The organism is Extensimonas soli (assembly GCF_029211265.1).
Classification (GTDB): domain Bacteria; phylum Pseudomonadota; class Gammaproteobacteria; order Burkholderiales; family Burkholderiaceae_C; genus Extensimonas; species Extensimonas soli.
The window spans coordinates 1-57,671 of the sequence record NZ_JARGEL010000023.1; the positions used below are offsets into that span (position 1 = coordinate 1).

At 63.6% G+C, this 57,671-nt stretch carries 46 protein-coding genes and 1 pseudogene (1 of these 47 running past the window's edge); 37 read left to right on the forward strand and 10 right to left on the reverse strand.

Going from position 1 to position 57,671, the window contains the following annotated elements:
* Positions 1–343 precede the first annotated feature (343 nt).
* The 13 genes and pseudogenes from thrS (at position 344) to PYV55_RS10280 (ending at position 17,994) form a co-directional block, all read left to right on the forward strand.
* Positions 344–2,293 carry a threonine--tRNA ligase gene (gene thrS / locus PYV55_RS10220; protein ID WP_275850718.1) on the forward strand — a complete coding sequence of 650 codons (1,950 nt, stop codon included), beginning with the start codon at positions 344–346 and terminating at the stop codon, positions 2,291–2,293.
* A 79-nt stretch (positions 2,294–2,372) separates the two neighbouring features.
* The gene (gene infC / locus PYV55_RS10225) at positions 2,373–2,972 is read left to right on the forward strand and encodes a translation initiation factor IF-3 (protein ID WP_275850975.1); all 600 of its coding nucleotides are present in this window, start codon (positions 2,373–2,375) and stop codon (positions 2,970–2,972) included.
* Between the two features lie 189 nt (positions 2,973–3,161).
* On the forward strand, positions 3,162–3,365 hold the full coding sequence (gene rpmI, locus PYV55_RS10230) for a 50S ribosomal protein L35 (protein WP_144734192.1): 204 nt from the start codon (positions 3,162–3,164) through the stop codon (positions 3,363–3,365).
* Positions 3,366–3,392: 27 nt separating this feature from the next.
* Positions 3,393–3,752, forward strand: coding sequence for a 50S ribosomal protein L20 (rplT, locus tag PYV55_RS10235; protein WP_275850723.1), 360 nt, complete (start codon positions 3,393–3,395; stop codon positions 3,750–3,752).
* A 114-nt stretch (positions 3,753–3,866) separates the two neighbouring features.
* Complete coding sequence (gene pheS / locus PYV55_RS10240; RefSeq protein WP_275850726.1) at positions 3,867–4,943, forward strand: phenylalanine--tRNA ligase subunit alpha; 1,077 nt, start codon at positions 3,867–3,869, stop codon at positions 4,941–4,943.
* A 45-nt stretch (positions 4,944–4,988) separates the two neighbouring features.
* On the forward strand, positions 4,989–7,463 hold the full coding sequence (gene pheT, locus PYV55_RS10245; RefSeq protein WP_275850729.1) for a phenylalanine--tRNA ligase subunit beta: 2,475 nt from the start codon (positions 4,989–4,991) through the stop codon (positions 7,461–7,463).
* A 36-nt stretch (positions 7,464–7,499) separates the two neighbouring features.
* Entirely contained in the window at positions 7,500–7,820 is a 321-nt protein-coding gene (locus PYV55_RS10250; RefSeq protein ID WP_275850731.1) for an integration host factor subunit alpha, read from the forward strand.
* 200 nt (positions 7,821–8,020) lie between these two features.
* Positions 8,021–9,934 (forward strand): ATP-dependent zinc metalloprotease FtsH, encoded by a 1,914-nt coding sequence (gene ftsH / locus PYV55_RS10255; RefSeq protein WP_275850733.1) that lies wholly within the window; start codon positions 8,021–8,023, stop codon positions 9,932–9,934.
* Positions 9,935–10,047: 113 nt separating this feature from the next.
* A complete protein-coding gene (gene folP, locus PYV55_RS10260; protein WP_275850735.1) occupies positions 10,048–10,917 on the forward strand; it encodes a dihydropteroate synthase in 870 nt (289 codons plus the stop codon).
* Positions 10,914–12,251 carry a phosphoglucosamine mutase gene (glmM, locus tag PYV55_RS10265; RefSeq protein WP_275850737.1) on the forward strand — a complete coding sequence of 446 codons (1,338 nt, stop codon included), beginning with the start codon at positions 10,914–10,916 and terminating at the stop codon, positions 12,249–12,251. The genes folP and glmM overlap by 4 nt, the downstream gene beginning before the upstream one ends.
* 30 nt (positions 12,252–12,281) lie before the next feature.
* Positions 12,282–14,180, forward strand: a pseudogene (locus PYV55_RS10270) (propionate--CoA ligase); the annotation flags it as partial.
* A gap of 212 nt (positions 14,181–14,392) precedes the next feature.
* Positions 14,393–16,348, forward strand: a complete 1,956-nt coding sequence (locus PYV55_RS10275; protein ID WP_275850738.1) for a phosphate transport regulator — start codon at positions 14,393–14,395, stop codon at positions 16,346–16,348.
* The gene (locus PYV55_RS10280) at positions 16,345–17,994 is read left to right on the forward strand and encodes a PEP/pyruvate-binding domain-containing protein (protein WP_275850740.1); all 1,650 of its coding nucleotides are present in this window, start codon (positions 16,345–16,347) and stop codon (positions 17,992–17,994) included. Before PYV55_RS10275 ends, PYV55_RS10280 begins: the two co-directional genes overlap by 4 nt.
* 42 nt (positions 17,995–18,036) lie before the next feature.
* Here the strand turns inward: PYV55_RS10280 and eda are convergent, their stop codons facing one another.
* The 4 genes from eda to PYV55_RS10300 form a co-directional block, all read right to left on the reverse strand.
* Positions 18,037–18,711 carry a bifunctional 4-hydroxy-2-oxoglutarate aldolase/2-dehydro-3-deoxy-phosphogluconate aldolase gene (gene eda / locus PYV55_RS10285; RefSeq protein ID WP_275850742.1) on the reverse strand — a complete coding sequence of 225 codons (675 nt, stop codon included), beginning with the start codon at positions 18,709–18,711 and terminating at the stop codon, positions 18,037–18,039.
* Positions 18,702–20,468, reverse strand: coding sequence for a phosphogluconate dehydratase (gene edd, locus PYV55_RS10290; protein ID WP_275850744.1), 1,767 nt, complete (start codon positions 20,466–20,468; stop codon positions 18,702–18,704). The genes eda and edd overlap by 10 nt, the downstream gene beginning before the upstream one ends.
* 371 nt (positions 20,469–20,839) lie before the next feature.
* A complete protein-coding gene (mnmC, locus tag PYV55_RS10295) occupies positions 20,840–22,807 on the reverse strand; it encodes a bifunctional tRNA (5-methylaminomethyl-2-thiouridine)(34)-methyltransferase MnmC2/FAD-dependent 5-carboxymethylaminomethyl-2-thiouridine(34) oxidoreductase MnmC1 (protein WP_275850746.1) in 1,968 nt (655 codons plus the stop codon).
* Positions 22,808–22,867: 60 nt separating this feature from the next.
* Complete coding sequence (locus tag PYV55_RS10300; protein ID WP_275850748.1) at positions 22,868–23,140, reverse strand: oxidative damage protection protein; 273 nt, start codon at positions 23,138–23,140, stop codon at positions 22,868–22,870.
* 156 nt (positions 23,141–23,296) lie between these two features.
* On the opposite strand from PYV55_RS10300, the gene PYV55_RS10305 reads away from it, so the two are divergent.
* The 3 genes from PYV55_RS10305 to PYV55_RS10315 all read left to right on the forward strand — a co-directional run bounded on the left by PYV55_RS10305 (position 23,297) and on the right by PYV55_RS10315 (position 27,650).
* On the forward strand, positions 23,297–24,319 hold the full coding sequence (locus PYV55_RS10305) for a sulfate ABC transporter substrate-binding protein (protein ID WP_275850749.1): 1,023 nt from the start codon (positions 23,297–23,299) through the stop codon (positions 24,317–24,319).
* Between the two features lie 132 nt (positions 24,320–24,451).
* Positions 24,452–25,231 carry a 3-hydroxybutyrate dehydrogenase gene (locus PYV55_RS10310; RefSeq protein WP_275850751.1) on the forward strand — a complete coding sequence of 260 codons (780 nt, stop codon included), beginning with the start codon at positions 24,452–24,454 and terminating at the stop codon, positions 25,229–25,231.
* A gap of 103 nt (positions 25,232–25,334) precedes the next feature.
* Positions 25,335–27,650: an FAD-dependent oxidoreductase gene (locus tag PYV55_RS10315; RefSeq protein WP_275850753.1), complete on the forward strand. Its 2,316-nt coding sequence runs from the start codon at positions 25,335–25,337 to the stop codon at positions 27,648–27,650.
* A gap of 64 nt (positions 27,651–27,714) precedes the next feature.
* Here PYV55_RS10315 and PYV55_RS10320 read toward each other — a convergent pair whose 3' ends face one another.
* The gene (locus PYV55_RS10320) at positions 27,715–28,314 is read right to left on the reverse strand and encodes a TIGR00645 family protein (RefSeq protein WP_275850755.1); all 600 of its coding nucleotides are present in this window, start codon (positions 28,312–28,314) and stop codon (positions 27,715–27,717) included.
* Positions 28,315–28,486: 172 nt separating this feature from the next.
* On the opposite strand from PYV55_RS10320, the gene acs reads away from it, so the two are divergent.
* Positions 28,487–30,481 (forward strand): acetate--CoA ligase, encoded by a 1,995-nt coding sequence (acs, locus tag PYV55_RS10325; protein WP_275850757.1) that lies wholly within the window; start codon positions 28,487–28,489, stop codon positions 30,479–30,481.
* A gap of 95 nt (positions 30,482–30,576) precedes the next feature.
* Here the strand turns inward: acs and PYV55_RS10330 are convergent, their stop codons facing one another.
* Positions 30,577–30,888, reverse strand: a complete 312-nt coding sequence (locus PYV55_RS10330; RefSeq protein WP_275850759.1) for a c-type cytochrome — start codon at positions 30,886–30,888, stop codon at positions 30,577–30,579.
* A gap of 116 nt (positions 30,889–31,004) precedes the next feature.
* Between PYV55_RS10330 and PYV55_RS10335 the strand changes: the two genes are divergently transcribed.
* From PYV55_RS10335 to PYV55_RS10350, 4 genes are all read left to right on the forward strand, one after another.
* Complete coding sequence (locus PYV55_RS10335) at positions 31,005–31,247, forward strand: TIGR04438 family Trp-rich protein (protein WP_275850760.1); 243 nt, start codon at positions 31,005–31,007, stop codon at positions 31,245–31,247.
* Positions 31,248–31,361: 114 nt separating this feature from the next.
* Positions 31,362–33,194, forward strand: a complete 1,833-nt coding sequence (ilvD, locus tag PYV55_RS10340; protein WP_275850762.1) for a dihydroxy-acid dehydratase — start codon at positions 31,362–31,364, stop codon at positions 33,192–33,194.
* A gap of 55 nt (positions 33,195–33,249) precedes the next feature.
* Positions 33,250–34,098, forward strand: a complete 849-nt coding sequence (lgt, locus tag PYV55_RS10345) for a prolipoprotein diacylglyceryl transferase (protein ID WP_275850764.1) — start codon at positions 33,250–33,252, stop codon at positions 34,096–34,098.
* A gap of 51 nt (positions 34,099–34,149) precedes the next feature.
* Entirely contained in the window at positions 34,150–35,706 is a 1,557-nt protein-coding gene (locus PYV55_RS10350) for a malonate--CoA ligase (RefSeq protein ID WP_275850766.1), read from the forward strand.
* Positions 35,707–35,982: 276 nt separating this feature from the next.
* On the opposite strand, the gene PYV55_RS10355 is transcribed toward PYV55_RS10350, so the two are convergent.
* Positions 35,983–36,426, reverse strand: coding sequence for a universal stress protein (locus PYV55_RS10355; protein WP_275850768.1), 444 nt, complete (start codon positions 36,424–36,426; stop codon positions 35,983–35,985).
* Between the two features lie 108 nt (positions 36,427–36,534).
* Here PYV55_RS10355 and PYV55_RS10360 point away from each other — a divergent pair, with 108 nt between their 5' ends.
* The 9 genes from PYV55_RS10360 to PYV55_RS10400 all read left to right on the forward strand — a co-directional run bounded on the left by PYV55_RS10360 (position 36,535) and on the right by PYV55_RS10400 (position 44,539).
* Positions 36,535–38,973, forward strand: coding sequence for a heavy metal translocating P-type ATPase (locus PYV55_RS10360; protein ID WP_275850771.1), 2,439 nt, complete (start codon positions 36,535–36,537; stop codon positions 38,971–38,973).
* Positions 38,973–39,110 carry a cbb3-type cytochrome oxidase assembly protein CcoS gene (gene ccoS / locus PYV55_RS10365; protein WP_114481766.1) on the forward strand — a complete coding sequence of 46 codons (138 nt, stop codon included), beginning with the start codon at positions 38,973–38,975 and terminating at the stop codon, positions 39,108–39,110. The genes PYV55_RS10360 and ccoS overlap by 1 nt, the downstream gene beginning before the upstream one ends.
* Before the next feature lie 66 nt (positions 39,111–39,176).
* Positions 39,177–40,619, forward strand: coding sequence for a cytochrome-c oxidase, cbb3-type subunit I (gene ccoN / locus PYV55_RS10370; protein ID WP_275850774.1), 1,443 nt, complete (start codon positions 39,177–39,179; stop codon positions 40,617–40,619).
* Positions 40,620–40,639: 20 nt separating this feature from the next.
* Positions 40,640–41,266 carry a cytochrome-c oxidase, cbb3-type subunit II gene (gene ccoO / locus PYV55_RS10375; RefSeq protein ID WP_275850776.1) on the forward strand — a complete coding sequence of 209 codons (627 nt, stop codon included), beginning with the start codon at positions 40,640–40,642 and terminating at the stop codon, positions 41,264–41,266.
* A gap of 9 nt (positions 41,267–41,275) precedes the next feature.
* Positions 41,276–41,413, forward strand: coding sequence for a cbb3-type cytochrome oxidase subunit 3 (locus PYV55_RS10380; protein WP_275850779.1), 138 nt, complete (start codon positions 41,276–41,278; stop codon positions 41,411–41,413).
* Between the two features lie 24 nt (positions 41,414–41,437).
* Positions 41,438–42,355, forward strand: a complete 918-nt coding sequence (gene ccoP, locus PYV55_RS10385) for a cytochrome-c oxidase, cbb3-type subunit III (RefSeq protein ID WP_275850781.1) — start codon at positions 41,438–41,440, stop codon at positions 42,353–42,355.
* A 109-nt stretch (positions 42,356–42,464) separates the two neighbouring features.
* Complete coding sequence (ccoG, locus tag PYV55_RS10390; protein ID WP_275850783.1) at positions 42,465–43,910, forward strand: cytochrome c oxidase accessory protein CcoG; 1,446 nt, start codon at positions 42,465–42,467, stop codon at positions 43,908–43,910.
* Positions 43,911–43,942: 32 nt separating this feature from the next.
* Entirely contained in the window at positions 43,943–44,215 is a 273-nt protein-coding gene (locus PYV55_RS10395; RefSeq protein ID WP_275850785.1) for a FixH family protein, read from the forward strand.
* A 36-nt stretch (positions 44,216–44,251) separates the two neighbouring features.
* The gene (locus tag PYV55_RS10400; protein WP_275850787.1) at positions 44,252–44,539 is read left to right on the forward strand and encodes a hypothetical protein; all 288 of its coding nucleotides are present in this window, start codon (positions 44,252–44,254) and stop codon (positions 44,537–44,539) included.
* Positions 44,540–44,600: 61 nt separating this feature from the next.
* Here the strand turns inward: PYV55_RS10400 and fnr are convergent, their stop codons facing one another.
* A complete protein-coding gene (gene fnr, locus PYV55_RS10405; RefSeq protein ID WP_275850789.1) occupies positions 44,601–45,323 on the reverse strand; it encodes a fumarate/nitrate reduction transcriptional regulator Fnr in 723 nt (240 codons plus the stop codon).
* Positions 45,324–45,453: 130 nt separating this feature from the next.
* Between fnr and hemN the strand changes: the two genes are divergently transcribed.
* The 4 genes from hemN (at position 45,454) to PYV55_RS10425 (ending at position 51,150) form a co-directional block, all read left to right on the forward strand.
* The gene (gene hemN / locus PYV55_RS10410) at positions 45,454–46,833 is read left to right on the forward strand and encodes an oxygen-independent coproporphyrinogen III oxidase (protein ID WP_275850791.1); all 1,380 of its coding nucleotides are present in this window, start codon (positions 45,454–45,456) and stop codon (positions 46,831–46,833) included.
* A 32-nt stretch (positions 46,834–46,865) separates the two neighbouring features.
* Positions 46,866–47,609 carry a sulfite exporter TauE/SafE family protein gene (locus tag PYV55_RS10415; protein WP_275850794.1) on the forward strand — a complete coding sequence of 248 codons (744 nt, stop codon included), beginning with the start codon at positions 46,866–46,868 and terminating at the stop codon, positions 47,607–47,609.
* A gap of 155 nt (positions 47,610–47,764) precedes the next feature.
* Positions 47,765–49,081, forward strand: coding sequence for an HD-GYP domain-containing protein (locus PYV55_RS10420; protein WP_275850797.1), 1,317 nt, complete (start codon positions 47,765–47,767; stop codon positions 49,079–49,081).
* The gene (locus PYV55_RS10425; protein WP_275850799.1) at positions 49,078–51,150 is read left to right on the forward strand and encodes a putative bifunctional diguanylate cyclase/phosphodiesterase; all 2,073 of its coding nucleotides are present in this window, start codon (positions 49,078–49,080) and stop codon (positions 51,148–51,150) included. Before PYV55_RS10420 ends, PYV55_RS10425 begins: the two co-directional genes overlap by 4 nt.
* 45 nt (positions 51,151–51,195) lie before the next feature.
* Here the strand turns inward: PYV55_RS10425 and PYV55_RS10430 are convergent, their stop codons facing one another.
* On the reverse strand, positions 51,196–52,014 hold the full coding sequence (locus tag PYV55_RS10430) for a sulfite exporter TauE/SafE family protein (RefSeq protein WP_275850801.1): 819 nt from the start codon (positions 52,012–52,014) through the stop codon (positions 51,196–51,198).
* A 393-nt stretch (positions 52,015–52,407) separates the two neighbouring features.
* Positions 52,408–53,229 carry a posphoenolpyruvate synthetase regulatory kinase/phosphorylase PpsR gene (ppsR, locus tag PYV55_RS10435; RefSeq protein ID WP_275850803.1) on the reverse strand — a complete coding sequence of 274 codons (822 nt, stop codon included), beginning with the start codon at positions 53,227–53,229 and terminating at the stop codon, positions 52,408–52,410.
* A 264-nt stretch (positions 53,230–53,493) separates the two neighbouring features.
* Here ppsR and ppsA point away from each other — a divergent pair, with 264 nt between their 5' ends.
* From ppsA to PYV55_RS10450, 3 genes are all read left to right on the forward strand, one after another.
* Positions 53,494–55,884 (forward strand): phosphoenolpyruvate synthase, encoded by a 2,391-nt coding sequence (gene ppsA / locus PYV55_RS10440; protein WP_275850806.1) that lies wholly within the window; start codon positions 53,494–53,496, stop codon positions 55,882–55,884.
* 64 nt (positions 55,885–55,948) lie between these two features.
* A complete protein-coding gene (locus tag PYV55_RS10445) occupies positions 55,949–56,275 on the forward strand; it encodes a DUF4212 domain-containing protein (RefSeq protein ID WP_275850978.1) in 327 nt (108 codons plus the stop codon).
* Positions 56,268–57,671, forward strand: the 5' portion of a protein-coding gene (locus PYV55_RS10450; RefSeq protein ID WP_275850809.1) for a VC_2705 family sodium/solute symporter. The gene runs 825 nt beyond the window's last position; only the first 1,404 of its 2,229 coding nucleotides appear in the window; its start codon is at positions 56,268–56,270; the stop codon falls past the right edge of the window. The genes PYV55_RS10445 and PYV55_RS10450 overlap by 8 nt, the downstream gene beginning before the upstream one ends.

Consider the following 57,671-nt stretch of genomic DNA (forward strand, 5'->3'; position numbering starts at 1 on the left):
ATGCTTGCCCTTCGCGTCAACCGCGCAAACAGCGAGTGGGCCAGCTACTGGGCTACCACTTACCTTTATGCGGCTTGATGGGCACATCAGTTTGAATCGCACCCTTGCAAGAGGCGGCTTTTCCCGTGGGGGGTAAAATTCATCGGTTTCACTGAAACAGCTGGCACGAGAATGGACCAGGGCACTTCAGGCAATGACACTGTGAAGACACGTCGCGCCTGCTGACTCTAAGTCGAAATGGGCGCTTCGCCGCGTGCCTCCTGCGTGGGCAGCTACCAAAATGAGGAATCGAACAGCGCGGATACTCGCGCTGTTCTTGTTTTGCGAACGAGGAATTCTGTAAATGACCGAAGCGATCCAGCCCCTCCGCCAGGCCGTGCGTGTGACCTTGCCTGACGGCTCCACGCGCGAATTTCCCGGTCCGGTGACGGTCGCCGAGGTGGCGCAGTCCATAGGTGCAGGGCTGGCCAAGGCGGCATTGGGGGGCAAGGTGGATGGCAGGCTCGTGGACACGGGCTGCACCATAGACCACGACGCTGCGGTGTCCATCGTCACGGCCAAGGATGCCGAAGGGCTGGAGATGATCCGCCACTCCACGGCGCACCTGCTGGCCTATGCGGTCAAGGAGCTGTTCCCCGACGCGCAGGTCACCATAGGCCCCGTGATCGACAACGGTTTTTACTACGACTTCAGCTACAAGCGCCCGTTCACGCCCGAAGACTTGGCTGCCATCGAGAAAAAAATGGCCGAGCTCGCCGCCAAGGACGAGCCCGTGGTGCGCCGTGTGCTGCCGCGCGACGAGGCCGTGGCGTATTTCAAGAACATGGGCGAGCGCTACAAGGCCGAGATCATCGCGAGCATCCCGAGCAATGAGGACGTGAGTCTGTACCGCGAAGGCAAGTTCGAAGACCTGTGCCGCGGCCCGCATGTGCCGAGCACGGGCAAGCTCAGGCACTTCAAGCTCATGAAGGTGGCGGGCGCGTACTGGCGCGGCGACCACCGCAACGAGATGCTGCAGCGCATCTACGGCACGGCCTGGGCCTCGAAAGAGGAGCTGCAGCAGTATCTCGCCATGCTCGAAGAGGCCGAAAAGCGCGACCATCGCAGGCTGGGGCGCGAACTCGACCTGTTTCACATCGACGACCACGCGCCAGGCGTGGTGTTCTGGCATCCCAAGGGCTGGGCGCTGTGGCAGGAAGTCGAGCAATACATGCGCCGGGTCTACCGCGACAACGGCTACCAGGAGGTCAAGGGGCCGCAGTTGCTCGACAAAACGCTGTGGGAAAAGACCGGTCACTGGGACAAGTACCGCGACCACATGTTCACCACCGAGAGCGAAAAGCGCGAATACGCGCTCAAGCCCATGAACTGTCCGGGGCATATCCTGATCTTCAAGCAGGGGATCAAGAGCTACCGCGACCTGCCGCTGCGCTATGGCGAATTCGGTCAGTGCCACCGCAACGAACCCACGGGCGGGCTGCATGGCATCATGCGCGTGCGTGGCTTCACGCAGGACGACGGCCACATTTTCTGCACCGAGGACCAGATCCTGCCGGAGTGCATCGCCTATACCACCTTGCTGCAGAAGGTGTACCGCGATTTCGGCTTTGAGCACATCATTTACAAGGTGGCCACGCGGCCCGAGGCGCGCATTGGTTCAGATGCGAGCTGGGACAAGGCTGAGCACGCGCTCATGGAGAGCCTGCGCGCGTCGGGCTGCGAATTCGAGCTCGCGCCAGGCGACGGGGCCTTTTATGGGCCCAAGATTGAATACACGCTCAAGGATGCGATCGGTCGCCAATGGCAGTGTGGCACCATGCAGGTCGATTTTTCCATGCCCGAGCGCCTCGACGCCGAGTACGTGGGTGAAGACGGCGCACGCCATCGACCGGTGATGCTGCACCGTGCCATCGTGGGCAGCCTCGAGCGCTTCATCGGCATTCTTATCGAGCAGCACGCGGGCGCCTTGCCCACCTGGCTCGCGCCGGTGCAGGTGGCCGTGCTCAACATTACCGATGCACAGGCCGATTACTGTCGCGAAATTGCCGCAAAGCTGCAAAAAGCATTGCCGAATCAAGACCTTAGGGTCGTCGCCGATCTGCGCAACGAAAAGATTACCTATAAAATACGCGAGCATTCTTTGCAGAAGCTGCCGTATATCCTCGTCGCAGGCGACAAGGAGAAGGCGGCAGGAGCCGTCGCAGTACGTGCGCGGGGCAACAAAGGCCTGGGTGTGATGCCTCTGGAAGCCTTCACCCAGCACATTGCCCAAGACATTGCATCCAAAGTCTGATCCAAAAAACGGGTGAAGTGCTTGGCATCCCTGCGGCGTTTGCTATTGTTTTGTATTTTTTGATTCGAGGAAGAAAACCATCGCTACCGAATTTCGTGACCGTCGCCAGCGCGAAGAGCGCAAGCACCGCCTGAACCGGGAAATCGCGGCGCCTGAAGTGCGTCTGAGTGGCCCCGACAACGAGCCCTTGGGCATCGTGAGTTTGGCAGAGGCCTTGCGCATGGCGGGCGAGCTGGATGTGGACCTGGTCGAAATTGCGTCCATGGCGAGCCCTCCGGTGTGCCGTCTGGTCGATTACGGCAAGTTCAAGTACCAGGAGCAAAAGCGCGCTGCCGAGGCCAAGGCCAAGCAGACGGTGATAGAGATCAAGGAAGTCAAATTCCGCCCCGGCACGGACGAGGCCGACTACCAGATCAAGATGCGCAACATCCGCCGCTTTCTGGCCGAGGGCGACAAATGCAAGATCACCCTGCGTTTTCGCGGACGCGAGATCACGCACCAGGAACTCGGTCTGGCGCTGCTCAACCGTATCCGTGATGATCTGGGCGACGCCATCGTGGTCGAGCAGTTCCCCAAGCTCGAGGGGCGGCAGATGATCATGATGATCGCGCCCGGCAAGAAAAAGCCTGCGGCCAAATCGGCGGCAGAGGCGGGGGCTGCGACTTCCGCTGCAGCTTGAAGATGCCGTGTCTGCCGCTGGCGGTAGCGATAGGAAGAAGGTTTGAAGAATTTGCGCCGCGCCCTTTTACCGAGAGGCGTGGCGCGATAGGCGGAGCCAGATGGCTCTGCCGCCAAAAGTGGCTCGGGGCCAACAAGTTTGCAGTGTGTTTGCAAACGCCTCGCGAGCACAAACGAAGAGGAGCATGCAATGCCCAAAATGAAGACCAAGAGCAGCGCGAAAAAGCGTTTTCGTGTTCGTCCCGGTGGCACCGTCAAGCGCGGCCAAGCCTTCAAGCGTCACATCCTGACCAAGAAGACCACCAAAAACAAGCGCCACCTGCGTGGGGCCGTGAATGTGCATGAGACCAACCTTGGTCACATGGCGCAGATGCTGCCCTTTGCCGGCCTGTAATCGCTAGACGAACAAGGAGTAACGCATATGCCTCGCGTCAAACGTGGCGTCACCGCCCGCGCCCGTCACAAGAAAGTTCTCGCCCTGGCCAAGGGCTTCCGCGGTCGCCGCGGCAACGTTTTCCGCATCGCCAAGCAGGCGGTGATGAAGGCGGGCCAATACGCCTACCGCGACCGCCGCGCGAAAAAGCGCGTGTTCCGTCAGCTCTGGATCGCGCGTATCAACGCCGCGGCCCGTGAACTGGGCCTGACTTACAGCCAGTTTGCCAACGGGCTGAAGAAGGCCTCCATCGAGATCGACCGCAAAATGCTGGCCGACCTCGCCGTGCACGACAAGGCAGCTTTCGGCAGCATCGTCGAGCAGGTCAAAGCCAAGCTGGCTGTCTGAGCTTGCTGCGTGTACGAGTGCTGCGAGCAGTTATTTTTTGATAGCTGTTCGTACAATCAGAGCAAGGGCTAGCGCTGCAAAGGCACTAGCCCTTGTCGTTTTTGAGAAGTCGATATGAACGATTTGGATTCTCTGGTCGAAAGCGCGGCGCGCCTGTTCGCGCAAAGCCCCACGCCGGCGGAGCTCGAAAATGCCAAGGCGCAGTTCCTCGGCAAGTCCGGGCGCGTGACCGAGCTCATGAAGGGGCTTGCGCAGCTTTCCGTCGAAGAGAAAAAAACGCGCGGCGCAGCCATCAACGCGGCCAAGCAAGCCATAGAAGCAGCGCTGCAGGCGCGGCGCCAGGCCCTGGCCGAGGCCCAGTTGCAAGCGCAGTTACAGGCCGAGGCGCTCGATGTGAGCCTGCCGGGCCGCCAGCGTGGCGCCGGGGGCCTGCACCCGGTGTCACTTACGCTAGAGCGCATCCAGGCCATTTTCGGATCCATGGGCTTCGACGTGGCCGACGGACCCGAGATCGAAACCGACTGGTTCAATTTCACCGCATTGAACACGCCGCAGGACCATCCGGCGCGCTCCATGCACGACACCTTTTACGTCGAAGGTGGCACTGACAACGCGCCCCATCTGCTGCGCACGCATACCAGCCCCATGCAGATACGCCATGCCGTGCAGCACGTCAAGAAGCACCGCGCCGCACAAGGTGCGGCTGGCGGGGGCGCAGAGCTGTTTGCCGGCCCCATGCCCGAAATCCGCGTGATCGCGCCAGGGCGTACCTACCGCGTGGACAGCGATGCCACGCACTCGCCCATGTTCCACCAATGCGAGGGCTTGTGGATCGGCGAAAACGTGAGCTTCAAGGACCTGAAGGTCGTCTTCACCGATTTTTGCCGCACCTTTTTCGAAAACGACGAGCTGGTGCTGCGCTTTCGTCCGAGCTTTTTCCCTTTCACCGAGCCCAGCGCCGAAATCGACATCCAGTTCCCGAGCGGGCCGCTCGCGGGGCGTTGGCTCGAAGTCGCGGGCTCGGGCCAGGTGCACCCCACGGTGGTGCGCAACATGGGGCTAGACCCGGAAAAATTCATTGGTTTTGCCTTTGGCATGGGGCCCGATCGGCTCACCATGCTGCGCTACGGCGTGAACGACCTGCGCCTGTTCTTCGACGGTGACATCCGCTTTTTGTCGCAGTTTCAGTAAGCCGCGGCGGACCGCAGCGGGTGTTCACCTTTTGATCGTTTGACCATGCAATTTCCTGAATCCTGGTTGCGCAGTTTTTGCAACCCGCCACTTTCCACGGCCGAGTTGGCCGAAACATTGACCATGGCCGGCCTAGAGGTCGAGGAACTGCGCCCGACGGCGCCGCCTTTCTCGCGCGTGGTGGTGGGCGAAATCAAAGAGGCGGTGCAGCATCCCGACGCCGACCGACTGCGCGTGTGCCAGGTCGATGCGGGGCAGGGCGCTTTGCTGAACATCGTGTGCGGTGCGCCGAATGCGCGGCCGGGCATCAAAGTGCCGTGCGCGCTCGTCGGGGCCGAGCTGCCGCCCGGGCCCGACGGCAAGCCGTTTCTCATCAAGGCGAGCAAGCTGCGCGGCGTCGAGAGCCAGGGCATGTTGTGTTCGGCGCGCGAGCTGCTGCTGTCGGAAGATCATGGCGGCTTGCTCGAACTCGCGTCCGAGGCACCCGTGGGGCAGGACGTGCGTGTGTGGTTGAACCTCGACGATACGCTGTTCACGCTCAAGCTCACGCCGAATCTTGCGCATTGCCTGAGCGTGTACGGCGTGGCACGCGAGCTATCCGCTTTGACGGGCGCGCCGCTGCAGCCGCTTGCTTTCCCTGCCGTGACCGCGGGTTGCGCCGATCGACTGCCCGTGCAGGTGCTGGCACCCGATTTGTGCGGGCGCTTTTCGGGCCGCATCGTGCGCAACGTGAACACGCGCGCGCAAACGCCGCAGTGGATGGTCGATAGGCTCGCGCGCTGCGGGCAGCGCAGTGTGTCGCCACTGGTCGATATTTCGAATTATGTGATGTTCGAGCTCGGACGGCCTTCGCACATTTTCGACCTCGACAAAATCCACGGCGGCCTCGAGGTGCGCTGGGGCCGGCCGGGCGAGCCGCTTAAGCTGCTCAACGGCAACACGGTCGGCGTCGATGAAAAGGTCGGCGTGATCGCCGATGCGCAAGGCGTGGAATCGCTCGCGGGCATCATGGGCGGCGACGCCACGGCGGTGTCGGACGCCACGCGCAACATCTACATCGAAGCCGCCTTCTGGTGGCCCAAGGCCGTCGCGGGGCGCTCACGGCGCTACAACTTTGCGACGGATGCGGGGCACCGCTTCGAGCGCGGCGTCGATCCCGAGCACACCGTCGAGCACATCGAGCGCATCACGCAACTGGTGCTAGACATCTGCGGCACGCCCGAAACCGTCTGCGGGCCGATCGACGACCAGCGCGTGCGCATGCCTGTGCGGCAGCCCGTCACGCTGCGCGTGGCGCGTGCATGCAAAGTCCTGGGCATGCCTCTGACGCAGGCGCAGTGCACCGAGGCGCTCACGCGGCTGGGGTTGGAGGTGACGCCGAAAAACACCCCGGACGCGGCGGATGCAGGCATCCTCGAGGTTGTGCCGCCGTCGTACCGCTTCGATCTGGCGATCGAGGAAGACTTGATCGAAGAAGTCGCGCGCATGGTCGGCTACCAGCGGCTGCCTACGACGCCGCCGCTCGCGCCCATCACGCCGCGCGTGGCGCCCGAAACGCAGCGCAGCCCGTTTGCCGTGCGCCGCGCTTTGGCTGCGCTGGGCTACCAGGAAACGATCAACTTCAGCTTCGTCGAGGAGCGCTGGGAGCAGGAGCTCGCAGGCAACGCGCAGCCCATCCGCCTGCTCAACCCGATTGCAAGCCAAATGAGCGTCATGCGCTCTACCTTGCTAGGTTCCTTGCTACAAGTTTTGCGATTCAATCTGGACCGCAAGGCGCAGCGGGTGCGCGTGTTCGAGCTTGGGCGTGTGTTTCTGCGCGACGCCAGCGTGCCCGACAGCGACCGCACGGTCGCGGGCGTGCACCAGCCCATGCGCGTTGCGGGGCTGGCTTATGGCCTCGTCGATATGCTGCAGTGGGGGCAAAAGGCGCGCGAAGTCGATTTCTTCGACGCCAAAGGCGACGTGCAGGCGCTGCTCGCGCCGCTCGAGGCGAGTTTTGAGCCCGCCGAGCATCCGGCTATGCACCCGGGGCGGTGTGCGCGGGTGCTCCTCGATGGGCGCGCGATCGGCTTCATTGGCGAGCTGCACCCGCGCTGGTGCCAGGCCTGGGAGCTGCCGCAGGCGCCGCAGCTGTTCGAGCTCGACCTCGCAGCCGTTTTGCAGCGCCCCTTGCCGCAGGCACAGCCCGTGGCGCGCCAGCAGCCGGTGGAGCGTGATTTGGCCCTGGTGGTGGCGGAGCGGGTGACTTTTGCCGAGGTGCAGGCCACGATTGCAGCGGCCATCGCGCCGAGTCTGCTGCGCTCGGTGGTGTTGTTCGACGTTTACCGGCCCAAGGCGCAGCCGGTGCGTGAAGGCGCGACGGCAGCCGCTTCGGGTGTGGGGCTGGAAGAAAAAAGCCTCGCCGTGCGCATCACGCTCGCGCGCGAGGACGCGACCCTGACCGAGGCCGAGATCGACGCCGCAATGCAGGCCGCCGTGGCCGAACTCGGCCGGCGCACGGGCGCGCGCTTGCGGGCCTGAGCCGTGCGTACATGGCATAAGGAAAGGGAGCACACGATGATCGAATTCGCCGTAGCAGACCTCGAAACGCCGGCTTTGACCAAGGCGCAGTTGGCGGAGTTGCTGTTCGACCACATCGGCTTGAACAAGCGCGAGTCCAAGGAGATGGTCGAGGCCTTTTTCGATCTGCTGGTGCACAGCCTGGTCGAGGGCGAGGACGTGCGCCTGACAGGGTTCGGCACTTTTCAGGTGCGCACCAAGGCGTCGCGGCCGGGGCGCAATCCGCGCACGGGCGAATTGATTCCGATCGAGGCGCGGCGTGTGGTGACTTTCCACGCGAGCAGCAAGCTCAAGGAGCAGGTACAAGCGGCTGTCTGAGCGCGTTTTGCTCGGCAGCATGGCAAGGTGTGGCCTGATCAGCACCACAGGAAGCACATGAATCGCCGTAAGTCCTATAGCCATTATGGGAAATGCTTATCGGCGCGTTTGCTTGAAACGCCTAAAATGCCCGCATATGGGAGACGGCTCACGTATGCGTGGGCTCATGGTTTTTCCCCCAAGGGGAATGGGAGTTTCGCTTGAACAATCAATGGTTTTCGAAAATCGCCGTGTGGCTGGTCATCGCCATGGTGCTGTTCACGGTGTTCAAACAGTTCGATGGGCGCGTGAGCCCGAGTGCGGGCTACGTGGGGTATTCGGACTTCCTCTCGGAAGTGCGCAACAACCGCATCAAGAGTGCGACCATTCAAGAGGGGCAAAGCGGCACCGAGATCATCGCCATCACCAACGATGACCGACGCATCCGCACGACGGCTACCTATCTTGACCGCGGCTTGGTCGGCGACCTCATCAACAACAACGTCAAGTTCGACGTGAAACCGCGTGAAGAGGGCTCGCTGCTCATGACCTTGCTCGTGAGTTGGGGGCCGATGCTTTTGCTGATTGGGGTGTGGGTGTATTTCATGCGCCAGATGCAGGGCGGCGGCAAGGGCGGCGCCTTCAGCTTTGGCAAGAGCAAGGCGCGCATGCTCGACGAAAACACCAACACTGTCACCTTCACTGACGTGGCGGGCTGCGACGAGGCCAAGGAAGAGGTCAAGGAGGTCGTGGACTTCCTCAAGGATCCGCAGAAATTCCAGAAGCTCGGTGGACGCATTCCGCGCGGTCTGCTGCTTGTCGGGCCGCCGGGTACGGGCAAGACCTTGCTTGCCAAGGCGATCGCGGGCGAGGCCAAGGTGCCTTTCTTCAGCATTTCGGGCTCCGACTTCGTCGAGATGTTCGTCGGCGTGGGTGCGGCGCGTGTGCGCGACATGTTCGAAAACGCCAAGAAGAACGCACCTTGCATCATCTTCATCGACGAAATCGACGCCGTGGGGCGCCAGCGCGGCGCGGGTCTGGGCGGTGGCAACGATGAGCGTGAGCAGACGCTCAACCAGATGCTGGTCGAGATGGACGGCTTCGAGACCAACCTCGGCGTGATCGTGATCGCGGCGACCAACCGCCCTGACATTTTGGATGCCGCGTTGCTGCGCCCTGGGCGCTTCGACCGGCAGGTCTATGTCACGCTGCCAGACATCCGCGGCCGCGAGCAGATTTTGAATGTGCACATGCGCAAGATTCCGGTCGGCCAGGACGTGAGCGCGAGCATCATCGCGCGTGGCACGCCGGGCATGAGCGGCGCCGATCTGGCAAACCTGTGCAACGAGGCCGCATTGATGGCTGCACGTCGCAACGCGCGCGTGGTCGAGATGCAGGACTTCGAGCGTGCCAAGGACAAAATCCTCATGGGCCCCGAGCGCAAGAGCATGGTCATGCCCGAAGAAGAGCGCCGCAACACTGCCTACCACGAGGCGGGCCATGCGCTCATCGGCCGTTTGCTTCCCAAGTGCGACCCGGTGCACAAGGTCACGATCATTCCGCGCGGCCGCGCGCTCGGCGTGACCATGAGCCTGCCCGAAAAAGACCGCTACAGCTACGACCGCGAATACATGCTCAGCCAGATCAGCATGCTGTTCGGCGGCCGTATCGCCGAAGAGGTGTTCATGCACCAGATGACCACGGGCGCCTCCAGTGACTTCGAGCGCGCCACGCACATAGCGCGCGACATGGTCACGCGCTATGGCATGAGCGACGCGCTCGGCCCCATGGTCTATGCTGAAAACGAGGGTGAGGTGTTCTTGGGCCGCTCCGTCACCAAGACCACCAACATGAGCGAAGAAACCATGGAGAAGGTCGATCGAGAGGTGCGCCGCATCATCGACGAGCAATACACACTGGCGCGTGGCTTGATCGAAGAGCACAGCGACAAGATGCACGCCATGGCCAAGGCGCTGCTCGAATGGGAAACCATAGACATCGAACAGCTCGATGACATCATGGCCGGAAGGGAGCCGCGTCCGCCCAAGGACTGGACGCCGCGCACGCCTTCGTCTGGCGGGGGCTCGGGCGGCACGCCCGCGGTGACGGCAGACCCGAAACCGTCGGCGGCGTGATTCGAGGCCGTTGGTCGACCCGCAGCGTGGTGTAGAAACGGGGCGTAAGGCCCCGTTTTTTTCGGGCATTTTTCTCCATCCACTTCCGCATTTCTTCTTCGGAAATACCGCAGATGTTCTGGCACACGGCGCGTTTTCGTATCGACCTGTCGCGACCGCAGGTCATGGGCATCGTGAACGTCACACCGGACTCTTTCTCCGACGGCGGGCAGCACGCGACGACTGCGGCGGCGCTTGCGCATTGTGAGCAACTGTTGAAAGAGGGCGCAGATATTCTCGACATCGGCGGTGAATCCTCGCGCCCCGGCAGCGCGCCGCTGCCGCTGGAGGACGAACTCGCGCGCGTGCTGCCTGTGGTGCGCGCCGCAGTGCGCCTGGGCGTACCGGTATCCGTCGATACCTACAAGCCGCAGGTCATGCAGGCTGCGCTCGATCTGGGTGCGGACATCGTCAACGATATCTGGGCGCTGCGCCAGCCCGGCGCGGCGCAAGTGGTGGCTGCGCACCCTGCCTGCGGCGTGTGCCTGATGCATATGCACCGCGATCCACAAACCATGCAGCGTGCGCCCATGCAAGGTGACGTGCTTCCGCAGGTGCTTCGTTTTTTGCAGCTACAAGCGCAGACACTGCAAGCGCTAGGCATAGAAAAAGCGCGTATTGCGTTGGATCCCGGCGTGGGTTTCGGCAAGACGGTGGAGCAGAATTTCGCGCTGCTCGCGCGCCAGCGCGAATTACTTGCGGTGGGCCACCCCCTGCTCGTGGGCTGGTCGCGCAAGTCAGCGCTCGGCGCCGTGACGGATTTGCCTGTGCAAGAGCGCCTGGCGCCCAGTGTGGCCGCGGCGCTGCTGGCCGTGGAGCGCGGTGCGCACGTGGTGCGTGTGCATGACGTGCGCGCCACGGTGGCCGCGCTCGCGGTCTGGCGCGCGGTCTGCCAGGCGGAGCGACATTCCCAAGACATCCCAAAGAAAGAGGCACACGCATGACGCGCAAATTTTTCGGCACCGACGGCATCCGCGGCACGGTGGGGCGGCCGCCGATCACGCCCGACTTCGTGCTGCGCCTGGGCCACGCCGTGGGCCGGGTGCTGCGCCAGACGGAAGAGCGCCCCACGGTGCTGATCGGCAAGGACACGCGCATCTCGGGCTACATGTTGGAGAGCGCACTCGAATCGGGCTTCAACTCCGCCGGCGTCGATGTGGTGCTGCTCGGCCCGCTGCCCACGCCGGGCGTGGCCTACCTCACGCGCGCGCAGCGTGCGAGCCTGGGCGTGGTCATCAGCGCGAGCCACAACCCGTACCCTGACAACGGCATCAAGTTCTTCAGCGCACAGGGCAGCAAGCTGCCCGACGCCTGGGAGCAGGCCGTCGAAGCCGCGCTCGACGAGCCACCGCAGTGGGCCGATTCGGCCAGCCTTGGCAAGGCGCGCCGGCTCGACGATGCGGCCGGGCGCTACATCGAGTTTTGCAAGAGCACTTTCGCGCAGGACTTGACGCTCAAGGGGCTCAAGATCGTCGTCGATGCGGCCCACGGTGCGGCCTACCAGGTGGCACCCAAGGTGTTTCATGAACTTGGCGCGGACGTGCTGGCCATAGGCTGCGCGCCCGACGGCATCAACATCAATGACGAGGTCGGCGCGACCCACCCCGATGCGCTCGTGCGTGCCGTGCGCGCCAACCAGGCCGATTACGGCATCGCGCTCGACGGCGACGCCGACCGCCTGCAGATGGTCGATGCCCAGGGGCGCCTCTACAACGGCGACGAACTGCTGTACCTGCTCGTGGCCGACCGCATGGGGCGTGATGAATACGTGCCGGGCGTGGTCGGCACCTTGATGACCAACATGGCTGTGGAGCTCGCCCTCAAGGCGCGCGGCGTCAAGCTGGTGCGCGCCGCCGTGGGCGACCGCTACGTGCTCGAAGAGCTTGAGCGCCACCATTGGGTGCTCGGTGGAGAAGGCTCAGGCCATTTGCTGATCCTGGACCGCCAGACCACGGGCGACGGCCTTGTCAGCGCGCTGCAGGTCTTGCAGGCCTGCGTGCGCAGTGAGCGCAGCCTGGCGCAGTTGCTCGAGGGCGTGCAGCTCTTTCCACAGGTGCTGCTCAACGTGCGCCTGGCGCCGGGGCAGGATTGGCGCCAAAACCGCCTGCTCGCCGAGGCTACGCGAGCAGTGGAGCAGGAGCTGGGCGACAGCGGCCGCGTGCTGATCCGTGCCAGCGGCACCGAGCCCCTGCTGCGCGTGATGGTCGAAGCGCGCGATGCGCAGCAGGCCAACACCTGCGCGCAAAAGCTCGCGGACGCGGCGCGGGCCGATCGATAATTTGCAAATTCGCCAAAAAACAAGGAATCCCCTATGACCAGCTATGCCGAGTTTTACCGCCGCTCGATCGACGAGCCCGACGCCTTCTGGCGCGAGCAGGCGCAACTGATCGACTGGCAGACGCCGCCGCAGCAGGTGTGCGACTACAGCCAGCCGCCGTTTGCGCGCTGGTTCGTGGGCGGCACGACCAATTTGTGCCACAACGCGGTGGACAGGCACCTCGCGAGCCGTGCACAGCAAACCGCGCTGATCGCCATTTCGACCGAAACCGACAGCGAGCGCAGCTACAGCTACGCTGAGTTGCACGCCGAAGTGCAGCGCATGGCGGCGGCGCTGCAAGCGCTGGGCGTGCAAAAAGGCGACCGCGTGCTGATCTACATGCCCATGATCGCCGAGGCCGCGTTTGCCATGCTCGCCTGCGCGCGCATCGGCGCGCTGCACTCGGTGGTGTTCGGCGGCTTTGCGGCGGGTTCGCTCGCTGCGCGCATCGAGGATGCCGAACCCGTGGTCGTGGTCAGCGCCGACGCGGGCTCGCGCGGTGGCAAGGTCGTGCCCTACAAGCCCTTGCTCGACGAGGCCATTGCGCAGGCGCGCCACAAACCTTCGGCCGTGCTGCTCGTCGATCGCGGCCTTGCGCCCATGGAGCGCCAGCCGGGGCGCGACCACGACTGGGCAGCCTTGCGTGCGCAGCACCTGCACACCAGCGTACCCTGCGTCTGGGTCGAGGCCACGCACCCGAGCTACACGCTCTACACCAGCGGCACCACCGGCAAGCCCAAGGGCGTGCAGCGCGACACTGGCGGCTACGCCGTGGCGCTGGCCGCGAGCATGAAGCACATCTTCGACGCGCAGGCGGGCCAGACTTTTTTTGCCACCAGCGACATCGGCTGGGTTGTGGGGCACAGTTACATCATCTACGGCCCCCTGCTGGTCGGCATGGCCACCGTCATGTACGAGGGCCTGCCCACGCGGCCGCACGCGGGCGTGTGGTGGAGCATCGTCGAAAAATACCGCGTCACGCACATGTTCTCGGCGCCCACGGCGGTGCGCGTGCTCAAAAAGCAGGACCCGTCGTGGCTGCAAAAATACCGCGTTGACAGCCTCAAGGCGCTGTGGCTCGCGGGCGAGCCGCTCGACGAATCCACGGCGCAGTGGATCAGCGATGCGCTGCGCGTGCCCATCATCGACAACTACTGGCAGACCGAAACCGGCTGGCCCATCCTCACGCTCGCGCTCGGCGTGGAGCCGCAGACGCCGCGCTTTGGCAGCCCCGGCAAGGCCATGTACGGCTACCGCGTCAAGCTCGTCGATGACGCCACGGGCGAGGAGCTCACGACGCCCAACCACAAGGGCGTGCTTGCCATCGAGGGGCCGCTGCCGCCGGGCTGCATGCAGACCGTCTGGCGCGACGACGCGCGCTTCGTCAACACCTACTGGAAGAGCGTGCCGGGCCGGCTGATCTACAGCACCTTCGACTGGGGCATACGCGATGCCGACGGCTACTACTTCATCCTCGGCCGCACCGACGACGTGATCAACGTCGCGGGCCACCGCCTGGGTACGCGCGAGATCGAGGAGTGCATCGCCTCGCACCCCAACGTCGCCGAAGTGGCCGTGGTCGGCGTCGCCGACAGCCTCAAGGGCCAGGCCGCGATGGCCTTTGCCGTGGCACGCGACACCACCGGGCTGGACAGCCCTGAGGCGCGCCTCAAGCTCGAAGGCGAGGTGATGAAGCTCGTCGATCACCAGCTCGGCGCCGTGGCCCGCCCGGCGCGCGTGCACTTCGTGAACGTGCTGCCCAAGACGCGCAGCGGCAAACTCCTGCGCCGCGCCCTGCAAGCCGTGGCCGAAGGCCGCGACCCCGGTGATCTCACCACCATGGAAGACCCCGCAGCGCTGCAGCAGGTGCGCGAGTTGCTGGGGCAGTGAATGGCTGAATCGGCGTCGGATTTCAATTTCATGCCATTTTGCCATTTTGCCTTTATGGGATGATCGTAAGCAGCTATAAAAACGGGAGTATTCTGGGGGGAAGTTGGAACCTGCCCCCAATTTCTTGCCCCCCAATTTCCGGGTTTGTCATGCCCATGCCACACCGGGATGCCATCTTCAGGGCTTTTCATCCACCTCGCCAGGAATCGCCCATGCGCAAGGAACAAGCCGTGGCATCGCTCGGGCAGCAGTCTTTACTGCTGCCGGCCTGGGTCAAGGCGGCGCTGGCCGCCAATGACCGGCTCAAGCTCTATCTCACTTTGCTGCAGTCGGCTGCCCAGCACGCTGCAGCGCCCGACACCGCCGTGCCCGACTGGGGGCGCGAGCTTGCGCATGCGGGCCTGCAGGATGCTGCTTGGCTGCCGGAGCTCGTGAAAAGCGCGTATTTCGATGACGGGCGCATGGTCATGCGCCACCAGGACAAGCTGCTGGCGGCGCTGGCGGCAGACCTTGCCACCATGGCGCGCCCGGTGTGCGACAGTGGCCGCGCCAGCCCGCCCGAGCTCGCGGCGCGGCGCGACTCTTGGCTGCAGCGCCTGCGCGAGCTCGACACCGATGAAGGGCTGGAGCGCGCCGCGCTCGCGCAACTCACCCATGGCGACCGCAAGGTTGGCGACAGCCTGCACCTGCTCGTGATGGACTTGCACCAGCAGCTCAATGCGATGGCGAGCGAGATCGCCACCGAAGACCTCGACGGCGCGCACGTGTGGCAGATCGACAAGCAAGACCGCCCGCTGGTCAGCGCGTTCATGCGCGGTCTGCACCGCACGGCGCCGCTCAAGTTCTCGCACCCGGGCCTGGACACGGCGGTCACGCGCGATGGCGCGCGGCTGCTGATCCAGAACGACATCGGCACGAACGATGTCCACGTGCTCGTGATGACGGTGGAGGGGATGGAGTTGCGCCTGACGTATTCCGACCTGCACACCGGGCGCTTCAACTTCTTTCGCGGCATGCTCGAGGCGCTGGGCTTTACCTGGACAGTGTCCGAGCCGCGCACCGTCGAAGGCCTGAACGCCGGCAAGCCATACGTGTTGGGCGAGGCGCGCTTCCAGGCCGATAGCATGCAGGCGCTCGAGAACGCGCTCGAAGGCGTGGCCTCGCGCATCGTGTTCGTGATCGACTGGAACCGGGCGCGCAAGCGCCTGCAGAATTTCGTGAGCAAGGCGCAGGCGCAGCAGTTGCTCGCCAAGGCCGCGCAGGAGGAATGGGGGCATGTGGGCTGGCTCGAGGCAGGCGGCGAGCGGCTGGTCTTTCACGCCATGCAGGCCGTCGATGGCGACGCTTTCCGCATCGGCGACCGGCTCGACGAAATCCTGGGCGAGGCGGCAGCGGCCGAATACCTGCTGGAGCTGTTGCGCATTGCAAGCACCATGCTGCGCCAGCAGCAGCCCATGGCGCTGATCGCCGACGAGGCGCGCATGCTGCTCGCGCGCGTGCTGCGCCAGCGCAGCTTCGAGTTCGACCTGCTGGCCGAGCACGCCGCCTATACCCATGCCATCGCGCTCGGACTGTGCGAGGCCATCGAGAGCGGCGCGGGTGCCGAGGCCGCGGCGCGCACCGACCTGGCCGCACGCGCCAAGTATTGGGAGCGCCAGGCCGACCACCTGCTCATGGACGCGCGCCAGCGTGCCGAGCGCCACGGGCGCTGGCAGCCCGTGGTCGAATTGCTCGAGAAGTCCGACGACGTTGCCGATGCCCTCGAAGAAGCCATGTTCGTGCACTCGATGCTGTTCGTGGCACCGCTCGGCGGCCTGCCCGCGGCCGTCAACGAAGTGCTCACGAATCTGGCAGACACCACGCTCGCGGCGATCCAGGACCAGGTCAAGGCGGTCGAAATCGCCCGCCACGTCAGCGACCGGGGCGACCCGATAGACAGCGAGCAGTTCCTGCAGACCCTCTGGCGCATGCTGCGCGCCGAGCGCATGTGCGACCAGCTTGCGCGCGAGGCGCGGGTGGCCATCGTGGGTGCGCTGCATGCCGCGCCGGTCAGCCTGCAGCTTGCCACCGAGCTCGCCGGCACCATGGAAAAAGCCACGGACAGCCTGCTGGCTGCCGGTTATGCCTTGCGCCAGATGGTGCTCACCAAGACGGAGGTAGCGTCGTGAAGTCCACTGCAGCGCACTGGCCCAAGCATTTTTACTTGATCGCTCAAGCCGATCAGGATAGCCACGGCAGCCACCATGCCCCCCATGGGCGCCATGCGCGGGCCAAGACCGGGCGCGAGAGCATGGGCTCCAAGGCCTGGAACCTGCTGCGCATGGCCGCGATCGGCCTGCGCGTGCCGCCCGCGCTCGTGATCGGCACGCATTACACGCAGGCCCCGGACGACTGCCTGCTGCCCGCGTTCTCGGTAGGCCTTCCCGCGCTCGAAGAGGCCACGGGCCTGGCGCTTGGCGATCCGCGCCGGCCGCTCATCGTCTCGGTGCGCTCGGGTGCGCCCGTGTCCATGCCCGGCATGATGGAAACGCTGCTCAACGTGGGCCTGTGCGATGCCACGCTGCCGGGGCTCTTGCGCCAGACGGGCAACCCGCGCATGGTCTGGGACGCCTACCGGCGCTTGGTGGCAAGCTATGCCGAGGTGGTGGCGGGCGTCGATCCGGCGCTGTTCGAGCAGGAAATCGTGCGCGTGGCGCAGGGGCGCGACGAGCGCCTGCTCGACTTCAACGAGCTGCGCGGCTTGACGCGCAGCTTTCAGGCCATCTACCAGCAGCAGGTCGGCGAGCCCTTTCCGCAGTCGGCCACGGCGCAGCTGGGCGCGGCGATCCGCGCGGTGTTCGCATCCTGGCACGCCGAAAAAGCCGTAAGTTACCGCAAGATCAACCACATCGACGACCAGATGGGCACGGCCGTGACGGTGCAGCAAATGGTGTTCGGCAACTCCGGCGGCCATTCGGGCGCGGGCGTGGGCTTCACGCGCGACCCCATGAGCGGCCAGCCTGCACCCTGGGTCGATTTTCTGGTCAACGCGCAGGGCGAAGACGTGGTCTCGGGTCGGCGCAACGCGCACGGCCACGAGGCGCTGGCCGAGATCGCGCCCGACGCCTGGCGCCAACTGCAGGAGGGCGCAAAGGCGCTAGAGCACGAATTCAAGGACATGCAGGACTTCGAATTCACCGTGCAGGACGGCGTGCTGCACTGGCTGCAGACGCGCGCGGGCAAACGCACCCCGCTGGCCAGCGTGCGCATCGCGCTCGACCTGCTCGAAGAGGGCGTGATCGACGAAGACGCCGCGCTCGAACGCACCCAGAGCGTCGCGGTCGAAAGCCTGGGCACGCTGCAGTTGGTGACGCAGGGCGAAGGCGGGCAGGCCGCGCAAACGCTGGCCCGCGCCACCTCAGCCTGCCCCGGCGTAGTTAGCGGCGAAATCGCGCTCGACGGCGAGCGCGCCGCGGCGCGGGCCGCTGCGGGTGTGCCCGTGGTATTGGTGCGGCAAGATGCCGAAACCGCCGACATCGACGCGCTGGGCCACGCGCTCGGCCTGCTGACGCAGCGCGGCGCGCGCACCTCGCACGCTGCCGTGGTTGCGCGCCAGCTCGGCAAGGTCTGCCTCGTGGGCTGCGGCGATTTGCACATAGACCCGGCAAGCCGCAGCATCCAACTCGGCGCCAAGACCTTGAGCGAGGGCGAGGTGATCTCGCTCGACGGCAACGCTGGCCAGATTTTTGCCGGCGCCGTAGCCGCCGTGCTGGTGCCCGACGAGCCCTTGCAGCAGCGCCTGCTGCAGCTGCGCAAGAAGAAAAAGTCCGATTGAGCCCGCATGGAGCGGGCGTAAATCGCTATTGAGTAAGTAGCATCATCGCGGCGGACGCAGCGCCTGCGCCTCGCGCGCGAGCTGCGTGATGCGCGCCCAGTCGCCCGCGTGCACCGACTGCGCGGGCGCGAGCCAGGAGCCGCCGACGCAGCGCACGTTGGGCAGCGCAAGGTATTGCGGCGCCGTGGCCTCGGTGATGCCGCCCGTGGGGCAAAAGCTCACGTGTCTAAAAGGGCTGGCCCAGGCTTTGAGCAGGGCCAGCCCCCCCAGCACCTCGGCAGGGAACAGCTTGAAGAACTGAAAACCATCGGCAAATGCCGCCATGATTTCGCTCGCCGTGGCCACGCCCGGCAGCAGCGGCAAGCCGAGCGCCCGGCAGGCCTGGCCCAGCTCCCGGCTGTAGCCGGGGCTTATGGCAAAGCGCGCGCCGGCCTCGCGCGCGCGGCGCGCATCGCCCGCGCTCAGCACCGTGCCCGCGCCCACGACCACTTCGGGCAGCTGCCGCGCGATCTGCGCGATCGCAGCCAGGGCCACGGGCGTGCGCAAGGTGACTTCGAGCACCTGCACGCCGCCCGCGTACAGCGCCCGCGCGAGCGGCAGCGCATCCTCCACGCGATCGATCACCAGCACCGGAATCACCGGGCCGTAAGACGCCAGGTCTATCGGGTGCAGCAGGTGCAGCGGGGACGATGTGGCGGGGGACGGGTTCACAGCCATGTGCATGCTCCTTGTTCGGCGCTGGCCGCGTTGCGGCGAAAGTGGGTGAAAAGCTCGCGTCCGAAGCCGCGCGGCAGCGCCTCGGGGGGCGGCGCGGGCGTGCGGCGTTGCCATTCGGCGGCGTCGACGAGCGCGTCCAGCGTGCCCGCACGGGCGTCGATGCGCAGCAGGTCGCCGTCACGCACGCGCGCGAGTGGCCCGCCTTCGAGCGCCTCGGGCGTGACGTGGATGGCCGCGGGCACCTTGCCCGAGGCGCCGCTCATGCGCCCGTCGGTCACGAGCGCCACGCGATGGCCCTGCTCTTGCAGCACCGAAAGTGCGGGCGTGAGCTTGTGCAGCTCGGGCATGCCGTTGGCGCGCGGCCCCTGAAAGCGCAGCACGGCCACCATGTCCTCACGCAAGCCACCGGCGCTGAACGCGGCGAGCAGTTCCTCCTGCGAGGCGAACACGCGCGCCGGCGCCTGCACCACGAGGCGATCTTCGGGCACGGCCGAGACCTTGATCACCGCGCGTCCGAGCTTGCCCTGCAGCAGGCGCAAGCCGCCCGTGGGCGCGAACGGCTGGCGCACCGGGCGCAGCACGGTCTCGTCGCCCGACGCTGTGGCCGCCATGCGCGCGCCCGCCGCCAGGCCGCCCGGGTGCACGCTGGGCAGCTCGTGCATCAGCCCCGCAGCCAGCAGCTCGCGCAGCACCCACAGCGGCCCGCCCGCGGCCTGGAACTGGTTCACGTCGGCCTCGCCGTTCGGATAGACGCGCGCGAGCAGGGGCACGGCGGATGAAAGCTCGTCGAAATCCGTCCAGTCGATCACGATGCCGGCGCTGCGCGCCACCGCGACCCAGTGGATCAGATGGTTGGTCGAGCCGCCCGTGGCCAGCAGCGCCACCATGGCGTTGACGATGCAGCGCGCATCGACGAGCCGCCCAATGGGCGTGAAGCGCGCGCCGCGCCGGCCGATGTCCAGCACGGTGTGCAGCGCCGCGCGCGTGAGCTGTTCGCGCTCGGGCGCGTCGGGGTGCACGAAGGCCGCGCCCGGCAGCACCAGCCCCATCGCTTCGAGCAGCATCTGGTTGCTGTTGGCGGTGCCATAAAACGTGCAGGTGCCGGGGCTGTGGTAGGCCGCGGATTCGGCCTGCAGCAGCTCGGCGCGCCCCACCAGCCCTTGCGCATGCAGCTCGCGCACCTTGGCTTTTTCGCGGTTCGACAGGCCCGAGCGCATGGGCCCCGCGGGCACGAACACGCAGGGCAAGTGGCCGTAGTGCAGCGCGCCGATCAGCAGGCCCGGCACGATCTTGTCGCACACGCCGAGCAGCAGCGCGCCGTCGAACACGTCGTGCGCAAGCGCGATGGCCGTGCCCATGGCGATCACGTCGCGCGAAAACAGGCTCAACTCCATGCCCGGCGTGCCCTGCGTGACGCCGTCGCACATCGCAGGCACGCCGCCCGCGACCTGCACCGTGGCGCCGCAGCGCGCCGCCTCGTCGCGCAGCAGGGCGGGGTAGGCGTGGTAGGGCTGGTGCGCCGAGAGCATGTCGTTGTAGGCCGTGACGATGGCAAGGTTGGGCGCGCGCTCGGCCATGAGCTTGATTTTTTCCGCGCCCGGCAGCGCGGCGTAGGCGTGCGCGAGGTTCGCGCAGCCCATGCGCTCCTGCGGCGCCGCGCGCGCGAGCATGGAGTCCAGTCCGGCCAGATAGGCCGCACGGCTGTCCCGGCTGCGCTCCGCAATGCGCGCCGTGACGCGCGCTACGACTGCATGCATGGGGCTGCTCCTTGAGGAATTGGCAAGTGGAGCAATGTAGCGCGCGTTCCATGACAGCAGATAGCGCGCGGCTTTTTCACCACCGCCTCATGGGAAATCTGGGTTCAACCCAGATTGTCCCTGGACTTACGCAAACAAGGATGCTGCAAAGTGTTTTGCCCTGGAGCGGGCGCCTTGCCTGACCCCGATTTGCGTAAGTCGTGTGTCCATTAGGCGGCGCTGCGCGCCTACGCGGGCGCTGGCGGACGTCTGACGGTCATTTTGACCGCCGCTTCGTCGTTCATGGCACCGGCCATGCACTCCTCAGCCGCGACCAAACTGCCTCGCCAGCCGCCTCGCCATCATCCCGCGTCCTAATGGACAATCTGGGTTCAACCCAGCCTTTCCGCCGCCAGCGCACGCGCCAGCTTGGCATCGAGCGGCAGCGGTTCGGCGTGCCAGCGTGCGGCCAGCAGTTCGGCGCACAGCAGGGCGAGCGTGAGCCCGCGCGCGCCCATGGCGGTGCAGGCCCAAAGGCCGGGCAGCGTGTGCGCATCCACCGGGCCGACGATGGGCAGCCGGTCGGGGGCGACGCAGCGCACCGCGGCCCAGCTCTGCAGCGGCGGGGCGAATGCCGAGATTGCGTGCGCAGCGTCCAAGAAGGGCGCAAAGCTGGCGTGCAATGGCTGCGCTGCGGCGGGCAGCAGGGTTTGCAGTTTGTGCCAGTTGGCTGTGTGGGCCGCGCGTTGTTCGTCGGCGGTGGGGGGCAGCTGGTCCACACCACGCTCGAAGGTCGAGCCCAGCACCCAGGCGCGCGGCCCCTCGGCCTCGTCGCCGAGCGGGAAAGATGGCACCCAGTTGCCGTGGCCGTTCACGGGGTAGGGCAGCATGGGGGCTAGGCCAGCGGGCCAGCAGGCCCACGAAATCTGGCCGCGCAGCGGGCGCAGCACCCAGCGCTGCGCGAGCAGCGCGCGGCTGCCAGCGCCTGCGGCGATCACCACGCGCTCGGCTTCGGCCAGCACGCGACCCTGGGCGTCCAAGGCCTGCCAGTGCGCCCCATCGCTGCTGCGCTGCAAGCGATCGACGTGCGCATTGCCGTGCCAGGCAATGCCGGGCTGCGCGAGCAGCGCCGCGACCAGGCGCGCAGGCCTGATCCATCCGGCGCGCAGGTGCCAGCAGGCGGCGGTATTGCGGGGCAGTTGCGCTTGCAGCAGTGTTTCGGCGCTGGCGCGGCGGCTCCAGTCTGCGCCCGGGCCCTGCTCCCAGTCCTGGGGCAGGCCGGGGCTGCCATCTACGCGGTGTTCGAGTACGCCGCTGCACTGCCAATCGACGCCCGCGCGCAGCAGTCCTTGATCTTGCAATATTTGCACGTGTTCCAGCACCAGGCGCACGCCGCTGCGCGACAGGCGTGAGAGCACGCTGTCGTCGGGCGAGACATGCGGCGCAAACACGCCTGCGGGCAGGGCCGATGCGCCTGCGGCCGGTGCTTCGGCCTGGTCCAGCACTTCGACCTGCCAGCCACGCCGCGCGAGGCTCGCCGCCGTGGCCGCGCCCGCGAGCCCGCCGCCGATCACGATGCAGCGGCCCGGCACGGTCACGGACTCGGGCATGGGCGCGGGTGTGGATGCGGTGCCGTGCGCCGTTGGCACGCTGCGGCGCGGCTCCCAGTGCGGGTCGTAGATGGCGTGCAGGTTTTCGCGTTTGGGTGGCACGCCGGGCACGCGCTGCACGACAAAGCCGCACTGCACGAGCGCATCGTGCACGCTGTGTGCCACACTCCAGGTGGCCAGCCGCGTGCCGCGCCGGCACCAGCGCGCCACGGCCTTGAGGGTGTGCAGACTCCAGAGCTCGGGGTTGCACTGGGGGCTGAAGCCGTCCAGATAGACGGCATCGGCCGTGCCGTCCTGCTGGCGCAGCAGGGTTTGTGCATCGCCTATGCACAGCGTGAGCAACACGCGCCCGCCCTCGAAGCTCAGCCGGTGCACGCCCGGCAGCAAGCCCCAGAATTGGTCGTGCAACTGCTGCGCAAGCGGCGCGAGCTGCGGATGCGCGGCGTGCGCGCGCAGCAAGTCCTCGGTGCTGACCGGCCACGCCTCGGTCGAGACGAAGTGCAGCAGGCGCGGGCGCTGGACATCGGCGCGCCACGCGGCCCAGGTGGCGAGAAAGTTCAGCCCCAGGCCAAAGCCGGTTTCAAGGATGCGCCACTGCGCCTGCCCGGCCCAGGCCTCTGGCAGGCCGCAGCCGCGCAGAAAGACGCCCTCGGCTTGGTCGATTCCACCGTTCGCGCTGCTGTGATAGCGGTCGCCAAAGCGCGCGCTATAGGGCGTGCCGTCGGGCAGCCATTGCAAGGGCTCGGCCATGGCGCCGCGATGCTGGGGCGGTGATGAGGACGATGGTGGCGGTGGAGACAGCGTGCCGAGTCAGGCGCTGGGCGGCACGTAGCCTGCGGCCTTGTCGGCGCCTTCACCGAAAAAGTGTTTTTCCATCTGGCGCGCAAGGTATTGGCGCGCGCGTGCATCGGCGAGGTTCAGGCGGTTTTCGTTGACCAGCATGGTTTGCTGCTTGAGCCACTCGGCCCAGGCTTCTTTGCTGACGTTTTCCCAGAGGCGCTTGCCGAGTTCGCCGGGGTAGGGCGGAAAGTCGAGGCCTTCGGCCTCTTTGCCGAGCTTGATGCAATGAACGGTGCGTGCCATGGGGGCTCCAGTTTTAGAAGAATTTTGAATAAGAAACTGAAAAATCAGTCGTTCCGGTTTTGTGATGTGGCTTTGAGAATGGCGCTCAAACGGGCGATGCGCAACAACGCGACACGCCGTATTTCATTCCATGTTCCATTCTGTAGAAAGCCTTGTATGACTCTGCGCCGCGACTTTATCAAGTTTCCCTGGGCCGCCGCCGTGGCGGGCAGCTTGTCCCTGACGGCCTGGCCGGCATGGGCACAGCCCGTCACCTTGCTCAACGTGTCCTACGACCCGACGCGCGAGTTTTACGTCGAATTCAACCAGGCCTTTGCCCAACACTGGAAGGCGCAGACCGGGCAGGACGTGGTGATCCAGCAGTCGCACGGTGGTTCGGGCAAGCAGGCGCGCGCCGTGATCGACGGCTTGCCCGCCGACGTGGTGACGCTCGCGCTCGCGGGCGACACCGATGCGCTGCACACCCAGGCGGGGCTGATTCCCAAGGACTGGCAAAAGCGCCTGCCGCACAACGCCTCGCCCTACACCTCGACCATCGTGCTTGTGGTGCGCGCGGGCAATCCCAAGGGCATCAAGGATTGGGACGATCTGGTGCGGCCCGGCGTGAGCGTGATCACGCCCAACCCCAAGACTTCGGGCGGTGCGCGCTGGAACTATCTCGCGGCCTGGGAGTTTGCGCGGCGCAAAACGGGCAGCGAAGCCAAGGCCAGGGAATTCGTCGGCAAGCTCTACGCGCAGGTGCCGGTGCTCGACACGGGCGCGCGCGGCTCGTCCATCACCTTTGCGCAACGCGCGCAGGGCGACGTGTTGATTGCCTGGGAGAACGAGGCCTATCTGCTCGAAAAAGAATTCGGCAGCAAATTCGACGTGGTGGTGCCGTCCATCAGCATCCTGGCCGAGCCCGCGGTGAGCGTGGTGGACAAAAACGTGGACAAGAAAGGCACGCGCAAGGTGGCCGAGGCATACCTGCAATACCTTTACAGCGAGGAGGGGCAGGACATTGCGGGCAAGCATTTTTATCGCCCCGCCGTCTCGGCCAAGGCCCAGGCCAAGTATGCGCGGCAGTTCCCGCAGCTGAAGCTGTTTACCATCGACGAGGCCTTTGGCGGCTGGGCACAGGCGAGCCGGGCGCATTTTGCTGACGGCGCGAGCTTCGACCAGATTTACGTGCGGCGTTGAGGCGCCGATACTCGGCTGAGTGCAGAGCAAAAACCGAAGTGCTCGGCCTGGTTTTCAGGCGGGCGCATATTGCAGTGCAGCAAGCGGCATAAGATGGTGGCATTCCAACCACCAATCGCAAGGAGTGTCAGCATGCGTCTCAAGGACAAAGTCGCCCTCGTCACGGGTGCCGCGAGCGGCATAGGCAAGGAAATCGCGCGCACCTTCGTCGCCGAGGGTGCCAAGGTCGTGATCGCCGACCTGAACGCGCAGGGCGCGCAGGCTGCGGCCGCGGAGCTTGGTGGCGCGGGCAAGGCGCTGGGCGTGGCCATGGACGTGACCGACGAGGCCGCCGTCGATGCGGGCATGGAGCAAACCGTGCAAACCTTCGGCAAGATCGACATTCTGGTGAGCAACGCGGGCATCCAGACCATCGCCGCGGTCGATGAGCTCGAACTTGCCAAGTGGAAGCAGATGCTTGCGATCCACCTCGACGGCGCCTTCCTCACCACGCGCGCCGCGCTGCGCCACATGTACCGCCAGGGCACGGGCGGCAGCATCATCTACATGGGGTCGGTGCACTCCAAGGAAGCGTCCATGCTCAAGGCGCCTTACGTGACTGCCAAGCACGGCCTGATCGGCCTCGCCAAGGTGGTGGCCAAGGAAGGCGCCAAGCACGGTGTGCGCGCCAACGTAATCTGCCCCGGCTTCGTGCGCACGCCGCTCGTGGACAAGCAGATTCCCGAGCAGGCCAAGGAATTCGGCATTTCCGAAGAAGACGTGATCAAGAAGATCATGCTCAAGGACACGGTCGATGGCGAGTTCACCACCACGCAGGACGTGGCGCAGGCGGCGCTGTTCTTTGCTGCGTTCGAGACGAACGCGCTCACCGGGCAGTCGCTGGTGGTGAGCCACGGCTGGTTCATGCAGTAAAGCCTGACTTTCCGTTTGCCGCGGCAGCTGCGGCAGCCGGGCACCTCGCCACCCGCATCTGCGCGGCGAAGGTGGGGCGCTCTTTTGTGCAGACCCAAGGAGTGTGGCTTTGCGTGCAATCGACCATTTGCTGCTCGGCGGCGGCGCAGCGAGCGCGGCCGCGGCGGAAACATTGCGCCTGGAGGGCGCGAGCGGCTCCATCCTGATCGTCTCAGCCGAGCCGGTGGCGCCGTTTTACCGGCCCGCCTTGTCCAAGGAAATGCTGCTGGGCACGAGCGAGGTGCAGCAGCGTCTGCTGCATCCGCCTTCGTTTTATGCCGAGCAGGCGGTGGAACTGCAACTGGGCACGCGCGCGCTTGCCGTCGATGCGGCGCAGCAGACGGTGCGGCTCGATACGGGCGAGAGCGTGCGCTGGGGGCAGCTCTTGATCGCCACCGGCTCGCGCCCCGTGCCCCTGCAGGTGCCGGGCGCGCACCTGGCCGGCGTGCACACGGTGCGCACCGTGGCGGACGTGCAGGCGCTGCGCCGGAGCGCGGGCCTGCAAGAGGGGCAAAGCCGCGTGTCGGCGCCACGCCGCGCCGTGGTGCTCGGTGGCAGCTTCATGGGCATGGAAGTCGCCATGACGCTGCTGGCGCTGGGCCTGCAGGTGAGCGTGGTCGAGCGGGAGGCAGTGATCCTGCCGCACCTCGAGGCGCCTTCGACTTCGGACTTTTTCCGGCGCCATGCGCAAAGCCGCGGCGCGGAGTTTTTCCTGTCCGATACGCTCGTCGCCGTGCATGGGCAAGAGCGCGTGCAGGAAGTTGAAACGGTCTCGGGCCGGCGCCTGCCGTGCGATTTGCTCGTGGTCTGCATGGGCGTGATGCCTGCGACCGAATACCTTGCGGGCAGCGGCATCGCGCTCGAAGGCGGGCTCGTGCTCGTCGATGAGCTGCTGCGCAGCAATGTGGCCCAGGTCTATGCCGCGGGTGACGTGACCTGCTTTCAAGACCCGGTGTTCGCGCAGCGGCGCCACATCGAGCACTGGGACAACGCCATCGAACAAGGGCGCCTTGCGGCGCGCAACATGCTGGGGCGGCGCGTGCGCCACGACGCGGTGTCGTGCTTTTTTTGCGACATCGGCGACCTGAGCTTCAGCCTCATGGGTGCACCCGAGGGCGCCGACGAGCGCATCGTGCGCGGCGCGCTCGAAAGCGGCTCGTGCGCGGTGTTTTACCTGCAGCGCAACGTGCTGCGCGCCCTGTTTTCCATGGGCCGGCCCGCCGAAGAAACGCGCCACGCCGAAAACCTGATCCGCTACCGCGTGCAGCTGCGCGCCATAAAGGAGCGCCTGGCCGATCCCGGCTTTGCGCTCGACCAGATCCCCGCGCAGACCGTGCTTGCGTTGCAGGGCGGCGGCGCGATGGGTGCGTTCGAATGCGGCGTGGTCAAGGCACTCGAGGAAGAGCGCATTCATCCCGACATCGTCGCGGGCATTTCGATCGGCGCGCTCAATGGCGCCATCGTCGCCGCGCACCCGCGCCATGCGGCGCAGGCGCTCGAGGCCTTCTGGGCCGAGCTTGCGGTGCATACGCCATTTCCGCCGGGCAGCGCGGCCGACAATGTGGCGACCAGCCTGCAGGTATTGATGTGGGGCGTACCCAAGTTCTTCCGCCCGCGCTGGCTGCCGACCTGGGCGGACCTGCTGGCTGGCCCGGCGGCGCTGCCGCTGCACTGGACCAGCTACTACGACACCGCGCCGATGAAGGAACTGCTGGCGCGCTACGTGGACTTCAAGGCGCTCAAGACCAGCCCGGTGCGCCTGCTGGTCGGCGCCGTGAACGTGGCCAACGGCAAGCTCGAAGTGTTCGACAGCTACGTCGATGACATGACGCCCGAGCACATCCTGGCCAGCGGCAGCCTGCCGCCGGGCTTTTCGTGGACCGAGATCGACGGCCAGGCGTACTGGGACGGTGGCCTGCTGAGCAATTCGCCGCTCGATCTCGTGGTCGAGCGTTGCGGCGCCGAAGGCAAGCGCGCCTTCGTGGTCGACTTGTTTTCCGGCCAGCGCCCCTTGCCGCAGAACATGATCGAGGTGATGGCGCGGCGCGACGAGATCGCCTATGCGGAGCGCGTGCGCAACGACCTGCGCTGGCGCGAAACCGCGGGCGCATACCGGCGCCTGGTCGAGGGCATTCTGGCGCAGGTCGATCCTGGCGTGCAGGCCAAGATCAAGCAGCGCCCCTTGTTCATCGAGCTCATGGGCGAGGGCGCGCCGCTGCAGGTCACGCGCTTCGTGCGCGCCGGCCAGCCGGGCGAGCCGGCTTCACGCGACTACGACTTCTCTGCCGAGGCGATCCGCCGCAACCAGGAGGAAGGCTACACGCTGGTCAAGCAAACCCTGGCCGAAGTGCATGGCAAGAACGGCAAGAAAAACTCCTGAAAAGAGAGCTACAAGTGCTTGATGGTTCACCACAAAGTGCCAAAAACACTCTTATTTTGCGGTTTCAGTGCGCGCTTTCGGACGTACCGAGCAGCTTGTCCGTATAGGCGATCGCCAGTGCGCTGAGCAAAAACACGCCATGGATGATGGTCTGCCACATCAGCACCTTGACGTCGTAATTCGCGGCGTTGATGAAGGTCTTGAGCAGGTGGATGGAGCTGATGCCGATGATGGACAGCCCCAGCTTGACCTTCAGCACCGAGGCGTTCACGTGGCCCAGCCATTCGGGCTGGTCCGGGTGGTTTTCCAGCCCGAGCCGGCTCACGAAGGTTTCGTAGCCACCCACGATGACCATGATGAGCAGGTTGGAGATCATCACCACGTCGATGAGCGCGAGCACCACGAGCATGATCACCGTCTCGTTGAGCGTGGTGATCTGCGCTTCGGGTTTGTAGCCTATGCTGGTCACGAGCGCCTGCAGCGCTGCCTGGCTGCCGAACGCCGCTTCGACCAGGTGCGCAAGCTCCACCAGAAAATGCCACACATACACCCCCTGCGCGGCAATCAGCCCGAGGTACAGCGGCAGCTGCAGCCAGCGGCTGGCAAAAATCAGCGCGGGCAAGGGGCGCAAGGGCGAGTGCTTGGGTGGGTTGGGCGACGTCATGCGATGCAAGTCAGAAGATGAGGATGCGAAGAATTCGGAGGCGCGATTGTAGAAATGCGCCAAAGGCACGCAAAACGGATGGGGATTGCGGCGCTAAGATTCCTCCCCCGTCAGTCGGGTGTAAGTGCCGCGGTGAAAATTTGCGCCGTTTTATTCACAGGAGACGAAAGCCATGACCACCTCTTCTTCGACGATCGAGTCCACGCTGATCGAAAACCGCGTCTTTCCCCCGCCCGAATCGCTCGCGCGCACGGCGCGCATCGCCGGCATGGAGGCTTATCACGCGCTGTGCGCCGAGGCCGAGAAGGACTACGAAGGCTTTTGGGCGCGGCTCGCACGCGAGCATCTGCAGTGGACGCGGCCCTTCACGCGCACGCTCGATGCGACCAACGCGCCGTTTTACCAGTGGTTTGCCGACGGCGAGCTCAACGCCTCGGCCAACTGCCTCGACAAGCACATGGGCACGCCGACCGAAAACAAGACGGCGCTGATCTTCGAAGCCGACGACGGCAGCGTGACGCGCGTCAGCTACAAGGAATTGCTCGCGCGCGTCAGCCAGTTTGCGAACGCGCTCAAGGCGCTGGGCGTGAACAAGGGCGACCGCGTGCTGATCTACATGCCCATGAGCATCGAAGGCGTGGTGGCGATGCAGGCCTGCGCGCGCATAGGCGCGACGCACAGCGTGGTGTTCGGCGGTTTCAGCGCCAAGGCAGTGCACGAGCGCATCATCGACGCGGGTGCCGTGGCCGTGATCACGGCCAACTACCAAATGCGCGGCGGCAAGGAGCTGCCGCTCAAGTCCATCATCGACGAGGCTCTGGCCATGGGCGGTTGCGAGTGCGTGCGCAACGTGCTCGTCTATCAGCGCACCGCCACGCCCTGCGCCATGGTGGCGGGGCGCGACAAGACTTTCGCTGAAGTGCTGGCGGGGCAGGGCAGTGACTGCGCGCCCGTCAGCGTGGGGGCCGAGCACCCGCTGTTCGTGCTCTACACCAGCGGCTCCACGGGCAAGCCCAAGGGCGTGCAGCACAGCACGGGCGGCTACCTGCTGTGGGCCAAGGCCACGATGGATTGGACTTTCGACCTGCGCCCCGAGGACGTCTTCTGGTGCACGGCGGACATAGGCTGGATCACGGGCCACACCTACGTGGCCTACGGGCCGCTCGCCGCGGGGGCGACACAGATCGTTTTCGAGGGCGTGCCCACTTACCCGAACGCGGCGCGCTTCTGGCAGATGATCGAGCGCCACAAGTGCAGCATCTTCTACACCGCGCCGACGGCGATCCGCTCGCTCATCAAGGCGGCCGATACCGACGCCGCCGTGCACCCGGCGCGCTTCGATCTTTCGAGTCTGCGCATTTTGGGCAGCGTGGGCGAGCCCATCAACCCTGAAGCCTGGATGTGGTACTACAAAAACGTGGGTGGCGAGCGCTGCCCCATCGTGGACACCTTCTGGCAAACGGAAACCGGCGGCCATGTCATTACGCCGCTGCCAGGTGCCACGCCGCTCGTGCCGGGCAGCTGCACGCTGCCGCTGCCGGGCATCATGGCTGCTATCGTCGATGAAGTGGGGAACGACATCCCCAACGGCGTGGGCGGCATTTTGGTCATCAAACGCCCGTGGCCCAGCATGATCCGCACCATTTGGGGCGACCCGGAGCGTTTCAAGAAGAGCTACTTCCCCGAAGAGCTCAAGGGTTACTACCTCGCGGGCGACGGCGCCGTGCGCAGCGCCGACCGCGGGTATTTCCGCATCACGGGCCGCATCGACGACGTGCTCAACGTCTCGGGCCACCGCATGGGCACGATGGAGATCGAATCGGCACTGGTCGCCAAGACCGACCTCGTGGCCGAGGCCGCCGTCGTGGGCCGGCCTGATGACGTGACGGGCGAAGCGATCTGCGCCTTCGTGGTGCTCAAGCGCCCGCTGCCCAAGGGCGAAGAGGCGCACCAGATTGCCAACGAGTTGCGCAATTGGGTCGCCAAGGAAATCGGCCCCATCGCCAAGCCCAAGGACATCCGCTTCGGCGAAAACCTGCCCAAGACGCGCAGCGGCAAAATCATGCGCCGCCTGCTGCGCAGCATCGCGCGCGGCGAGGCGATCACGCAGGACACGAGCACGCTCGAAAACCCCGCGATCCTCGAGCAGTTGTCGCAGAGCAACTGACGGGCATATAAAAAAAATCCCGCGTCATCCGGTAAGGACGGCGCGGGATTTTTTGTGCACAAAGCCTACGTGGCCTCATGCATGCAGTATCCCAATCACTTGAGCGACAAAACCCAGGTGACGAGTTTCTTGGCTTCGGCTTCGTTGACTTGCGTGTTGGCCGGCATGGGCACCGGGCCCCAGACGCCCGAGCCACCCTTCATGACCTTGGTGGTGAGCTTGGCGACGGCGTCTTTCTGGCCGGCGTATTTGGCGGCCACGTCCTTGTAGGCCGGGCCCACCACTTTCTTGTCCACGGCGTGGCAGGACATGCAGTTTTTCGATTGCGCCAGCGCCAGTTCGTCGGCGGCAAAGGCCGGCACGGCGGCAGAAACGGTGACGGCGAGGGCGAGCAGGGTACGCTTCATGGGGATTTCCTTGAGGGAGGTTGCTGGGGTACAGTCTGAACGGGATTGTAGCCAGCGGGGTTGACCCGGATAAGGCCGTTCAGTTCCGTCATCGCAGATTCTGGAGGGGGTGTTTTATGTATCTGTTGTTGCTGGGCATCATTTTGGTGCTGTTGAAATACTTGGCGGTCGGCCCCGTGGCGGATTGGCCCTGGTGGTGGACGCTGGTGCCCTTCGGCTTGGCGGCGCTGTGGTGGACCTGGGCCGATGCGTCGGGCTACACCAAGCGCAAGGCTGCAGAAAAAATCGAAAAGCACAAGCAGGAGCGCCTGGAGCGGCAAAAAGAGTCCCTGGGACTGCGTCCGCGCAAGCCGCGCTGATGGAGTAGGCGCTGCCGGTGCATGCGGCACTGCGAGGGTGCATGCGGCGCTGCCGTGTGGGGGCGCTGGGTGATAATCCGAACGCTTTATCAACCCCTCCCGCGAAGAGATTCCATGCCCGCATACCGCTCCAAAACCTCCACGTCCGGCCGCAACATGGCGGGGGCGCGTGCCCTGTGGCGCGCCACCGGCATGCAGGACGGCGACTTCGACAAGCCCATCATCGCCATTGCCAATTCGTTCACCCAGTTCGTTCCGGGCCATGTGCACCTCAAGGACCTGGGGCAGCTGGTGGCGCGCGAGATCGAGGCTGCGGGTGGCGTGGCCAAGGAGTTCAACACCATCGCCGTCGATGACGGCATCGCCATGGGCCACGACGGCATGCTGTATTCGCTGCCCAGCCGTGACCTGATCGCCGATTCGGTCGAATACATGGTGAACGCGCACTGTGCCGATGCGCTGGTGTGCATCTCGAACTGCGACAAGATCACGCCCGGCATGCTCATGGCCGCGATGCGCCTGAACATTCCCGTGGTGTTTGTTTCGGGCGGCCCCATGGAGGCGGGCAAGACGCGCCTGGGCGTGCACAAGATCGACCTGATCGACGCCATGGTCATGGCCGCCGACAGCAAGGTGTCGGACGCCGAGGTGGCGGAGGTCGAGCGCTCTGCTTGCCCGACCTGCGGTTCGTGCTCGGGCATGTTCACGGCCAACTCCATGAACTGCCTGACCGAGGCGCTGGGCCTGGCGCTGCCCGGCAACGGCACGCTCGTGGCTACGCACGCCGACCGCGAGCAGCTGTTCAAGCGCTGCGGCCGCCTGATCGTGGAGCTCGCGCGGCGCTATTACGAGCAAGGCGACGCCTCGGTGCTGCCGCGCGCCGTGGGCTTCAAGGCGTTCGAAAACGCGATGGCGCTGGACATTGCCATGGGCGGCTCGACCAACACCATCCTGCACCTGCTCGCCATCGCCCAGGAGGCGCAGATCCCTTTCACCATGCAGGACATAGACCGCCTCTCGCGCGTGGTGCCGCAGCTGTGCAAGGTCGCGCCCAACACGCCCAAGTACCACGTCGAGGACGTGCACCGCGCTGGCGGCATCATGGCCATCCTCGGTGAGCTCGAGCGCGCGGGCAAGCTGCACACCGACGTGCCCACCATCCACGCCAAGACCTTGGGCGAAGCCCTGGAGCAATGGGACATCGTGCGCAACCCGTCGGCCGAGGTGCAGAACTTTTTCAAGGCCGGCCCCGCAGGCATCCCCACGCAGCAGGCGTTCAGCCAGAACACGCGCTGGCCCAGCCTCGATGCCGACCGCGCCGAAGGCTGCATCCGTTCCGTGAACCATGCGTTTTCGCAAGAGGGCGGCTTGGCCGTGCTCGTGGGCAACATCGCACAGGGCGGCTGCGTGGTCAAAACGGCTGGTGTCGATGATGCGCTGCTGGTGTTCGAAGGTCCGGCGCACGTCACCGAGTCACAGGACGAAGCCGTGGCGCACATTCTCGAAGGCCAGGTGCAGGCCGGCGACGTGGTCGTCGTGCGCTACGAAGGCCCCAAGGGCGGCCCCGGCATGCAGGAGATGCTTTACCCGACTTCGTACATCAAGTCCAGGGGCTTGGGCAAGGCGTGCGCGCTGCTCACCGATGGGCGCTTTTCTGGCGGCACTTCGGGCCTGTCGATTGGGCATGTCTCGCCCGAGGCGGCTGCCGGTGGCGCCATCGGTTTGGTGCAAAACGGCGACCGCATCCGCATCGACATCCCGAACCGTCGCATCGACGTGCTGGTGTCCGACGAGGAGCTTGCGCGGCGCCGCGCCGAGCAGGACGCCAAAGGCTGGAAGCCCGTGCAGCCGCGCAAGCGCCAGGTGTCGGCTGCGCTCAAGGCCTATGCCAAGCTGGTCATGTCCGCCGACAAGGGTGCGGTGCGCGATCTTTCGCTATTGGATTGAGAGCTAATCTGGCATACAGAGCCTTGGCATTTTGCTTTTTTGACGCTGCACACGCATGCTGATCTACCCCCACATCGATCCGATTGCCCTGCAAGTGGGGCCGCTGGCCATCCATTGGTATGGCGTGACCTATCTGGTCGCTTTCGGCCTTTTCCTGCTGCTCGGGCGCCTGCGGCTGCGCCACGAGCCGTTTGCCTCCATCACCGGCCCTGGGGCCTGGACGAGCAAGGACGTGGAGGACATTCTGTTTCTCGGCGTGGTGGGCGTGGTGCTCGGCGGGCGCCTGGGCTACTGCCTGTTTTACAAGCCCGGCTACTACTTTGCGCATCCGCTCGAAATCTTTGCGGTCTGGCAGGGCGGCATGAGTTTTCATGGCGGCTTGCTTGGTGCCATTGCCGCAATGACCTGGTTTGCGCGTTCGCGCCAGCGCCCCTGGCTGCAGGTGGCCGACTTCGTCGCGCCATGCGTGCCCACGGGCCTGGCCGCGGGGCGCGTGGGCAACTTCATCAATGGCGAACTCTGGGGGCGCTTTGCGAGCCCCGAGTTGCCCTGGGCGATGGTGTTTCCGCAAAGCGGCTCGATGTTGCCGCGCCATCCGTCGCAGGTGTACCAATTCCTGCTCGAAGGATTGCTGCTGTTCGTGCTGCTGTGGCTGTATGCGCGCCGCCCACGCCGCCAGGGCGAGGTGGCGGCGGCGTTCCTCGTGGGCTATGGCGCGCTGCGCTTTATCGCCGAGTATTTCCGCGAGCCCGATGCGTTCCTGGGCCTGCTCTCGCTGGGCCTGAGCATGGGGCAGTGGCTTTGCATTCCCATGGTGCTTGCTGGCATTGCGCTATGGATTTGGGTGCGACATCGGCCCCTGCCCGTTGCACGCGATCGCAAAAGCGAGGGCAGGCCAGCGTAGGGTTGGCTTTCAGCGTCTGACGGCCTGTTGGGGCCGTGGTCGGGAGTTTTCATGACAGCACCCCTGAATCCACAGAATCTCTTCAGCGCCTTGCGCGCGGCTTTCCCCCAGGACTTGGCACAGACCGCCGTCGAGGCCACTGCGCCCGATGGCAGCGCACTGGGCTACAGCTGGCGCGATCTGGACCAGGGCAGCGCGCGCATCGCCAACTTGCTCGCATCGCTGGACTTGCCGGAGGGCAGCCGCATCGCCGTGCAGGTCGAAAAATCGGTCGAGGCCATGCTGCTGTACCTGGCCACGCTGCGCGCGGGCTATGTGTTCTTGCCGCTCAACACCGCCTACCAGCGCGCCGAGATCAGCTACTTCATCGGCAATGCCGAGCCTGCCGTGGTCGTGTGCACGCCCGGGAATTTCGATTGGGTGTCGCAACTCGCCTACGCCGCGGGCACGCAGCATGTGTTCACGCTCGGTGATGATCGCAGTGGCAGCTTGCTCGAGCGCGCTGCGCAACACGATGATGCGCACGTGCCGGCCCGCAAAACGGCCGACGATCTGGCCGCCATTCTCTACACCAGTGGCACCACGGGGCGCAGCAAGGGCGCGATGCTCACGCACGGCAACCTGCTCTCGAACGCGCTGGTGCTCAAAGACTATTGGGGCTGGCGCAGCGACGACGTGCTCATCCACGCACTGCCGATTTTTCACGTGCATGGCTTGTTCGTTGCGATCCATGCGGCGTTGCTCGGCGGCAGCAAGATGATCTGGCTGCCCAAGTTCGACCCAAAAGCCGTGATCGCCGTCATGCCGCGCGCCACGGTGTTCATGGGCGTGCCCACGCTCTACGTGCGCATGCTGGCCGAGCCGGCGTTGAACCACGAGGCCGCGCGCCACATGCGCCTGTTCATCTCGGGCTCGGCGCCCTTGCTGGTCGAGACCTTCCGCGCCTGGCAGGAGCGCACGGGCCACACGATTTTGGAGCGTTACGGCATGAGCGAGACCATCATGCTCACGTCCAACCCCCACAGCGCCGACGCGCGCTACGGCGGGCAGAGCGAGCGCCGCGGTGGCACCGTGGGCTTTCCCTTGCCGGGCGTGGAGCTGCGCGTGGTCGATGATGCCAACTCCCCCATCGCCGAGGGCGAAATCGGCAACATCCAGGTGCGCGGGCCGAACGTGTTCAAAGGCTACTGGCGCATGCCCGAGAAAACCGCCGAGGAATTCACCGCCGATGGCTGGTTCAAGACCGGCGACGTGGGCAAGATTGATGAACGCGGCTACGTGAGCATCGTGGGGCGTAGTAAAGACTTGATCATCAGCGGCGGCTACAACGTCTATCCGGCCGAGATCGAGGCGGCGATCAACGACATGCCCGGCGTCGCCGAGAGCGCCGTGGTGGGCGTGCCGCACCCGGACTTTGGCGAGGTGGGCGTGGCCGTGGTCGTTGCGCAGGCTGGCGCCCGGCTCGATCCTGATGCGATCCTTGCGCAGCTCAAGACGCAGCTCGCGAACTACAAAATTCCCAAGCGCTGCGTCATCGCGCCAGAACTGCCGCGCAACACCATGGGCAAGGTGCAGAAAAACCTGCTGCGCGCGGAGCACCAAGTGTAGTGTTCGACGCTATCTGCGACATAAAACCGCGTCTTTTCGGCCTGGGCCGCGTTGCAAATCCTCGCGATACCACCCGGTATCGCTGCGGTTTGCGCCTTGCCCAGACCAAAAATCCATCGGTTTTATTTGTCGCATCAAGCATCAAACACTACACAAGATGCGTTTGGCGCGTGAGCGCATGCGCTGTGGCCGCAAAATGCTTTTTTATCTGTAGCTTCTTGCGCTTGCTGCATGCGCTTTGGCGGCTTGTTTTGCCTCTGAGCATGCGCTTCGAATTCAGCGCAGCACGAGTACCGGGATGTGCGAATGCGTGAGCACGTGCTGGGTCTCGCTGCCCAGCAGCAGGCGCTTGATCCCCTTGCGTCCGTGCGAGGCCATGACGATCATGTCGCACTTGTGCTTTTTGGCCGCCGAAATGATGGCCTCCGCCACCAGGTCCGACTTGACCACGACAGGCTTGACCGCCACGCCGAGCGCATCTCCCTTGGCCTTGATGTCGTCAAGCAAGGCCTTGGCCGCGTCGCCCCATTGCTTTTCGATGCGCTTGATGTCGCCGGCATCGACGGGCAGGCCGCCTTCGAAATAGCTGACCGGGTAACGCGGCACCACCTTCAGCACGACGAGCGTGGCTTTCGAGAGGGCCGCCAGGGAAAGGGCTTCCTCCACGGCTTTTTCCGACAGCGGCGAGCCGTCCGTGGCCGCCAGAATGCGTTGGTACATCGTCTCGCTCCTCAAAATGACGTCAAGAGCGCCAGCTTAGGCGGTGTCTTGATTTTTATCTTGATTCATGTCAATGTGCCTGCCATGGGATGCATTTAGGCTAACGATATGTCCACCAGTCTTCCCGTGGATGCCGACAGGCACCGAGAACAGGCGCGACCGCAGGATGCGGGGGCCAGGGTTTTGCTCGACGATCCGCAGGAGTGGTCGGCATTTGGCAGGCCTTTTGGAGCGGCAAGGGGTGAACAAGCCGCACCCCCAGCCGACGCCACGCGCTGGGAGTCTTACGTGGTGCTGGGCGGCATGCACTGCGCCGCCTGCGCCTTGACCATAGAGGACGCCTTGCGCACTGTGCCGGGGGTGGAGCAGGCCGATGTCAGCGCCGCGACCCAGCGCGCGCGCATCGTCTGGGATGCGCGCCGCGTGCTGCCCTCCCAGTGGCTGGCGGCCGTGCAAAAAGCCGGCTACACCGCCTTGCCCGCGCTCGACGCCTTCACGCGCGAGCGGCGCTTGCAGGAGAGCCGGCGTGCTTTGTGGCGCTGGGCTGTCGCCGGTTTCTGCATGATGCAGGTCATGATGTACGCATGGCCCGCCTACGTGGCGCAGCCCGGCGACCTTTCGGCTGAAATGGAGCAACTGCTGCGCTGGGCCTCGTGGGTGTTGTCCTTGCCCGTGATGCTGTTCGCCTGCGGTCCTTTCTTTGCGAGCGCCTGGCGCGACATCCGTGCGCGGCGCGTGAGCATGGACTTGCCCGTGGCGCTTGGCATTGCCATCACTTTCATAGTGAGTACCGCAGGTACTTTTGACCCTGGTGGGCTATTTGGTCATGAGGTCTATTTCGACTCACTGACCATGTTCGTGTTCTTTTTGCTCACCGGACGGTGGCTGGAGCTGCGCTTGCGCGACCGCACTGCCGGCGCGCTCGAGGCGGTGATGAACCGCCTGCCAGACAGCGTAGAGCGCCTAGGGCCCGATGGCAGATTTGCGCGCGTCGCGACGCGCCGGCTCGCTGTGGGCGACACCATCCGCGTACTGCCCGGAGAGGCCTTTCCGGCGGACGGAACCATCGTGCGTGGTAGCACGCAGGCCGATGAATCCTTGCTCACGGGCGAGTCCACTCCCGTCGTGCGCGCGCAAGGAAGCCAGGTGATCGCAGGGAGCTACAACCTGCTTGCCCCGGTCGAGGTGCGGGTCGAGCGCACGGGCGAGCAGACGCGCTTTGCCGAGATCGTCGCGCTGATGGAGAGCGCCTCGTTGCAAAAGCCCCGCCTTGCGCAACTGGCAGACCGCATTGCGCGGCCTTTCCTGGTCGGCGTGCTGCTCGCTGCGGCGGCGGCTGCGCTGTGGTGGTGGGGCCAAGATCCTGAGCGCGCACTCATGGTGGCTGTGGCGGTTTTGGTGGTGACTTGCCCGTGCGCGCTTTCGCTTGCTACGCCCGTTGCCATGCTGACGGCTGCAGGCACGCTCGCGCGCCAAGGCATCTTGGTGCGCAACCTGCAAGCGCTCGAAGCCCTGGCAGAGATCGATACGCTGGTGTTCGACAAAACCGGCACCCTCACGCGCGAAGGCATGCAGTTGCGCAACGTGCATGTTGCGCCAGACGTGGGCATGGATGCAGCGCAGGCGCTCGCTTTGGCTGCCGCGCTGGCGCGCCATTCCTTGCACCCGGTGTCGCGAGCGCTTGCATCCGCCGCACGCCCAGACCTGGTTGAGCGTTGGCGCGTGCGTGATCTGCACGAAGAGGCGGGCCTGGGGTTGCGCGCGACGGTGGAAGATGCGCTCGGCCTCGTCCCGGCCCGCTCAGTGCGGCTTGGTTCGGCACTGCACACCGATGCGGCCTTGCAGGCATCGGCTGCGGATGCGGCTGCCTCGCAGGTGTTTCTGGCGGAAGATGGGATGGATGGACGCGGGCGCGAGCTTGCCCATTTCGACTTGACGGAAGCCATGCGCCCTGAAGTGCCTGCCGCAGTGGCATTTTTGCGCCAGCTCGGCGTGGCAGTGCAGATGTTGTCGGGGGACAGGCAGGCCGCGGTGCAAAGAGTGGCGGCGCAGGCCGGCATCGATCTGGCGCGGGGCGAATGCACGCCGCAGGACAAGCTCCTGGCTTTGCAGGTGCTGCAGAAACAGGGGCACCGCGTCGGCATGGTGGGCGATGGCATCAACGACGGGCCTGTGCTCGCGGGGGCCAACGTGTCTTTTGCCTTCGGCTCGGCCGCACCGCTGGCACAGTCGCGCGCCGATTTCGTGGTGCTGAGCGGCAGACTGTCCTTGATTCCGCAAGCCGTAACGTTGGCGCGCCATACTATGCAGGTGGTGCGGCAGAATTTGTGGTGGGCCGCAGCGTACAACGCGCTGGCCGTGCCACTGGCTATCGTGGGCTGGATGCCGCCTTGGCTTGCGGGCCTGGGCATGGCATCGAGCTCCCTGCTCGTCGTGCTCAACGCGGCGAGGCTGGCGCGTTGGCATGGCGAAGCGCCAACGGCGTTGCCAGCAGACAACAAAGGGGCCGCTTCTTCGTCTGCTTGCCCCTTACCGGAGCCTTTCTGATGGACATTCTCTACTTGCTGATCCCGTTGTCTGTCGTGCTGGTACTGCTCATACTGGCGGGGCTCTGGTGGGCGATCCACAGCGGACAGTTCGACAGCGTCGAACAGGAGGGTGAACGCATTCTCAAAGATGGTTGACTTGCATCAACGATGCCTAGCCTTGTCTGATTGAAACTTTCATTGCAACAAAAAACGAGGTGTCAGATGGATTCTTCAGTAAAGAAAGATGTTGCGCACTACAACGATACGGTAGTGCGCCAGTTCGCGATCATGGCGGCAGTCTGGGGAGTGGTAGGCATGTTGGTGGGCGTGATCATCGCGGCCCAGTTGACATGGCCTGAGCTCAACTTGGGCATACCGTGGCTCACCTATGGGCGATTGCGTCCGCTCCATACCAACGCGGTGATTTTTGCGTTTGGTGGCTGCGCACTCTTCGCGTCCAGCTACTACGTTGTGCAGCGCACCTGCCAGACGCGCCTGTTCGCCGGGCCTTTGGCTTCGTTCACGTTCTGGGGCTGGCAGTTGGTGATCCTGGCTGCGGCCATCAGCCTGCCGCTGGGGTACACCACCAGCAAGGAATACGCCGAGCTTGAATGGCCCATCGATATTCTCATCACGCTCGTATGGGTGTCTTATGCCGTCGTGTTTTTCGGCACGATAGGCATGCGCAAGGTCAAGCACATCTATGTGGCCAACTGGTTCTACGGCGCTTTCATCATCGCCGTGGCCCTGCTGCATGTGGTGAACAGCGCGGAAGTCCCCGCTGGCTGGATGAAGAGCTATTCGGCCTACGCCGGTGTGCAAGACGCCATGGTGCAGTGGTGGTATGGGCACAACGCCGTGGGCTTTTTCCTCACGGCGGGTTTCTTGGGCATGATGTATTACTTCATTCCCAAGCAGGCAGGGCGTCCTGTTTACAGCTATCGGCTGTCCATCGTCCACTTCTGGGCGCTGATCTTCACCTACATGTGGGCCGGCCCACACCACTTGCACTACACCGCATTGCCCGACTGGACGCAATCGCTCGGCATGGTGTTTTCGCTCATCCTGCTGGCACCGAGCTGGGGCGGCATGATCAACGGCATCATGACCTTGTCGGGGGCATGGCACAAACTGCGTGACGATCCCATCCTGCGCTTCTTGATCGTTTCGCTGTCGTTCTATGGCATGTCCACGTTCGAAGGGCCCATGATGTCGATCAAGACGGTCAATGCCCTGAGCCACTATACGGACTGGACGATTGGCCACGTGCACTCGGGTGCGCTGGGCTGGGTGGGTTTGATTTCCATCGGTACGCTGTATTACTTGGTTCCGCGCCTGTTCGGCAAGGAAAAGATGTATTCCGTCAAGGCGATCGAAGTCCATTTCTGGATGTCCACCATCGGTATTGTGTTGTATATCGCCTCGATGTGGATTGCCGGCGTGATGCAAGGCCTGATGTGGCGCGCCATCAATCCCGACGGGACGCTTACCTACACCTTCGTCGAAAGCGTGAAGGCTACGTTCCCCTTCTATGTGATTCGCCTTTCGGGTGGCCTGTTGTATCTGTGCGGCATGTTGCTGATGCTTTGGAATGTCTGGAAGACTGCTGGATCCGGTCGTTCCGTTAAGGTGGCGATTCCTGCCGTCAATCCCGCACACGCTTGAAATCACGGAGGGAATTTAATATGTCCAACGCCAATTCATCATCCGGCTTTTCGCACGAAAAAATCGAAACCAGCAATTTCTTGATGATTGTTTTGATTTTGCTGGTGATTTCTGTCGGTGGTCTCGTGGAGATCGTGCCACTGTTTTTTCAAAAATCCACCACCGAGCCCGTCAAAGGGGTGGAGCCCTATACCGCATTGCAGCTTGCAGGACGCGACATTTATCAGCGCGAGGGGTGCTATAACTGTCATTCGCAGATGATCCGCCCGTTCCGCGCTGAGACTTTGCGTTATGGACATTACTCGGTGGCAGGTGAATTTGTGTATGACCATCCTTTCCAATGGGGAAGCAAGCGCACCGGGCCGGATTTGGCGCGTGTCGGTGGAAAATACAGTGATGAATGGCATCGTATCCACCTCAACAACCCGCGTGATGTAGTGCCAGAGTCGAATATGCCAGCCTATCCGTGGCTTGCTAAAAATATGGTTGATGCGAGCAGTATGGCGCCACACATGAAAGCGCTTCGTACAGTGGGAGTTCCCTATACCGATGCGCAAATCAATGGAGCTGCCGAAGAGGTCAAGGGCAAGACCGAACAGGATGCCTTGATCGCCTATCTGCAGGGCCTTGGACGGGCTATCAAATAAGGAGGGACTATGGATATCACGACCGCCCGCATAATCACCACTGTTCTTTCCATGGTTTGCTTTATTGGAATTTGCGTGTGGGTCTATTTGGGGCGCAATCGGTCTGCATTCGATGAGGCGGCGCGTCTGCCTTTCGAGCAGGAATGAAATAAATCACATCGAGAAAATCCCATGAGCGATTTCATTAGCGATTTTTGGTCACACTATGTGGCGGGGATCACCATCATTGGCATCGTTGCGTGCTTTTTGCTTCTGTGGACGACCGCACGTAAAAAAGTCGTCGCCCACAGCAACAATACCACGGGCCACGTGTGGGATGAAGATCTTGCTGAAATGAACAACCCTTTGCCACGTTGGTGGGTATGGTTGTTCGTGATCACCCTTATTTTTGCTATCGGCTATCTGGCGGCGTATCCTGGCCTGGGGAAATTCGGTGGCAAGCTGGGTTGGTCTGAGCAAGGGCAGTATGACGCTGAGATGGCCAAGGCCAAGGCTGAACTTGAGCCTTTGTATGCGCGATTTCGCGCGATGAAGGTAGAGGACCTCGCCAAGGACCCGCAGGCAATGGCCATTGGCGATCGGCTGTTCATGAACAACTGCGCACAATGCCATGGCTCCGATGCGCGCGGCAGCAAGGGCTTCCCCAATCTGACGGACAACGACTGGTTGCATGGTGGTACACCGGCCAAAATCCAGGAGACCATTACCAACGGACGTATTGGCATCATGCCGCCCATGGCTGCAGCGGTGGGCACGGCCGAGGACGTGCGCAACGTCGCCCAATACGTGCTCAGTCTCTCGAACAGCCCGCATGACTCTGTGCGTGCTGCACTCGGGAAGCCCAAGTTTGCAGCCTGCGCCGCCTGCCATGGCATGGACGGGAAGGGTAACCAGGATATAGGGGCGCCCAACCTGACCGACGATATTTGGCTGCATGGTTACGGTGAGGAGGCGATCCTCGCCATGGTCAACAATGGCAAGACAAATCAAATGCCGGCGCAGAAAGACAAACTCACCGAGGATCAAATCCACGTTCTCGCCGCTTATGTGTGGGGCTTCTCCAACAACCCGAAGGTCGCCGCGAAATAAGCCGCGACGTGAGGAATGGCCGGAATGGAAAGACGCATTGTGCTCAATGATGTCTTCCTTCCGGCAAAACTTTTTGGTGATTTGTTTTTTTAATGGATATCTCTGAATCATGAGTTCCACAGACCAGCCGCCCCGCAAGGTCATACCAATCGCAGCTGCTCCCGCTGATTCTTCGGAATCCGAGGAGCTCGTTTCTTTCTACGAAGCCCGCAAAAAGATTTACCCCCGATCGATCAGCGGGATTTTTGCGCGCTGGCGCTGGGCGATGGTGTTTCTGACGCAATTGGCATTTTATGGATTGCCTTGGCTGCAATGGGGCGAGCGCCAGCTGGTATTGTTTGATTTGGGGGCGCGGCGTTTTTATATTTTTGGTCTGGTGCTCTATCCCCAGGATTTCATTTATCTCACGGGGCTACTCATCATCTCTGCACTTTCGCTCTTTTTGTTCACGGCAGTGGCGGGGCGCTTGTGGTGTGGTTTCGCTTGTCCGCAGACGGTGTATACCGAGATATTCATGTGGATAGAGCACAAGGTAGAGGGCGATCGCACGGCGCGTTTGCGTCTCGATGCCGGGCCTTGGAATTTCGAGAAAATTCGCAAAAAATTTCTCAAGCAATTTTTGTGGATTGCCGTTGCTCTGTGGACCGGGTTTACCTTCGTCGGTTATTTTGTGCCGATTCGTCAGTTGGGTGGCGAATTGCTGGCCTTGCAAGGCGGGTGGCAGATTTTCTGGGTTTTGTTTTATGGTTTTGCCACCTATGGCAATGCCGGCTTCATGCGCGAGCAGGTGTGCAAATACATGTGTCCTTATGCGCGCTTTCAAAGCGCCATGTTCGATAAGGATACTCTGATCGTCAGCTACGACGCTGAGCGTGGAGAGCCGCGCGGGCCCCGCAACAAGAATGTCGATCACAAGGCCAAGGGTTTAGGGGATTGCATAGACTGCACGCTTTGCGTTCAAGTGTGTCCGACGGGTATCGATATACGCAATGGTTTGCAGTATGAATGCATAGGCTGTGGCCTATGTGTCGATGCGTGCGATTCCGTCATGGAAAAAATGCATTACCCTAAAGGCCTGATAAGCTACGTCACGCAAAACGGTTTGCGTAGCCATTGGACGCGCGCGCAGATGCTGCGAAGGATATTGAGGCCGCGTATTTTGATATACACCATTCTGTTGCTGCTGCTTTGCGTGGCCATGCTGGTGAGTCTGACGATGCGCAGCCCCATGAAGGTGGATGTGGTACGTGATCGGGCCGCCTTGTCGCGCATAGTGGCTGGCGGCAGGCTGGAAAACGTTTATCGTTTGCAGATCATGAATGCCACGGAACGTGCGCATCATTACCATATTTCCGTCAAAGGACTGGATGGCATTGAAATGGCATCGGATGCGGAGTACGATGTAGGGCCAGCAGAGGCGCGCTGGGTAGCAGTTCGGGTGCAGATTCCCTATGGGGCGGCAAGCCCTGGTTCGCATCCTATCAGTTTCGTCATCGAATCACTGGACGACAAAGCCAGGATAGAAGAGAAGTCTATTTTCCTCGTGCCCCGCTGAGGGGCTCGTGCAGCAACATTTATAGGATTTTTATGCCAACGACTGCTCGCCACCCTTCAGATATGCAACCCTGGTGGAAAATTGGCTATGTGTGGCTTTTGATCGCCGGCCCCGCTATCGTGATCATCGCGGGGTTTGTGACGCTGTGGATTGCCATTCGCACCCCGGATCCTGTCATCGACGAGGATTATTATCGACATGGGCTTGAAATCAATAAAACCCTGGCGCAACCAGAGAAGAGCCTTGCACCGGCTCTCAAAGCCCGTAACCATGTCATTACGCCTCTCAAAGATCAGCCGCATTGAAATAATTTGCACCGAGGCATGGAAAGGAGACGATATATGGGGTCGCAACGATGGATGTGGATTGCCTGGCCCGCCTTTTTGATGGCGGGCGTTTTAGAAATTTTGGTATTTGCTTTGGTCGATCCACAAGATTTGCAGTGGTTTGGTCACCCTCTGGCAATGTCGCGTGAGGGAATTTACACCATTGCTTTTTTTGTCTTTTGGATCGTCAACATGGCTTCGAGTGCATTGACTACACTCTTGGTGATGTCGCCTTTTGAGTTGAACCGTTGCCCTGTTCCTGCGTCGGATAGGCCGGATGACTGTCGCAAGCCTACGTGCTGAATCTGTTTATGGCCAGCGGATGCTGGTCATATTCACAGATTTTGGGGCGTAGGCTGGATTGTCAGTGGCAGTTTTGTTGATTGTTCACGATACTGCGCAGAGCTTCGACATCAAGTATGCGCACATGGCGCTGTTTGACTTCGATAATGCCTTCTTCAACGAATTTTGAGAAGGTGCGGCTCACGGTTTCCAGTTTCAGGCCGAGATAACTGCCGATCTCTTCGCGTGTCATGCGGAGAATCAGCTCCGACTGCGAGAAGCCGCGCGCATGCAGGCGCTGCACCAAATTGAGCAAAAAGGCGGCGAGGCGCTCTTCGGCGCGCATGCTGCCCAGCAGCAGCATGACGCCGTGTTCGCGCACGATCTCCCGGCTCATGATCTTGTGCACATGGTGCTGCAATGCCGTGAATTCTCGGGAGAGTTCTTCCAGACGGTCGAATGGCATGACGCAAACCTCTGCGTCTTCCAGCGCCACCGCATCGCAGCTGTGGTGGTCGTTGACGATGCCGTCCAGTCCAATGATTTCCCCAGCCATCTGAAAGCCGGTGACTTGGTCGCGGCCGTCTTCCGTAGTGAGGCAGGTCTTGAAAAAGCCGGTGCGAATCGCGAACAGAGAGGTGAACGCTTCACCGTTGCGAAACAGGGTGCCACCGCGCTTGACCTTGCGCCGCACGGCGACGGCCTCGTCTATGCGCTGCAGTTGTTCGTCGTTCAGGCCCACAGGCATGCACAGCTCACGCAAATTGCAGTTGGAGCAGGCAACTTTGATGGTTTGAGGAGTCATAAATTTAGGAGTAAGACGGCAGTGGTGGCTCGTAAGGGGGCTGCTTCTCCACCTGTTCGATAGCTTGACACATGTCAATGAGTTGCTTGCAAGCGTAAGGCACAGTTGCTGAGTTCGCAAGGATAAATTTATGACAGCTGTCTCACCCGAACTTCTGCGCCGCTTCGATGTGCCGGGGCCCCGCTACACCTCGTATCCTACCGCCGATCGCTTCGTTGAGGCTTTTCGTGACAGGGATTATGTGCTTGCGCTTGCCCAGCGTCGCCTGGGCGGTGCGACGGCGCTGCCATTGTCAATTTACGTGCACATTCCATTTTGCGAGTCGCTGTGCTACTACTGCGCCTGCAACAAGATCATCACCAAGCATCACGAACGTGCCGAGGCTTACCTGGACTACCTGGGCAAAGAGATGGACTTGCATGTGGCGCAGCTTGGCGCGGGCCAGCCGGTCAGCCAGTTGCACTTGGGTGGAGGGACGCCGACCTTCCTCTCGGATGCGGGCTTGCGCAGACTGATGGCGATGATTCGGCACAATTTTGCCCTGGCTCCGGGGGGGGAATATTCCATAGAGGTCGATCCGCGCACGGTGGATGCGGGGCGCTTGGCGCTGCTGGCAGAACTCGGCTTCAACCGGTTGAGCTTCGGCGTGCAGGACTTTGATCCCAAGGTGCAAAAGGCCGTGCATCGCGTCCAGCCGGCGGAGCAGGTGTTCGCGCTCGTCGAGACCGCGCGGACCTTGGGATTCGAGTCCGTCAATGTGGACTTGATCTATGGTTTGCCACGGCAGACACCGGAGTCCTTTGATAGCACCTTGGCGCTCGTCGGACAGTTGCGGCCCGACCGCATTGCACTCTATGCCTATGCGCATCTGCCGGACCGGTTCAAGCCGCAGCGGCGCATCCACGCAGAGGAGTTGCCCGGGGCCGAGGCCAAGCTGTCGATGCTGTCGCGTTCGCTGGACGCCTTGATGGGGGCGGGCTATGTGTACGTGGGCATGGACCATTTTGCTTTGCCCACGGACGCGCTGGCCGTTGCCAAGCGGCAAGGACGCTTGCATCGTAATTTTCAGGGCTACAGTACGCAGCCCGATTGTGACCTGATCGGTCTTGGTGTCTCGGGTATCGGCCGGATTGGTGCCACCTACAGCCAGAACGCCAAGACCTTGGAGGAGTATTACGACTTTCTGGATCGCGGTCGCCTGCCCGTGGTGCGTGGCCTGGCTTTGTCGCGCGACGACCTTGTACGCCGCGCGGTCATCATGGCGCTGATGTGCCAGGGTGAGCTTGTGTTTGAACCCGTGGAACAGGCTTGGCTGATCGACTTTCGCAAATACTTCGCAGCGGAGTTGGAGCAGTTGGAGGGGCTGGCCGAACAAGACCTGGTTGCTCTGGGGCCCGAAGGCATCCGCGTGACGGCTACGGGGTGGTTCTTCGTGCGCGGCATTGCGATGGTGTTCGATCGCTATTTGCAAGCCGACCGCAACAGGGCGCGTTTTTCGCGCATCATTTGAAAAATCGGCCTTGAGGGCCGCGTAATCTGCGCATGCTGCTCACTTTTTCATTAACAGCGTTGTTCATGGGCGTGGTCGGGGGGCCGCATTGTCTTGTCATGTGTGCGGCGCCATGTGCAGCGCTGGTGAACGGGTCTTCGGCAGTCGCCGCCATGGGAGGCGGTGCAGCGGCGCAAGGCGAAGAAAGAGTGCGCTGGCTGCCCAACGGTTTCGGCGGGGTGCAGCGGCTCGCGGCTTTTCACCTCGGGCGCTTGGCGGGATACGCACTGGCAGGTGCCTTGGCCGCATGGGCCATGGATGGCTTGGCCTGGATGACGCAGCAAACGGCTGCCTTGCGGCCTGTATGGACTTTGATGCACGTGGCCATTCTGGTATGGGGGTTGGCGATGGTGCTGCAAGCGCGCCAGCCTGCCTGGGTGGAGAGCGCTGGGCGTGCGGTGTGGCGCCGCATGCAATCATGGACTGCAGCACCCGTGGGGCTAGGCTTGGTGGGGGTTTTATGGGCGCTGATGCCCTGCAGCTTGTTGTATTCCGCCCTGCTGGTGGCGGCCTTGAGCGGTGGGGTGTGGCAAGGCGCATGGGCCATGGCGTTGTTCGGCATTGGCAGCGGCGTCTGGCTGCTGGCCGGCCCCTGGATCTGGGGGCAATTGCGCTCGCGCATCAATGCCGCACGGGCCGACTGGGGGACGCGGCTTGCCGGGCTCTTGCTCTGTGCCATGGCCGGCTGGGCATTGTGGATGGACGTCATCGCCAAGTCTTCGCTGTGGTGTGCCTGAGGGCCTGGATTTCGGTGGAGGTCGGTGAGGGGGATACGCGCGTTTTTTTTGCATTGCGCTACATTTTTCAGAGTCAAAGCTGCTTTCTGTGCGCGCAGAGGTCATAATTTGCGAACAATGTGCAAGAGGGCGTAACGGTAGGCCCATTGTTTGCAGTGACTTCTTCCATTTACATCGACATCGATCAGCTTTGCATTGGCATGTTCATCCAGTTGGAGGTGGGCTGGATGAATCATCCTTTTCCTGTGAACAGTTTTCGCATTGCGTCTGCGCAGCAGATTGCCACCTTGCGCGACCTGGGGCTGACGAGAGTTCGCGTCATCCTGGACAAATGTGATGCCGATGTCCGGCGCGCATTGGCAACATCGGAGAAAAAGGAAGTGCCTCCCACGGCTATGGAGTCTGGCGAGTCAGTGGCCGCGCAGCCTGCAAGCACGGATGTTTCCTCGTCCGAGGCGATGCGCCTGGCGTTGCTGGCGGAACAAAATCGTCGTCTGTTGGAGTGTGACCGGCGCTTTGCGCAAGCGACCCGTGAATATCTTGCGATCGAACGCACGGTGTTGGAGCTCCCTGCGCAGGCCTGTGCGCAAACCCAAAAGCTGGTGGCAGAGTGTGTCTCCAGCCTGCTTGCCAAAGACGAGGTGGCCATCCGTCTTTTGTCTGAGGGGGCTGGCGAGCGCGCAGCGCTCCATCCGGTCAATGTCATGGTCGCAAGCTTGCTGCTCGGGAAGGTCTTGGGTCTGCAGAGTACGGAGTTGCAGGAGCTGGGCATGGCCGCTTTGCTGCACGATGTGGGCAAGATCACCCTGCCCCCCAAATACCGGCATCCGCTGCCCACGATGACACCGGCAGAGCGCGCGCAGTATGAGGGGCATGTGCGTGCGTCGGTTGCTCTGGCCCGCAGCATGGGGCTTCCCGATGCGGCCGTGATTGCGATGGCCCAGCACCACGAGATGGCCGATGGCAGCGGGTTTCCCAAGCGGCTCTGTGGCAGTGATCTGGGGCGCGTGAGCCAGATGCTCGCGTTGGTGAATCACTACGATAGGCTCTGCAACCCGGTGCGCGAGGCCGATGCCCTGACCCCGCACGAAGCCTTGGCCGTGATTTTCGCGCGACGCAAGGCATTCTTTGACGAAATGGTGCTGGCCGCCTTCATTCGCATGATGGGGGTGTACCCCCCAGGGTCGGTGGTGCAACTGGCCAATGACCGTTATGCGCTCGTCGTGTCCGTCAATTCGAACCGGCCTCTGCGCCCCAAGGTGATCGTGCACGACCCGCAAGTCCCCAAAGAGGAGGCGCTGATTCTGGACTTGGAGGCCGAGCCGGAGCTGGGCATACGTCGCAGTCTTAAGCCGAGCCAACTCCCGCGGGAAGCGTTGGACTACCTGTCACCGCGTAAAAAAATTTGCTACTTTTTTGAGCGCGTGGTAGCGCTGGAGGCGGTAGAAGGGCAAGAGGAGGCCATGCAATGACCCTGCAGGTGCAAAAATCCTGGCTCGACAGTCTGCAAGAGGCCGTCTGGCTCGTCGATGCAAAGTCTCTGTGCATTGTGCAGTCGAACGAAGCGGCCGCGCGGCTGCTTGGGTTGTCCTGTGACGAAATGCGGGGGATGCCGGTGCTGCGTCTGGCCGTCACGCCGGAGGATCAGGCATTCTGGGGCGGCACTACGGAAGAAATTGCGCGGGGAATCGACTCCTATACCCACGTGCTGCGTGGCGATGGCGCGTGGGTGGCCGTGGCGCGCCGGGTAGCGCCGTTGCAAGCTCTCGACGGCAGAGGCTATTTAGTGCTTAGCATGCTCGATCGCACCGTGCAGGAGAACACCGAGCGTGAATTGGAAGCCTTGCTGGCCGAACTGCGTGCTACGCTGGATTCAGCCGCGGAAGGGATTTTGGTGTGCGACCTGCAGGGACGCATACGTGCTTTCAATCGGCGCATGGCACAAATCTGGGACATCCCCGAGCGCTTGTTGGTGGAGCGCGATGACCAGGCGGTATATGCGCACATGGCGGCCCAGGTTACCGACAAGAAGGCCTATAAAAGGCGGCTTGCCGAGTTGGCCAAGCAGCCTGAGGCGCAAGCCTGCGACATTTTGCACTTGCGCCATGGCGTCGTTGTCGAGCGGCTGGTGGTGCCGCAGCTGCAGCGCGGCGAGCTCTCCGGCTGGGTCTATTCATATCGCGATATCACGCAGCAGCAGGCCGACCGGCAGCGCATTCAGGAGCTCGCTTACACCGATGCGCTGACGGGGTTGCCCAACTACCGACAGTTTGCGCAGCGTGTGGATGTGGCGATCCAGGAAGCATCCGAAAAGGCGCCGTGCTTCGCCATCGTTTTCCTCGATCTGGACCGCTTCAAGATCGTGAACGATTCCCTGGGCCATTCCTTTGGCGACAGGGTGTTGCAACTGGTGGCCGAGCGTATCGCATCCTGTCTGCGCCAGACGGATATGCTGTGCCGTCTGGGCGGGGACGAGTTCTTGCTTTACCTGCACGAAGCCGATGCGGCAGTGGCAGAAGGTGTGGTGCGTCGCATCCTCGAAAGCATGCTGCGCCCCTGCGAGCTCGACGGCATGGGTTTTTCGGTGATGTGCAGCATGGGCATCGCGCTGTACCCACAGGACGGCGCCACGCTGGACGAGCTCATCAAGCAGGCCGATACAGCGATGTACCGCGTCAAAGACCGTGGGCGCGGCAATTACAGCTTCTACCAGCCACAGATGAACGCGCATTTGCTGTCGCGCATGAAGCTGGAGCACGCGATGCGCCAGGCGCTCGCGGCGCAGCGATTCGCCGTGCATTACCAGCCGCAGGTGAGCCTGGCTACCGGTGGCATTACGGGGGCCGAGGCCTTGCTGCGCTGGACGGATCCGGAGCTCGGGACGGTGTCGCCAGGTCTTTTCATCCCTTTGGCCGAGGAATCTGGCTTCATCATCGTGCTGGGGGCCTGGGTCATGGAGCAGGCGGTGCGCGAGGCTGCCAAATGGATGCATGCAGGCCATCCGCTCGTCATTTCCGTGAATGTCTCTACGCTGGAGTTTCGCCAGCCCGATTTCGTCGAGCGCGTCACACGCCTGCTCGCCGTGCACCAGCTGCCGCCGGCGCTGCTGGAAATCGAGTTGACCGAGTCCATCATGCTGCAGGATGCGCTGGAGATGGAAGAGCGCCTGCGGGAGCTGGCCGGTTTGGGCGTCAGTCTGGCGATCGACGATTTCGGCACGGGCTACTCCAACCTCGCCTACCTCAAAAAGCTGCCCATCCATAAACTCAAGATCGACCAGTCTTTCATTCGTGGTCTGCCCGACGACGAGGGCGACCTGGCGATCGTCCGCGCCATCGTGGGCATGGGGCAGGCCCTGCATATCGAAGTGGTGGCGGAAGGGGTGGAAACGACCGCCCAGCGGGCCGCATTGCAGCGCTTGCACTGCGGTCATTTCCAGGGTTTTTTGTGCACTCCGGCCTTACCCGCCACGGAGTTCTGGCAAAAGCTTGCGCGCCCTGGCGCCGCGATGCAGGATGCGCTTGCCGATCCGTTGTGCTGAATTGCCGGCATCCTGGCGCAGCTTGCGTCATCGTTCGTCGCGGTTTCAGGCCGCGGCCAACCCTTTCCAGAGCATGTAGGTCGCAAGCCCCAGGAGCAGGCTCGCGAAGATGCGTTTGAGTTGCGCCACCGGCAGTTGGTGCGCTGCGCGCGCGCCCAAGGGGGCCGTGAGCACGCTGCAGGCTGCGACGCAGACGAGCGCAGGCAGCCAGATGTAGCCGAATGACAGGGCCGGACGGCCAGCGACGGACAGGCCGCTGAGCACGTAGCCCAGGACGTTCACGATGGCAATCGGAAAGCCCAGTGCGGCGCTGGTGGCCACGGCGCTGTGGATGGCGACGTTGCACCAGACCATGAAGGGCACGCTCACGAAGCCGCCGCCTGCGCCCACCAGCCCGGACAGGAAACCGATCACGCCCCCCGCCACGAGTTGCCCGGCCGCATGCGGCATTTGTCGGGTGGGCGAAGGTTTTTTGTCCGCCCACATGCGCACTGCGGAGAAACCCACGAACAGGCTGAAAAGAATGGCCAGCCATGTGCCCTTGAGCAGGCTGAACGCTCCCAGACTCGCGAGCAAGCCCCCCAAAACGATGCCGGGTGCGAGCCTCAGCACGATGTCCCAGCGCACGGCGCCGTGCCGGTGGTGCGCGCGCACGCTGGACAGCGAGGTGAACACGATGGTCGCCATGGAGGTGGCGATGGCCATCTTGACGGCCAGATCGGGGCTGACCTGCTGGCGTCCCAGAAGATAGGTCAGCATGGGCACGAGCAGCATGCCGCCGCCTATGCCCAGCAGGCCGGCGAGGAACCCTGCGGCCAGGCCGAGGGCGCACAGCTCGAGGATCAGGGAGGGAGGAAGGTGCATGGAGGGGGAGGCGAGAGCGCTTTGCGGTGCCATCCCAACTGCGCTGAAAAGGTGTCTGCAAGTGCCACCGGACCGGCATCCTGAACCGGGGGTTCAGGGGGGCGAGGGCAGCCTGACTTTGGGTTCATCTGACGCGAGACGATCACGCTAGCCAGGCAATGTACCAAGCCCGTGCTCAATGAGCATTGGTTCAAGGAAATATAAGGCCCGACAGCACCGCAGACGGCGCAATTGTAGGTCCTGCCATGGTCGGGGCAATGCCGTGGGGATTTTTCGCGCCTCCTGCGCGGAGCGTGGATATTGGGTCGAATTGCCGTTCCATCCTGGCAGATAAAGCGTGAAATGCTAATTAAATAATAGCAAACGGGTGCTTCAAAAAAGGTGCAGAGACGGTCAGAACGTCGGACGCTCGAGGTGCATTTCCTGCAGGATGGTGGTGGCAATTTCCTCGATCGACTTGGTGGTCGTGGAGAGCCAGCGGATGCCCTCCCGGCGCATCATGGCTTCGGCCTCGGAGACTTCGTGGCGGCAGTTTGCCAGGCTGGCGTATTTGGACTGGGGGCGGCGCTCGTTGCGCACTTCGGCGAGGCGTTCGGGCTGGATGCTCAGGCCAAAGATTTTTTTCCGGTAGGGCAAAAGCGCTTCGGGAAGCTGGCGGCGCTCGAAATCTTCAGGGATCAGTGGATAGTTCGCGGCCTTGATGCCGTATTGCATGGCGAGGTACAGGCTGGTCGGGGTTTTGCCGCTGCGCGAGACGCCCACGAGGATGACGTCGGCGTTCGCGAGGTCGCGTTTGCTCTGCCCGTCGTCGTGCGCCAGGCTGTAGTTGATGGCTTCGATGCGCTGGGCGTATTCGCGGCTGCGGCTCACGTTGCTGAAGCGGCCCACGCGGTGGTGTGACTTGATGCCCAGTTCTTGTTCCAGCGGGTTGACGAAGGTGCCGAACATGTCGAGCAGCATGCCTTTGCAATGGTTCTGGAGGACGCCGAGCACCTCCATGTTCACGAGCGTGGTGAAAACGATGGGGCGCTTGCCCTCCAGCTCGCCCGTGTGATTGATTTGCCGCACTGCCTGGTGCGCCTTGTCCGCCGTGTCGATGAAAGGCAGGCGCACGAAGCGCAGCTTGAGCTCGAACTGGGCGAGGATGGCTTTGCCGAAGGTTTCTGCGGTGATGCCGGTGCCATCGGACACGAAAAAGGCGGTACGAGAGTGCATGGATGTTTCCTTGGGGGGCGCTGGCCTGCGCTGCAGACCTACAATGGCGCCCATTATCTGTGTCACGTGCGCCAGTCCGACTGAGATGTGGCAAGTTTCCATTCAGGGGCTGGCGTGCGTACGTCACGATCCGAATTTCGCCCAGACATTCAATGCACCATCCAAGCCCAAAAAGAACCAAAGCGGTGGTGGATGTCTGCGCGCGCCTGCGGCCCCGGCGTTGCCCGGGGCCCCGGTCCGGTTTATCAACTTTGGAGTGTTCCTATGTCAGCACGTTTCAGCTCGGAGGCCCTGGTCGTACCGTTTGAAAATCTCAGGATGACCGATGTCGCCTTCGTGGGCGGCAAGAACGCCAGCCTTGGCGAGATGATTTCGCAATTGCCCCATGGGGTGCGCGTGCCCACGGGCTTTGCCACCACGGCGCACGCCTACCGCGAATTTTTGCGCCATGCGGGCCTGGACCAGCGCATCAATGCGTTGCTGGACGCGCTGGACGTGGACGACGTGCGCGCGCTCGCAAAGACCGGGGCCGAAATCCGCGCCATGGTCGAGGCACAGCCCTTTCCTGCGGCGTTTGAAAAAGCCGTCGATGAAGCCTTTGCGCGCCTGAGCGCCGATCATCCCGGCGCATCGTTTGCGGTGCGCTCCTCCGCCACGGCGGAAGACTTGCCGGATGCCTCGTTTGCCGGGCAGCAGGAGACCTTTCTCAATGTGATTGGCCTGGCCGAAGTCAAGCACAAGATCAAGGAAGTGTTTGCCAGCCTCTACAACGACCGTGCCATCAGCTACCGCGTGCACAAGGGCTTTGTGCATTCTGAAGTGGCCCTCTCGGCGGGTGTGCAGCAAATGGTGCGCTCGGACATTGGCGCTTCGGGGGTGATGTTCACCATAGACACCGAATCCGGTTTCGAGGACGTGGTGTTCATCACGAGCAGCTATGGTCTGGGCGAGACGGTGGTGCAGGGTGCCGTCAACCCGGACGAGTTTTATGTGCACAAGCCCATGTTGCGCGCGGGCAAAAAGGCGCTGATCCGGCGCAATCTGGGCAGCAAGCTGATCCAGATGGTGTTTTGCACGCCCGAGGAAAAGGCGCAGTCGGGCAAGCTCATCAAGACCGTGGAAGTGCCGGCCGAGCAGCGTAACCGCTACTCGCTCACCGACGACGACGTGTTGCAATTGGCGCACTATGCGCTATTGATCGAGGAGCACTATGGGCGCCCCATGGACATCGAATGGGGCAAGGACGGCGTGGATGGCTTGCTCTACATTTTGCAGGCCCGCCCCGAGACCGTGAAGAGCCAGGCCAAGGGGCAGGTGGAGTTGCGCTACAAGCTCAAGGGGCATGGCGCGGTGCTGGTGGAAGGGCGCGCGATCGGGCAAAAGATTGGCGCCGGCCCGGTGCGTGTGGTGCATAACCTGCATGAGATGGACAAGGTGCAGCCCGGCGACATCCTCGTGACCGACATGACGGACCCGAACTGGGAGCCGGTGATGAAGCGCGCGAGCGCCATCGTCACGAACCGCGGCGGGCGCACCTGCCATGCGGCCATCATCGCGCGCGAGCTGGGCATTCCGGCCGTGGTGGGCTGCGGCGACGCTACCGAGCGGCTCAAGGACGGCATGCTGGTCACCGTGAGTTGCTCCGAGGGCGACACGGGCCGCATCTACGATGGCTTGCTCGAGACCGAAGTCACCGAAGTGCAGCGCGGCAGCATGCCCGCGATCGCCACCAAGATCATGATGAACGTGGGCAACCCGCAACTCGCCTTCGACTTTGCCCAACTGCCCAACGAGGGCGTGGGGCTCGCGCGCCTGGAGTTCATCATCAACAACAACATCGGCGTGCACCCCAAGGCCATCCTTGATTACCCCAACATCGACAGCGATCTGAAAAAGGCCGTCGAGTCGGTGGCCCGTGGTCATGCGAGCCCGCGCGCCTTTTACGTGGACAAGGTGGCCGAGGGCGTGGCCACGATCGCTGCGGCCTTCTGGCCCAAGCCGGTCATCGTGCGTCTGTCCGACTTCAAGAGCAACGAGTACCGCAAGCTCATCGGCGGCAGCCGCTACGAGCCCGAGGAAGAAAACCCCATGCTGGGCTTTCGCGGTGCGGCGCGCTACCTTGGCGCGGATTTCGCCGAGGCGTTTGCGATGGAGTGCGAGGCGCTGCGGCGCGTGCGCACCGAGATGGGGCTCGTGAACGTGCAGGTCATGGTGCCCTTTGTGCGCACCCTGGGACAGGCCGAGCGCGTGGTGCAACTGCTCGCGCGGCACGGCCTCGAACGTGGCAAGGACGAGCTCAAGCTCATCATGATGTGCGAAATCCCTAGCAATGCCATTCTGGCCGAGCGCTTTCTGGAATTTTTCGACGGGTTTTCGATCGGCTCCAACGACTTGACCCAGCTTACGCTGGGGCTGGATCGCGATTCGGGGCTGGAGTTGCTCGCGCAGGACTTCGACGAGCGCGACCCCGCCGTCCAGGCGCTGATCCACCAGGCCATCCAGGCTTGCCGTGCCCAGGGCAAATACATAGGCATTTGCGGTCAAGGCCCGAGCGATCACCCGGATTTTGCGCAGTGGCTGATGCAGCAGGGCATTGCATCGATCTCGCTCAACCCGGACAGCGTGATCGCCACCTGGCAACAGCTGGCTGGCTGATGCCACTGCGGGGCGCCGCGTTGCGAACAAGTGAGGCAACGCGGTTGCAAGGGCCTTGGACGCAATGCCGGTGAACGCGAGCTCCGATGCAGCAGACCCGTTGCCGGCGCAGCTGCACGATCTGCGGCATCCTTGGCTCAAGGCCGCGTTGCTGCTGCTGTGGACTGCAGTGGCGTTTGGCGTGCCTTTCTTTGCGCGCCAGCTGCAGGCATGGACGACGGGGCCGTGGCCGCTGGGTTACTGGCTCGTGGCACAAGGGGCCGTATTGATGTTCATCGCCATCGTGGTCTTCTATGCCTGGGCGATGAACCGCTTCGAGCGTCAGGACCTGGGGGCGACGGCGGCGGACGCTGAATCCGAGGCCCCGGGTGATGGCGCGCGCCATGGCTGAGCGCGGAAGAAACGCTCGCTGGCGTCTGCACCGGGCCTTGGCTTGGTATGTGCTGTGCGTGCTGGGCTTTCTGGCGCTCATGGCATGGGCCGAGCACCATGGGTTTTCGCGCCAGTGGATAGGGCCGGTTTTTTTGTTCGGCAGCATCATGGTCTATGCCGCCATAGGCGTGCGCGGACGCACCACCGACGCCGAAGAGTATTACGTGGCCGGGCGCCGCATTCCGCCCATGTTCAACGGCATGGCGGCCGCGGCCGACTGGATGAGTGCGGCCTCGTTCATCAGCCTCTCGGGCGCCTTGTATTTGCAGGGGTTTGCGGGCGCGCCGGGGCAGGCTGGGGGCCTTGCGTACCTGCTCGGCTGGACGGGCGGGTTTTGCCTCGTGGCGCTACTGATCGCGCCGCAGTTGCGTGCGCTGGAGCTCTACACCGTGCCCGATTTTTTCCAGCTGCGTTTCGGTGGGCGCTGGCCGCGCATCCTGGCGGCATGGGCCGCGGTGCTGTGCTCGTTCACCTACGTGGTCGCGCAGATTTACGGCGTGGGGCTGATCGCCTCGCGTCTTACGGGGGTGCAGTTCGAGATCGGCATCATGCTCGGGCTCGGCGGCGTGCTGCTGTGTTCATTTCTCGGTGGGATGCGGGCCATTACCTGGACGCAGGTGGCGCAATACGTCGTGCTATTGCTCGCTTTTTTGATACCCGTTTCCTGGCTGTCGTACCAGCAATTGGGCAATCCCATGGCGCCGCTGGTGTATGGGGCGCAGATCGGCAAGATCGCCGAACTCGAAGAGCAGTTTCGCGCTTCACCTGCTGAACGCGAGGTGGCGCGCGCCTATTTGCAGCGCGCGCTCGATTTGCAGGAACGCCTGCGCGATGTTGAGGGCGCGCTGCAGCGCGAGCGCGAAAAAGGCAGGGCGCAGATCCAGGCCCTGCGTGCACAGAACGCCGATGTGGAGCAGATCGTGCATGCGAGCCAGGCGCTTGCGGCGCTGCCGCGTGATGCGGCGCAGGCGCGCGAGCGCTGGACGCGCGAGATGCGCGAGAGCTTCGAGCGTGCGCATCCGCTAGCAGCCTGTCGGACTTTGGGCGTCGATAGCGAGAATGGGCCCCAGCGAGGCCAGTTTTTGCCGGATTCGCTGCCCCATAGCGGGACTATGGGGCAAGAAGACGGTAAAAAATGGGCCGCTGCGGCGCATTCGCAGCCGACGATTCCAAAGTCCGACAGGCTGCTAGGGGGCCTTCCGCCGCACAGCCAGGCCTTTGCCGGCAATCCCGCGGGCACGCCCCAGGAACAAGAGGAATACACGCTTTCGCGCCGCAATTTTCTGGCGCTGATGTTCTGCCTCATGGTCGGCACCGCCGGCTTGCCGCATCTGCTGACGCGTTACTACACCGTG

What these genes read in the sequence shown, in the direction of transcription:
- thrS (WP_275850718.1), top strand. Translation starts at nt 344, where the DNA reads ATGACCGAAGCGATCCAGCCCCTCCGCCAGGCCGTGCGTGTGACCTTG.
- rpmI (WP_144734192.1), top strand. Translation starts at nt 3,162, where the DNA reads ATGCCCAAAATGAAGACCAAGAGCAGCGCGAAAAAGCGTTTTCGTGTT.
- rplT (WP_275850723.1), top strand. Translation starts at nt 3,393, where the DNA reads ATGCCTCGCGTCAAACGTGGCGTCACCGCCCGCGCCCGTCACAAGAAA.
- pheS (WP_275850726.1), top strand. Translation starts at nt 3,867, where the DNA reads ATGAACGATTTGGATTCTCTGGTCGAAAGCGCGGCGCGCCTGTTCGCG.
- pheT (WP_275850729.1), top strand. Translation starts at nt 4,989, where the DNA reads ATGCAATTTCCTGAATCCTGGTTGCGCAGTTTTTGCAACCCGCCACTT.
- PYV55_RS10250 (WP_275850731.1), top strand. Translation starts at nt 7,500, where the DNA reads ATGATCGAATTCGCCGTAGCAGACCTCGAAACGCCGGCTTTGACCAAG.
- folP (WP_275850735.1), top strand. Translation starts at nt 10,048, where the DNA reads ATGTTCTGGCACACGGCGCGTTTTCGTATCGACCTGTCGCGACCGCAG.
- glmM (WP_275850737.1), top strand. Translation starts at nt 10,914, where the DNA reads ATGACGCGCAAATTTTTCGGCACCGACGGCATCCGCGGCACGGTGGGG.
- PYV55_RS10275 (WP_275850738.1), top strand. Translation starts at nt 14,393, where the DNA reads ATGCGCAAGGAACAAGCCGTGGCATCGCTCGGGCAGCAGTCTTTACTG.
- eda (WP_275850742.1), bottom strand. Translation starts at nt 18,711, where the DNA reads ATGGCTGTGAACCCGTCCCCCGCCACATCGTCCCCGCTGCACCTGCTG.
- edd (WP_275850744.1), bottom strand. Translation starts at nt 20,468, where the DNA reads ATGCATGCAGTCGTAGCGCGCGTCACGGCGCGCATTGCGGAGCGCAGC.
- mnmC (WP_275850746.1), bottom strand. Translation starts at nt 22,807, where the DNA reads ATGGCCGAGCCCTTGCAATGGCTGCCCGACGGCACGCCCTATAGCGCG.
- PYV55_RS10300 (WP_275850748.1), bottom strand. Translation starts at nt 23,140, where the DNA reads ATGGCACGCACCGTTCATTGCATCAAGCTCGGCAAAGAGGCCGAAGGC.
- PYV55_RS10305 (WP_275850749.1), top strand. Translation starts at nt 23,297, where the DNA reads ATGACTCTGCGCCGCGACTTTATCAAGTTTCCCTGGGCCGCCGCCGTG.
- PYV55_RS10310 (WP_275850751.1), top strand. Translation starts at nt 24,452, where the DNA reads ATGCGTCTCAAGGACAAAGTCGCCCTCGTCACGGGTGCCGCGAGCGGC.
- PYV55_RS10320 (WP_275850755.1), bottom strand. Translation starts at nt 28,314, where the DNA reads ATGACGTCGCCCAACCCACCCAAGCACTCGCCCTTGCGCCCCTTGCCC.
- acs (WP_275850757.1), top strand. Translation starts at nt 28,487, where the DNA reads ATGACCACCTCTTCTTCGACGATCGAGTCCACGCTGATCGAAAACCGC.
- PYV55_RS10330 (WP_275850759.1), bottom strand. Translation starts at nt 30,888, where the DNA reads ATGAAGCGTACCCTGCTCGCCCTCGCCGTCACCGTTTCTGCCGCCGTG.
- PYV55_RS10335 (WP_275850760.1), top strand. Translation starts at nt 31,005, where the DNA reads ATGTATCTGTTGTTGCTGGGCATCATTTTGGTGCTGTTGAAATACTTG.
- ilvD (WP_275850762.1), top strand. Translation starts at nt 31,362, where the DNA reads ATGCCCGCATACCGCTCCAAAACCTCCACGTCCGGCCGCAACATGGCG.
- lgt (WP_275850764.1), top strand. Translation starts at nt 33,250, where the DNA reads ATGCTGATCTACCCCCACATCGATCCGATTGCCCTGCAAGTGGGGCCG.
- PYV55_RS10350 (WP_275850766.1), top strand. Translation starts at nt 34,150, where the DNA reads ATGACAGCACCCCTGAATCCACAGAATCTCTTCAGCGCCTTGCGCGCG.
- PYV55_RS10355 (WP_275850768.1), bottom strand. Translation starts at nt 36,426, where the DNA reads ATGTACCAACGCATTCTGGCGGCCACGGACGGCTCGCCGCTGTCGGAA.
- PYV55_RS10360 (WP_275850771.1), top strand. Translation starts at nt 36,535, where the DNA reads ATGTCCACCAGTCTTCCCGTGGATGCCGACAGGCACCGAGAACAGGCG.
- ccoS (WP_114481766.1), top strand. Translation starts at nt 38,973, where the DNA reads ATGGACATTCTCTACTTGCTGATCCCGTTGTCTGTCGTGCTGGTACTG.
- ccoN (WP_275850774.1), top strand. Translation starts at nt 39,177, where the DNA reads ATGGATTCTTCAGTAAAGAAAGATGTTGCGCACTACAACGATACGGTA.
- ccoO (WP_275850776.1), top strand. Translation starts at nt 40,640, where the DNA reads ATGTCCAACGCCAATTCATCATCCGGCTTTTCGCACGAAAAAATCGAA.
- PYV55_RS10380 (WP_275850779.1), top strand. Translation starts at nt 41,276, where the DNA reads ATGGATATCACGACCGCCCGCATAATCACCACTGTTCTTTCCATGGTT.
- ccoP (WP_275850781.1), top strand. Translation starts at nt 41,438, where the DNA reads ATGAGCGATTTCATTAGCGATTTTTGGTCACACTATGTGGCGGGGATC.
- ccoG (WP_275850783.1), top strand. Translation starts at nt 42,465, where the DNA reads ATGAGTTCCACAGACCAGCCGCCCCGCAAGGTCATACCAATCGCAGCT.
- PYV55_RS10395 (WP_275850785.1), top strand. Translation starts at nt 43,943, where the DNA reads ATGCCAACGACTGCTCGCCACCCTTCAGATATGCAACCCTGGTGGAAA.
- PYV55_RS10400 (WP_275850787.1), top strand. Translation starts at nt 44,252, where the DNA reads ATGGGGTCGCAACGATGGATGTGGATTGCCTGGCCCGCCTTTTTGATG.
- fnr (WP_275850789.1), bottom strand. Translation starts at nt 45,323, where the DNA reads ATGACTCCTCAAACCATCAAAGTTGCCTGCTCCAACTGCAATTTGCGT.
- hemN (WP_275850791.1), top strand. Translation starts at nt 45,454, where the DNA reads ATGACAGCTGTCTCACCCGAACTTCTGCGCCGCTTCGATGTGCCGGGG.
- PYV55_RS10415 (WP_275850794.1), top strand. Translation starts at nt 46,866, where the DNA reads ATGCTGCTCACTTTTTCATTAACAGCGTTGTTCATGGGCGTGGTCGGG.
- PYV55_RS10425 (WP_275850799.1), top strand. Translation starts at nt 49,078, where the DNA reads ATGACCCTGCAGGTGCAAAAATCCTGGCTCGACAGTCTGCAAGAGGCC.
- PYV55_RS10430 (WP_275850801.1), bottom strand. Translation starts at nt 52,014, where the DNA reads ATGCACCTTCCTCCCTCCCTGATCCTCGAGCTGTGCGCCCTCGGCCTG.
- ppsR (WP_275850803.1), bottom strand. Translation starts at nt 53,229, where the DNA reads ATGCACTCTCGTACCGCCTTTTTCGTGTCCGATGGCACCGGCATCACC.
- ppsA (WP_275850806.1), top strand. Translation starts at nt 53,494, where the DNA reads ATGTCAGCACGTTTCAGCTCGGAGGCCCTGGTCGTACCGTTTGAAAAT.
- PYV55_RS10445 (WP_275850978.1), top strand. Translation starts at nt 55,949, where the DNA reads ATGCCGGTGAACGCGAGCTCCGATGCAGCAGACCCGTTGCCGGCGCAG.